The organism is Clostridium sp. AT4, from assembly GCF_001517625.2.
Lineage (GTDB): Bacteria > Bacillota > Clostridia > Lachnospirales > Lachnospiraceae > Enterocloster.
Genome location: NZ_LN999824.1, coordinates 57,150 through 114,820, shown reverse-complemented (window position 1 = coordinate 114,820; position 57,671 = coordinate 57,150). Strand labels below are relative to the sequence as shown.

The window sequence follows — 57,671 nt, the reverse complement described above, 5'->3', positions numbered from 1 at the left end:
CAGAGGCACAGGGATGAGGCAGCGATGGCTTTGTGTGTAAACCAATGCCAGACCTTATTAAATGATGTGAGGATGCTGGCGCACAGTATTGCAGGAAATGAGCTTGTTCAGCAGTTTTACAGCCATGATGCCCATGAATATTTTGAAATAATCGGAGTAATGCAGGAGATTAAGGAAACCATTCATCTGAGAGTGCATATCAAAAACGCGGTCCTGATCCAAAAGGACCAGGTTTACTGGTCCTACAGCCCCTTTGAACCGTATTTCAAAGAAAGGCTTTCGGAAGAATGGTATCAGGAGATAAAAGATAAAACAGAGGCATTCAGCCGGGTACATAGCTGCGGATATCCGGAAAATTCCCAGTATCTGACCTATCTTCTCAGTATTCCGGATGAAACGGATGCGGGAAAGGAGCTTGGGAAATTACTGTTAAATATAAATGTACAGTACTTTTCCGATATGATTGGAGAGACAGCAGGGCTGAGCAGCGGATATTTTTTATCGGATTTGAGAGAAGAAACCGTTATTTTGGGCCAGGGGGATGAAGAAACGAATCTCAGGCTGACGAAAGAAATGGCGTCATCCGTTCAGAATGAAACGAAGTATCAGGGAGATATGGAAATCGGTTCCGGTGACAAGGGGTACTGTCTGTGGAGCGCTTTTCCGGATGCTGGGATTGGTGTTGGTATGTATACTTCATCCAGACTGCTGTTTCAGTATTCTGAACAGATGCGGTACTTTTTTATCGTGTATTCAGCTGCCACTGCAGCTTCGATCCTCCTTTTGATCTTTCTGCTTATACGGCGGTTTTTGCAGCCCATTTCCCAGATCTCAGCGGCTATGCTGGATTATTCCGGCGGAAAACGAAATGTGCTGGATGTGAAAACAGGGGATGAGCTTGAGATGCTCAGCTGTCAGTTTAATGAGATGGCAGAGCGGATTGAGGAATTTATAAAACGCAGGATACAGGATGAACGGATTAATAAAAAGCTGAAGTTTGATATGCTGATGTCAAAGATACATCCTCATTTTCTCTATAATACCTTAAACTCGGTTATTTATCTTGCCAGAAGAGATCATAATCAGGATATTGAAAAAATGGTGCAGTCCCTGATCCTGATTCTCCAGGATGGAATGGCCGCTTATTCAGGGGAAATCTGCGCCATGCTGAAGGAAGAGCTGGAAGTGGTCTCTGCCTACTGTGTGATTCAAAATTATCGTTATAAGGATAAGGTTTCCGTAAATATAGAGGTTCCAGATTCGCTGAAGACCGCGTATGTACCGAAGAATATCCTTCAGCCTCTGGTAGAAAACGCGATTTACCACGGAATTGTTCCCATGGAGGAGAATGGTACGGTTGAGATCCTGGCGGAGCGAAGGGAAGAGATGCTGGATCTGTGGGTGATCGATACGGGAATCGGTATGGATGAAAATGAGCTTAAAGGGCTGGAACAGAATGGAACGGGACATCCGGGCGTACATTCCATTGGAATTAAGAGCATCAGGGAACGTCTGGAATATCTGTATCAGGAACATTACAGCTTTGAAATTTACAGTGAAAAGGGAAAGGGAACAACGGTTTTGATATCGATTCCCTATCAGGAGGAGCTGGCGCTGCTGAGAGAAGCAGAGGAGAGTGAAGGGGAAAATCATGAAAAATGATAAGACAGGCGTAAAAAGGCGGGCGGCAGCGGTATTTATCATAACAGTACTGTGCTATGCGGGAATTTTACTGTATATGATCCAGGCTCAGAAATCCCGGTTTGAGCCGAAGGGGCAGGATGTGATCACAATCTGGTATTGGGATGATTCGATCAAGGAGCTGTTTGAACAGTATAAAAAAGATACAGGAAGCACATATCGGCTTAATTACGTAAATGTTTCTATTTCGGATTATGCCAGACAGATTGAAAGCGCCATTGATCTGTCCGGGGAATTGCCGGATATCTGCTTTCTTCAGGATTATTATGCCGGAAATTTCCTTTCCCGTCCAATCTGGGAAAATCTGGAACAGGAACCGTATGGTGTAGAGGCTGAGGAGTATCCGCAAGGGTGTAAAAATTATATGACTTCTTCGGATGGGACGATCGTAGCCCTTCCCTACAATCTGGATGCCGCAGGACTGGCCTACCGTGCAGAGATGGCTAATCGTGTTTTTGGTATTCAGTCAGCAGAAGAAGCCATGAACCTTTTTACAGACTGGGAGATGCTTCTTAAAAAAAGTGTGGAGCAGAAAGAAAAAGGACACAGCTTTATGCTCTTTAACTGTCTGGGAGATGTGGGTTCTATGCTGTTTAACCAGACAAATGAGCCTTATGTAAAGGAAAATCAGCTGGTAAAGCCGGAGCGTTTTCTGGAATATTTCCGCTATCTGGACCGGCTCTATGAAACCGGACTGGTAGGGGATACAGCCCAGGTATCCATGGAATGGTCGGAGGATTACTGGGAAGAGACGTATATGATGACTCCCTGGACCTTCTGGGTTTCCCAGTATGATACATTTTCGGTAAATGAAAAGGAGGATTGGACCCTGATCTGCCCTCCGGACGGCAGTTTCAAATGGGGAGGGATCGTACTTTCAATTCCTTCTTCCAGTACAGAAAAGGAGGCTGCATGGGATTTCATCCGATATCTGGCTAAGAGTATGGAGGGAGCAGAAGCCAATAAAAAGGTAAAATGCCGTCAGCTAACGTATTTTGGCTGCCAACACGGATCAAAGGAGTACAGCACATTAGAGATTGAAGGCTTTGGAAATCAGGATATTGGAAACTATGTCCGCAGCGGGCTGATGGAGCAGAGAAAGGAGCGTCCTCTTTCGCCCTATGATCTGGAGCTGGACGAGGTATTTCACCTGACGATCGATGCTATTATTTATGAACCGGAATTGACGCCGGAAGAATTGTATGCATATTTTCTCCGTATGCTGAAAAAGGCCGCTCCGGAATTAAAGGTGCCGCCGATATAGAAATATCCTGTTTTTGAACAAAAAATCCACTTTTTCCTGTATGAGGATGAGTGGATTTTTTTTATAATTATTATATAAAAATAAAAACAATAAAGAACAAATAAAAACATATTGCATAAACCTGGTATGGAAATCAGATAGGAGGGAATGTAAAATCATGTTTCAAAAGACAGTAGTAGTAGACAATACGGGAATGAATGAGTGGGCAAAAAATCGTCTCAGAGAGCTGTCTGGGGAAGCGGTTTTTTATGATGATTTTCCTGTCGATACAGATGAGATCACGGAGAGAGTAAAGGATGCGGACTGTCTGATGGTATCATACTGTACGCTGATTACAAAGGAAATCATGGAAAAATGCCCGAAGCTCAAATACATCGGAATGTGCTGTACTCTGTATAATGAAAAAAGTGCCAATGTAGATGTGGCATATGCCAGAGAACGGGGCATTGTTGTACGCGGGATCACAGATTACGGCGATGGAGGAGTCATTGAGTTTGCGGTAAGCGCTCTGGCAGATCTGCTTCATGGTTTTAACGGACATCAGTGGAGAGAACGTCCTAATGAGTTTTACAATCAGAAGATTGGAATTGTAGGAATGGGAAATACCGGCTTTAAGCTGGCAAAAATTTTAAAGCTTATGGATGCAGACGTGTCCTATTCGGATTTAAGATGCTGCGAAGAGGCGGAAAAACTGGGGATCTGCCGCCGTCCATTAGAAGAACTGTTAAAGGAAAATGATATAATCTGTACGCTTCTTCCGAAAAACACCTGTCTGTTAAAGGAAAAAGAGTTTAAGCTGTTTGGAAATGGAAAAATCATTGTTAATACGTCCATAGGTCCTACATTTGATGTGGAAGCGATGAAACAGTGGCTGTCCTGCAAAGACAATTATTATCTCTGTGATGGGGTTGGAATCGGGGATACATGGGAACAGCTGCATGAATGTCCAAATATGATCTATACAGAGCGGTGTGCAGGAAGTTCGGAGCAGTGTACCCTGCGTCTGTCTCAGAAAAGCATTGAAAATGTGGAACATTTTTTGGCAGAAATGTAAATAAAGGAGGAAGAGCAAAAACAATGATGGAGTTAGTAGAACGGTTTCTCAGGTATGTAAGCATTGACACGCAGTCACAGCATGGAAGCCAGACCATTCCCAGTACGGAGAAGCAGAAGGATCTGGGAAGGCTGCTGGTAAAAGAGCTTTTGGAAATGGGCGTAGATAATGCGGAGATGGATGAATACGGGGCAGTATATGCGTCTATTCCTTCTAACAGCGGGGATGGGATTCCGGCGATCGGTTTTACCGCCCATATGGATACGGCGCCAGATCTTCCGGGCTGCAACATACATCCAAGGATCATAGAAAACTATGATGGGGAAGATATTGTATTGAATGAGGAGAAACATATTATCTTCTCAACCGAAAAGTTCCCAAGACTGAAGGTCTATAAGGGAAAAGATCTGATCGTTGGCGATGGAACCACTCTTTTAGGTGCGGATGACAAAAGCGGCGTAGCTGTGATCATGCAGATGGCAAAGACGCTGATGACTCATCCTGAAATCGGCCATGGCCAGGTAAATATCTGCTTTACCTGTGATGAAGAGATCGGGAAGAGCACTCTGAATTTCAATCTGGAAAAATTTAACTGCGATTTTGCCTATTCTATGGATGGCGGAGAACTGGGTGAATTCTATTATGACAATTTCAACTGCGGAATTGCATATGTGGAGGTAAAAGGAGAGGTAGCCCATACCGGATATGCGAAAAACAGAATGGTCAATTCCATGCACATTGCGATGGAACTCCACAGCCTTTTAAATCCCCTGGAGATACCGGCAAATACGGAAGGAAGAGAAGGTTTTACCCATCTGGCAGAGATTCACGGAGATGTGGGAAACACTTCCATGCGTTATCTGGTCCGGGATCATGAGATGAGTAAATTCACGGAAAAGAAGAATGCCCTTCTGGCAATCGGAGAGTTTCTCAATAAGAAATACGGGGAAGATACGGTCAGCATTCATTTTGAAGATGTGATGCACAATATGAGGGATAAGATCCTGAATTTCCCGTTTATCATTGATAATGCAGTAAAAGCAATGGAGGAACTGGGGATTGAGCCGGTGATCATTCCTGTACGCGGGGGTGTAGACGGAGCGGAAATAACATTTAAAGGACTTCCCTGTCCCAATCTGTTTACCGGAGGCGATAACTGTCACACCATTTATGAATATACTTGTATTCAGTCCATGGAGAAATCCTATGAGCTGCTGGTGAAATTGTGTGAGAGCTGTCTGGATGTAAGAAAAGACGCAGATCGTTCATAAAGAGGAGGATGCAGAATGAGTGAAGATGTAGGATATAAGCAGGTCTTAAGCCGAAAGGATCTATTTGGAATTGCAGTAGGCATGATCATCGGAGCCGGTGTTATGACATTAACCGGTATCGGAATTGATCGGACAGGACGTTCCGTCTTTATTTCCTATCTGATAGCAACCTTTTTTGCCCTGTTCTTTGCAGTTCCCAGTATTTTAAGTTCCAGTATCGCCCGTTTTAAAGGCGGAAACTATACCGTATGGTCCATGTTTGTAGGAGAGAAATGGGCAGGAGCATGGATCATCATCTATTTCCTGGGAGAGATGGGAATCTGTATGTATGCTCTGTCCTTTGCAGAGTATTTCCAGGCATTGTTCCCAACATCCAATCCAAAGATTGTTGCTATGGCGATTGCAACCTTATTCTTTGTTGTAAACTTCTTTGGAATCAATATCATGGCAAAGGTAGAAAACTTCCTGACAGTAGCTCTGGTGGGAGCGATCCTTTTATTCATTGTCTGTGGTATGCCCCATGTAGACTTTGCAAATTACTTTAAAAATCCGGGATTTACAACTCATGGCGTAGTAGGTATCTTCGCAGGCGGAGCATTTTTAAACTATGCAGTCTTGGGAGCATCTGAGCTGATCTCATTCTCAGGTGAATGTAAGAATCCAAAGAAGGATATTCCGACTACCATTATTATTTCCACTGCGTTTGTAGCAATTATGTTCTCTCTGCTTTCTATCGTGGCATCTGGCGTGCTTCCGGTGGAGCAGGTGGCAGGACAGCCTCTTACTCTGGTAGCTGAGGTGATCTTTAACAAGCCTCTGTTCCTGTTCTTCATCGTAGCAGGTGCTCTGGGAGCGACAGCTACTACCTTAAATGTTACAGTTGCGTATATCACAAAGCCTCTGGTACAGGCATCCAGAGACGGCTGGTTCCCCAAGTCCATGGGCGAGCTTCATCCCAAATACCGCACCCCTCATAAATGGCTGTTTGTATGGTATCTGCTGACAATCGTGCCGCTGGCACTGGATCTGAGTGTAAACCAGATTGCAGACCTTGTAATGTTTATTACATATCTCCGTTCCATCGTATATGCAATTGGCTACCTGAAGATGCCGAAAATGCTTCCGGACCTGTGGGCAAAGTCCATGTTCCATATGCCTGACTGGGCGTACAGACTGTTAATGTACTCCTGTGCAGGCGTGGCAGCTTTCCAGCTAATCTCTAATGCAATGGCAGCCGATATTAAGATGATCATCATCAATATTGTTGTGCTGGCAGGTGCGATCATCTTCTCACTGGTACGTTATCACAGCGGAAAGGTAAAGATGGAAATCTCTTATGAAGAGGCGTAAGTAAAAGATAGTTGTTTACGTAAATACAGAAAGGGAAGGCCGGATGATCCTGGCCTTCCCTTTTTGATAGTTTCTGAAAGAGGTTAATTGTAAAGATATTTACCGCAGGCGAATATAATAAGTTGCCTTTCCGGAACCTTCTCGCTTCAAATCCCCCTCTTTCACTAATTTTCTCAGAGAACCTTCGATAGAACTAATGCTCAGGGATGGGCATAATTCTCGAATGTCCTGCTTTGTGAATTTCCCAATCTTATTTTGTGTTGCCTTTCTTACCATCTCCACTGCCGGCAGCTTTGTTTCTACGATGGAGAACCGATCTTCAAAATCTTTATAGGCGGCAAGAAAGGTGCTCAGCAGATATTTGATAAACGGTACAGCATTTTCACAGCCTTCATGCCACCTGTCTTGGGATCTGGCAAGTGCATCATAGTAGAGATCTTTAGCATTTGCGATCTTGGCTTCCAGGGAAATGTATTTTCCTACATAGAAGCCGTTACGGTATAACAGCAAGGTTGTGAGCAGGCGGCTCATTCTTCCGTTGCCATCGTTGAACGGATGAATACATAGAAAGTCATGGATAAAGATTGGAATTGCAATCAGCGGCTCTACTTCAAAGTTACCGATTACACGGTTATATTCTTCGCAAATTTTATCCAGTGCCTCCGGTGTCTCAAAGGGAGAAAGCGGAGTGAATAATATTTCCGTATGTCCTTCAGGATAAGTCGCACTGATATAGTTCTGTAGGTTTTTAGTCTGTCCCGCCAGAGGGTTATTCATGTGACTGTACATGATTTTGTGTAATTGCAAAATGTAGTTTTTGGAGATTGGAATTACATCAAAGTTATCATGGATCACATTCAGTACGTCACGATATCCGGCAATTTCCTGTTCATCACGATTTTTCGGGGTGTTTTTTTCTTTCACCAACTGCTTGATACGAGTATTGGTAGTGACAATTCCCTCGATGGCATTGGATGCTTCGGTACTTTGTATTTTTGCAATCTCAACAAGCTTTTCCAGTTCTTCCGGACGCTGCTTTAGATATTGCTCTTGCTTTCCGACTTCTCTGTAAATTGCTGCAATATATCCAAGAATCTCAGAATCCCACGTTTGCTCTTTGATTTTTGAATAGTTGAATATTCTCATTCCCTTAGCCTCCTCTCGTTTCCCTTAAAATATATCGAAAAATAAGGGAAAAGTCAAATGTAAGGAGAAGGATCCCTTAAATATACTGATGAAATGAGGGATATATTCAAACACTTAGTATACCCGAAATGTGGCATGTTATTCAAAAAGCGCCAGGAATTCTTTTGGATTTTTTGTATGTATAGGGAGGATACGGCTCAATAAATCAATATCCAAATGCCAGTGCTCCGCCATCTACAGCAAAGTCCTGACCGGTAATGTATCCGGCTCCGGGTCCGCAGAGGAAGCGTGCCATGGCGCCCAGATCGCGGGTATCTCCGTAAGCGTGTAAAGGCATACGGCTGAGGATTTTCTGTTCTCTGACCGGGTCGGCTACCTGTGTGAGCATCTTGCTCTTAAACCAGCCGGGAGCAATGCTATTTACGCAGATATTATCTCCGGCCCATTCTACCGCCAGACCGCGTGTCATGGCAAGGACTGCTCCCTTGCTGGTACAGTAGGGAACAACCTCGGAAAAGCCCAGATGGGCACTCATGCTGGTGATGTTGATGATCCGGCCTTTTTCCTGGGATTTTTTGAGGAATGGATAGCAGAGGCGGCTCATCTCGAACACGTATTTTACGTTTACATCCATGATATGGTCAAACTGATTTTCCGGAAATTCTTCGGCACGGCATTTAAAGGTAGCTCCGGCATTATTGACGAGAAAGTCAAGGACGCCGCCGGTAGAAGCTGTAATTTCATCCAGGAGCGTTTTCATGGCTGCCTGGTCTCCGATATCGCCTTTTACATGGATCACACCCGGAGAACTCTCGCCCACTCCTTCTTTTGGCGCTCCGGTGCGGCTGATCGCATAGACAGCTGCTCCGGCTTCTGCCAGGACATTAGCGATCTGAAAGCCAATACCGCTGCTGGCTCCGGTGACAATTCCTGTTTTTCCTTTTAATTCTAATTCAGACATTCTGTATATTCCTCCTGAAAATTCATTTTACAAAGTATTTAACTTTTGGCAAACTGTTGTATAATAGCAGTAATAATCGACAGTAACGGGAAGGGTGCATTTTTTGAAAGCAAAAGTAACGATCAGAGATGTAGCAGCAAAAGCAGGAGTATCGATCAGTTCCGTTCACTTTGCATTGAGCGGCAAATCTGGGGTCAGTGATGAAACCCGCGAAAAAATCAGAAGAACAGCCGAGGAGTTGGGGTATCAGCCGAATACGCTGGCTTCCAGTTTAAAACGGAGTACCCAGAGAATCGCGATTTTAGTGCCTTCTGAGGATGGAGACAATCAGTACTATTATCCGCCTATGTGGAGGGGGATCCATGATTATCTTTCTACCATCAACGTTAATATGGAATGTATTGAAATGCCCTATCATCATCACAGCAGGGATCGTATCTTGGCTCAGCTGAGGAAAATGGTACAGGAACACAAGCTTCATGGAATCCTGACGGTAGGTCATATTGATGAAATTACGTCAAAAGAGGACTGGAAACTGATACAGGACGAGGGAATATCCGTTGTATGTATTACTTCGGAGATAAAATTCTGTGATTACCTTTGCTGTATACAGCCCGAATATGAAGTAATCGGACGTACCATGGCGGAACTGATTCTGAGCCGTATTCCTGAATTTGGAAGTATTTTCCTCTGCGGAGGAAATCCCAAGTGGGAAGCCCACAGTGCGATTGCCAGAGGATTTAAGGCATATCTGAGTGAAAATAGCTGTCCAAACCTTTTGTATATTGACCATTCCTGGACAATGGATCATACAAATTATGTAAATATTTATAATCAGATCACCCGTCCGGATGTAGCTGCCTGCTGCAGTGTATATTCTCAGGGTACGGTTATGCTGGGAGAGGCCCTGGAAGAAAGCGGGCGGGCGGGAAGACTGTTTGCCGTAGGCTCTGACCTTTCTGATATGACCGCGGACCGGCTCCGGCGTTCCGTATTTAACAACGTGATCCAGAAAAATCCCTATGCTCAGGGGTATATTGGAATACGGACCCTGACAGAGTTTTTGATCAGCGGAAAGATGCCGGAGCAGAAACGGGTCTATGTAGGCAGTGATGTGGTTTTTAAAAGCAACCTTGTTATGTATGAACATGAAAACTATCACTGCCTGTTTCAGTAGAAGTTATGCCTGTTTCCATTCCTGACAGCAGTAATGGCGGCAGGCAGATTCGATCAGATCCCAATCAAGTTCAACTCCGATGCCGGGCTTATCAGGAACATGGATGAAACCGTTTTCATCAATTGGGAGATCTCCCTTCATGGGAAGACGGTAATTATCCTCCGGTACAAAGTATTCAAAGTATTCACAGTTTTTAATCGCACAGCTTAAATGGAGATTTGCCATATCCATGTAATTCATGGTGGTGGTATGAATCTCACAGTTCAGTCCGAAGGCCTCCGCTAAATGGGCGATCTTCAAAGCACCGGTGATGCCGTCTTTCCAGCTTACGTCTGCCCGGACGATATCAGCCGCTCTTTGGGCGATTACCTGAGCGACTCCCCAGTGGCAGCCTCTGGTGGTTTCTGTAGCAGCGATGGGGATATCCAGAGCACGGCACAGTTCAGAATACTTATAAAGCTCAAAATCACGGAAGGGCTCTTCAAACCATTTATAGTTCAGTTTTTCAAGCTGTCTGCCTACGCGGATTGCTTCGTCTAAGGTATAGTCTCCGACCGGATCGGTCATCAGGATAAAGTCATCTCCGACGGCTTCACGGACCGCCGCATGTACCTTCATGTCAAATTCTACAGGACCGGCCGGATGCGCTTTGTATCCCTTGATGCCTTTGCTCTTATAGTAAAGGGCTTCATCTACATAATCCTGTACGGTTGGAAGGAAGTTGCTGCTGGCATAGACGGGAAGCTTGTCTCTGTAGGCTCCGATATATTTATATAAGGGAAGGCCTGCTTCCTTTGCACACAGATCCCAGAGCGCTACGTCTACAGGGCCGGGAAGAAATACAGGGAAAAAGGCTTCATGCCGGTCGATGACCCACAGTTCCTGGAAGATCGCTTCTCTGTCGTGGGGATCACGCCCAAGAACAACCGGGGCAATGCTTTCCTGAAGATAGGATTCACTGACAGCTCCGCTTCTGGCAGCCATGCATACAGCGTGTCCTTCTAATCCTGTATCTGTTGTAAGACGGATTACGATTACGTCCCATCCCATTTTAGCGCCTCCCTGGCGCCGTTCATCAAACAGACATTTCCCTCTTTCTACCCACCAGCTTTCGAATTTGGTAATAATCATATAAATAATCCTCCATTTCGTTATAATACTATAAAAAATGACAATTAAATTTAAAGTAACGCCGAATAAAACGTTTTTGTAAAGTATAGCAATATCATTAAAAAAAGTAAAGGTACTGTCAATAGTTTAGTTTTAAACTGTGTTTATGTAAAAATCACAGAAATAGAAATTGTGCATATTATACTAAAATATCTACTAAACAAACTAAAAAACACAGAATATATTGACAAAAGAGGGTGGTAAGTATATTCTTAATATATCTTTAAGGCGCTCGTGATTATTTTTATGCGGCATTTATATGCCACAAAACAAAAACGTTTTTGTGCCAAAATTATAATGTATTCAGGAGGATTTGTAACATGAGAAAACAGATAGCAGCAGTAGCATTAGCAGTTTGTACCGCCTTTTCACTGGCAGCCTGCGGTTCGGGTTCAGAGAGTGCTCCCGCGTCTGCAGATGGCGGAAATGCACCTGCATCCAAGGAAGCAGAGGCAGCACCGGAAAAAGGAAACGGAGAAGCGATCACTCTCCGTTGGAGTGAGGTAAATGGTGAGGATTACGGTGCAACCGTAGGAGCAAAGGAGTTTGCAAGCAAGATTGAGGAGCTGTCCGGAGGCCAGATCAAAGTAGAGCTGTATCTGAACGGAACACTTGGAAATGAAAAAGAGTGTATGCAGGGCATCCAGATGGGAACCCTTGATATCTTCCGCGGCAACGCCTCTTCCCTTTCCAACTACGGAGCAGAGAAAATCGGTTTAACAGGTCTTCCGTTCCTGTTTAAGGATATGGAACAGTTTGAAGCAATGGCAAAGAGCAGCACGGGACAGAAGCTTCTTGACTCTGTAGATGAGGCTGACTGCGGATATGTGGCTTTAGGATGGCTGACAGAGGGTCCCCGTCATATGTTTATCACAGAGAATACATATAAGAAGCTGGGAAACCCTGAAACCTTCTCTTTAGACATGATGAAGGGATTAAAGATGCGTGTTCCGGAGACGGATCTGATGGTAAATACCATGAAGGCTCTGAATGCATCTGCAACACCGATTGCGTATTCTGAATTATATACATCCCTTCAGTCCGGCGTTGTAGACGGAGCAGAAAACGATGTGATCAACTATATGGCCAACTCTTACAATGAAGTTGCTCCTTACTTTATTCCGGACGCTCACACCTTTGGCTGCGGCGTTATCCTGATGAATAAGGATAAGTGGAATTCTCTGACAGAGGAGCAGCAGGGCTGGATGAAGGAAGCTTCTGAGGCAGCAGGCAAGGTTTGCTACGAGTATAATCAGAAGAAGATCCAGGAGACCTTTGACAGCTTTGAGGAAAAGGGTGTAACCAGACTTGAGGTAAGTGATCTGGATAAGTGGTCTGAGGCCTGCCAGAGTATTTATGAAGGATACTCAGAGGAAAATCAGGCTCTGATCGAGGAAATGAGAAGCGGCGAGTATAAATAAGACAAGAACATCAGGAAGGGAAAGGCTATGGAAAATTTTAAAAAGCTGTGGGAGCCGATAGACCGGGTGATATTTGGTATTGTAAAGCATCTGTGTGTGCTGATGCTGGCAGCGCTGGTAGCCGTTGTATTTTATATCTTTGTGGGAAGATATTTTCTTCATCAGTCTCCCATGTGGGGCGAGCCCCTGTCTCTGTTTTTGCTGACATGGATGAGTATGCTGGGATCTTCCTTAGTGCTTCGGACGGATGAACATCTGAAGGTGACGATGTTTGATGAGAAGATGAAAAAGGGACAGATTTTTGCAACGGATGTTCTTGCTACCCTGTGTATTGTGGTTTTTGCAGCATTTATGATCGTTTACGGTGTACTTCTGATGAAACAGTCCAGAAGCAATACAATGGCAGGACTTAATATTCCCTATGCGTGGATGTATCTGGCTCTGCCTGTAACAGGAGTTTCTTATATCTTTGCATTAATTTCTCAGTGGACAAGGAGGAAGGAAGCATGAGTACAACCGTAATTGCTACATTGATATTATTAGGCCTGTTTCTGGCTCTGGTGTTTTTAAGGGTTCCGATCGTATATGCAATCGGTATTGCGTCACTGGCTGATTTTATTTATCTGGGAATCAATCCCATGCAGATGGCGCTGAAATTTATAAGCAACCTGAATTCCTATACACTTTTGGCAGTACCATTCTTTATCCTGATGGGCGAGCTGATGAGCGCGGGAGGGATTACGGCTACGCTGATCGATTTTTCAAAAGAGCTGGTTGGCTGGTTCAGAGGCGGAGCCGCTATGGTAAACGTAGTGTCATCCTTCTTCTTTGGAGGAATTTCCGGTTCCTCTTCCGCAGACTGCGCATCCTTAGGCCCCATTGAGATTCAGATGATGGAAGAGCAGGGCTATGACCGTGATTTTTCTACCTGTCTGACCATGGCAAGCTCTGTAGAAGGTATCCTGGTTCCGCCGAGCCAGAACATGGTTATCTATACGCTGGCTGCAGCCGGTGTAACCAGCGTATCCATCGGACAGCTGTTTTTAGCAGGCTATGTTCCGGGTGTGATTCTTTCCGTTGTACTGATGATCTACTCCTACTATGTTTCTGTTAAGAAAAATTATCCGGTAACAGGCCGTTTTAACCCAAGGGCCTGTGTGAGAACCTTCTTTAAGGCCATCTGGGGTATGCTTTCCGTCCTGTTTGTTGTAGTCGGCGTAATTACCGGTGTATTTACAACCACGGAGTCTGCAGCCTGTGCAGTTGTGTGGTCTCTGGTAGTAGGTCTGTTTATTTACAAGGGCTTTACTGTAAAAGATCTTCCTGAGATTTTCCACAATGTGACCATGACTCTTGGAAAGGTTTTAATCCTGTTAGGCGTATCTGGTGCATTTACCTACCTGCTTACTTATTTAAAGGTACCGTCAATGGTATCAGAAGCTCTGTTCTCTATTACAGATAATAAGATTCTGATTCTTATCATGCTGAACCTGCTGATGCTGTTCTTAGGCTGCCTGATCGAGATGGCCTGCCTGATTCTGATGCTGACACCGGTGATCCTGCCCATCTGGATGTCCCTGGGACTTTCTCCAATTCATCTGGGTGTGGTAATGGTTCTGAATCTGGGAATCGGACTTTTAACACCTCCGGTTGGATCTACCCTGTTTATCGGAAGTGCGATTTCAGGAATTAAGATTGAAAAGCTGGCAAAGACCATGATTCCATTTTATGCAGTAATGGGTATTGCCCTGTTAATTTTAACCTACTTCCCTCAGACCTTCATGTGGCTGCCCAATATGGCGATCTGATGATGTACCGGGTGTCCGGCTGTCTGATAAATGAAATATGATGAATTGCAAGGAGACTGGAATAGAAATGAAACAGTGGAACAGTGATGAAGAATTATTTGCCTTAATGAAAGAAAAGCTTTATACGCCTGTAGTAGGGGATATTCTGGATCAGATGGGATATAAGCATCAGTTTCTGCCTGCCAATATCCGCCCTCTGGAGGCGCTGGTTCCGGCAGACGCTTATGTGGACCGCAGCCAGCCGGATAACCGGTTAAAGGTAGCAGGGTATGCCTGCACAGTGCTGGAAAATGATGTATTTGAAAATCCGAAAAAGCCCTTTGGCTATCTGACAGAGGCGCTTGACCAGTTAAAGCCCGGCGAGGTATACATTGCCACAGGAGCCCATCATTCTGCCCTGTGGGGAGAGCTTTTGACTGCTACGGCAAAAGCGAGAGGAGCAGCAGGCGCGGTATTGGACGGCTACAGCCGTGATACGCCTCAGGTTATGGGACAGAATTTCCCTGTATTCTGTACACAGTGCTGGGCTCAGGATTCTTCCGTGCGTACCTATGTATGCGATTACCGCTGCACCATTGAGATCGGGCAGGTAACGATTCATGACGGCGATCTGGTGTTTGGCGATATAGACGGCGTCCTGATTATTCCAAAGGAAATCAAGGATGAGGTAATTGAGAAAGCTCTGATTAAGGCCTCCGGTGAAAAAACAGTGAGAAAGGCCATTGAGGGCGGAATGACAGCAACACAGGCATTTGCGGAGTTTGGGATATTATAAGGAAAGGCTGGAGCTTTTATGGACAGCAAAAAGAGGGTATTTCAGGTTGCATATGAAGACAATGTGGCTACGGCCCTGTCGGAGCTTCTTACAGGAGAGAGGGCAGCGCTGATTGGAGACCATCAGGAAGAAGACATAGAAGCTGTTACGGATATTCCGGCAGGGCATAAGATTGCCCTGTCAGATATCCCCTCCGGAACGCGGATTATAAAATATGGTGTTCCTATCGGGGCGGCAACGGAAGATATTTCCAAAGGAAGCTGGGTTCATCTTCATGTGATGAAAAGTCTTTATGATGAACGGTCCAGTCATCTGGATGTAAAAACAGGAGCGCCCATGGATACCAGATATGAGTGAGGAAGCAGATATGAACCTGAAGGAATTATCCTGGAAGGGATATAAGAGAAAGAATGGAGCGCCCGGCATCAGAAACCGGGTGCTGGTAATTTATACGGTAAAATGCTCTGAATTTGCAGCACGCCAGATCGTAGAGCGGTCTGCTCATCCGGATGTGGAGCTGGTGGGATTTGACGGCTGTACGGATAATCAGTATGCCGTAGATTTATTAATCAGCCTGATCCGGCATCCGAACGTGGGAGCTGTGCTGGCGGTGGGACTGGGCTGCGAGTATGTTCAGCCGCAGTGGCTGGCAGATCTGGCTGAGAAGGAAGGAAAGCCGGCTTCCTGGATGTTTATTCAGCAGGAGGGCGGAACCCGCAAATCCGTGGAAAAAGGAATTGCATGGGTAAGGATGGCCTTGAAGCAGCTGGAGGATACGCCCAGAGTAGAGATGGGCATGAAGGATCTGGTGATCGGAGCAGAATGCGGAGGAAGCGATTATACCAGCGGATTGGCCGGAAATGCTGTGGTGGGCCGTTTTTATGATAAGCTGGTGGATCTGGGCGGAACAGCCATTTTTGAAGAAATCGTAGAGGCAATCGGTCTGGGAGATCTTTTGGAGAGCAGGGGAGTAGATGAAAATGCCAAAAGAGAGATTCGTTCTACCTATGATAAGGCGTTGGAATATTGCCGCTCTGTGCGTCAGTATTCGGTCAGCCCGGGGAATTTTGCCGGAGGCCTGTCCACTATTGAAGAAAAAAGCATGGGGGCTGTGATAAAAAGCGGCTCAAAGCCCATCGAGGGGGTGCTGAAGGTAGCCAGCCATCCGGGAAGACATGGCCTGTGGCTCCTGGATTCTACACCGGACCCCTACTGGATGCAGTTTGGGATTACCAACCCAAATGACAATGAGGGGCTGATGGATCTGACCAGCTGCGGAGCCCATCTGGTAATTCTGATTACCGGACGGGGAAATGTGGTTGGAAATGCAGTGGCGCCCTGCATTAAGCTGACAGGAAACAGTGAAACGTATAAACGGATGGAAGAGGATATGGATTTTGACGCAGGCCCTGTTCTGGAAGGAAACATAAGCCTGAATGAGATGGCAGACGTTCTTGCAGAGTACATAGCGGAAACCGCGGGAGGAAGACCTACCAAAAGTGAAGCATTGGGACACAGAGAATTTTATATTCCCTATAAATATCAGGATACCCAGGAGGTATTTGAAAAGAAATGCCGGTTATAGAAGGAGGACTTAAAGGTGGCTGCATTTACAGAAAAAGAAATGAATGAGTTTAAAATGGCAAACTGGTATGACCTGTCCGGTCAGGTAGCAATCGTAACGGGCGGTTCTACCGGACTTGGATTGGCGGTAACACGGTGTCTGGTAAGCGCCGGGGCAAAGGTATGCGTAGTAAGCTTTGAAGCGCCGGAGCAGGCGGCAGAGGCGCTGGAGGAATTTGGCTCTCAGGCAGCCTTTTACCAGTTTGATATTACAGATACGGATCATGCAGGCGAACTGTTAGACCGTATTGTAAAGGAACATGGAAGAGTGGATATTCTGGTAAATAATGCCGGAAACCACTGCAAGAAGTTTATCTGGGATATGACAGTAGAGGATTATAAGCGTGTGCTGGATGTACATCTGGTAGGTTCTTTTGCTATGACAAAGGCGGTTGTTCCATATATGAAGGAGCAGAAGCGCGGCAGAATCATTTTCCAGGCAAGCATGACCAGCTATATCGGACAGCCGCAGGTTGCCGGATATTCTACTGCAAAGGCAGGTTTTCTGGGCATGATCCATACTCTGACTGCAGAGCTGGCAGAATACGGAGTTACAGTAAATGCAATTGCTCCCGGATGGATTGATACGCCCATGTTCCACAAGGCTGTAGACAATGATCCGCCCCGTCTGGCAAAAATCATGGGAAGAATCCCTGCAAAAACCGTGGGTGATCCTATGGATGTAGGTATGTGCGCAGCCTTTTTATCCAGTGATGCAGCCAGATATATCAGCGGAAGCTGTATTCCGGTAGACGGCGGAGCATTGATCGGATTCTAAGGGGGCAGGAAAATGAACACAAGGTTTGATGAGGAATTATTTCTGACAACAGAAACAGGGCGGCACCTTTATCATAAGTATGCGGAGCATATGCCTATCATTGATTATCACTGCCATCTGCAGCCCTCAGAGATTCTGGAAGATAAGGAATTTGAGGATCTGGGAGAAATGTGGCTCAGGGGCGATCATTATAAATGGAGAGCCATGCGTACCTTCGGCATTGATGAAAGGTATATTACCGGAGATGCAGATTTTCACGAAAAATATCTGGCTTTTGCTTCGATTCTTCCGGCATTAGCCGGAAATCCCATCTATATCTGGTGCGCCATGGAATTAAAGCGATATTTTGATATTGATGAGCCGGTGACAGAGGAAAATGCGGAGGAAATTTATCAGAAGACAAAGGAAATGATCCATAAAGAGCATATGACAAGACGCTGGTGCATGGAGCATTCCAATGTAAGGCTGGTAAGCACCACAGAGGACCCGATAGATGATCTTCACTGCCATATTGCTTTGAATAAGGAAAAGATGTTTACACGGGTAATTACTGCATTCCGCCCGGATCAGGCCATGTTTTTAGAAAAAGATGGATTTTCATCATATCTGGATCAGTTAGAGGCGGTTTCAGGAATTAAGATTGATTCCTTTGAGCATATGCTGGATGCTCTGGAGGCAAGACTGAAATATTTTCAGGAGATTACAGGCACAACGGTAAGCGATGACGGAATTCCTCACTTTACATGGGAGAATTATACCTCCGGGGAAATTGACCGGATTTTTGATAAGGCAAGAAAAAATGAGCCTCTGACAGCAAAGGAAGAGGATCAGTACCGCAGCGCATTTCTCTTTGAGATGGGACGCCGGTATAACCGGAATGGTTATGTGATGCAGCTTCATATCGGTACCTATCTGGACGCCAATACAAGGGGCGTAGCGGAAACGGGCCATTCTACGGGCTTTGACTGTGCAGATGATCAGTGCTCCGTAACCAGTGTGGGAGAGCTTTTAAACCGCCTGACCCTGATTGATGAGCTTCCAAAGACTATTATCTATCCGTTGGACGGAACAAAGATTGAAACATGGGCTATTCTGGCAGCAGGCTTTTGTGGAGGCGGAGTGAAAGGAAAGGTTCAGCTGGGAGCACCCTGGTGGTTTAACGATCAGGCATTTGGAATCAGCCGTCAGTTTGAGGCCTGTGCAAACCTCTATCCGGTCAGCCTGTCTGTAGGAATGCTGACAGACAGCCGAAGCTTTATTTCCTATCCGCGCCATGAGCTGTACAGGAGAGTATTCTGCGATTATCTCGGAAAGCTGGCAGAGCGGGGAGAGTATTTTGCCGGAGAGAAAGCTTTGCAGAAAATCATAGAGGATGTCTGCTTTAATAATGTGAATGAATATTTTGGTTTTGATGTAAAATACGAAGGCTGACGGAGCGGGACTATATGAGATATGGGGTTACGGGAAATGGAATACTGGAAGAAGCAGAAGGAATGGAAGCTTTCCGGAATCAGGACTGGAAGGGGAGTGTGATTATCTGCCCCGGAGGCGGGTATCAGTGGCTTTCGCCCAGAGAGGGGGAGCCGGTGGCAAAAGCTTTTGCAGCCCTTGGATGGAAGCCGTGGATTCTGTATTACAGTGTGGCAGGTCCGGGAGAGGTTCTTGGAACAGAACCGGTGAAGCAGGCGGCAGAGGCTGTGAAAATGGTCCGGATGTGGGAACCGGAAAAATCTGTATTTCTGTGCGGTTTTTCAGCAGGGGGCCATGTGGCTGCCAGTTTGGGAGTGCTGTGGAATGAACCGGAGATATTTTCAAAGGATCAGGCTGAGAGCATAAGACCGGATGGCCTGATTCTGGGATACCCGGTGATTTCTGCCGGGGAATGGGCCCACAGAGGAAGCTTTGAGATGCTGGCAGGAGATGATTTGGAAAAACAACAGTTTTTCAGTCTGGAAAATCATGTGGATCAGGAGACTCCGCCTGTATTTCTGTGGCATACGGCAGAAGATCCAACGGTTCCGGTAGAAAATTCCCTGCTTTTTGTAAAGCAGCTGTCAAAATATAAAATTCCCTTTGAGTATCATGTGTATCCCTTTGGGGAGCATGGATTATCGCTGGCTACGGATGAGGTGGCAGAGCCGGATAAGGAAAGGTTTGCAGATCCTCATGTAGCAGGCTGGATAAATCTTTGCGGGGAGTGGATGGATGAGATGACAGCAGGAAGAAAAAAATAAGCATTTATATAAAAATGTAATATTTTGTTCGTTGACTAAAAAACAGAAATTGCATATAATAGAGATAGGAAAGCGGACGTCATTCTGCTTGTGTGGCTGACACATAAAATCCGAAAGACGGTGCCGGACATAGGGCCGGATGGTTGGCGGGCAACGGAAAAACCCGAAAGAGATGCACGACTTTGGGCGTGACGGTTGGCGGACAACGGAAAAATCAGTCATTAAGGGAGGCGGTTCGGCACTACGGTGTCGGCGAGCCTCCCTTTAAAATACCTTGAGATGGGAACGGAAAGGGATTTGCATGGCAAAGCTTTCAAAGGAATATGTGATCAAAATAGTAATAGAATGCGCGAGAATGTACGAAAAGAATCTGATGGACAGAACGCTGCTCCATCATGAACATAGATGATGAGGCAGCGCTCTGTTTTAGCCAATATTATTTTTTTCTGCAGAGATTATAAATATCAATAATTTCAGTCTTTCCAAGCTTAACGAAATTTCCTACAGGAATAGTATCTCCATAAGTAGCTTTTTCAGCCATCTCTTCAAATGCGGTTGTAGGCAGCCCTGCGTCTTCAAACGTGAGAGGCATATTTAACTTTTTGAAGAACTCCCTCATTCTGCGAATACCCTCCAGACATATTTCATCTTCTTCCCCATAGGCCAGATCCACATCCCATACCCGAACGGCAAACTGTACAAAGCGTTTTTTGTCATGGTGATATACGTACTCCATCCAGGCAGGGTATACGATAGAGAGGCTGGCTCCATGTGCAATATCATATAAACCGCTCATTTCAAGGGCGATTCTGTGAGATGCCCAGTCTTGAACGCGTCCTGTATTCAGGAGACCATTGTGAGCCAGTGTTCCAGCCCATACGATTTCTGCCCTTACATCATAATTTTCAGGTTCTTTTAATGTTTTAACACCATTGACAATAATACTTCTTAATGCGGCCTCACAAAGCCGGTCTGTTAGATCTACATGGGTCGTATTAGTAAAATAACGTTCCATAATGTGGGTCATCATGTCGACAACTCCGCAGCCAATTTGATAAGGAGGGATAGTAAAGGTAAGCTCGGGATTGATAATAGAAAAAACCGGGCGAATTAAATCAAGATTGATACTTTTTTTGTACCATCCATCTTCGTTTGTAATAACTGAACTCAAACTGGATTCGCTGCCAGCAGCGGGTATTGTACATATAGCGGCTGTTTTAAGGGTTGTTTTAGGGATTGCTTTTCCAAGGTAGAAATCCCACACATTTCCGTCATAAGGAACTCCGACACCAATAGCCTTGGCTGTGTCGATGGCGCTTCCTCCCCCTACAGCTAAAACGAAATCAATATTTTCTTGGCGGCATATTTCTATTCCCTTTTGAACCAGACTTAATCTGGGATTTGGTTTTACCCCACCAAGTTCACGGGTCTCAATTCCGTATTCTTTTATGGAACTGCTGATAGTATCAAAAAGACCATTTTTTTTGATTCGCTCAGAGCCGTATACCAGAAGGATCTTATCGCAGTTACTGTAGTTTCGGATGGCGCTTCCTACCTGAGATTCAGTACCTTTTCCGAATATGATTTGAGTTGTATTGGAAAATTCAAAATTTATCATAACTTCCTCCTGATATTATCTATATAAATGAGCTTTTCCTAAAGAGCCAAACAACTCCATTTTTTCGCGGATTACATTCTTTGCATCTTCAATTCCGGGAGTTAATACTTTAGCAGGAATGAATCCGCCTGTTTCCTCAATGACCTGATTTACTTTTTTGAAAAATGCATACTTAAAATCACTGGAAATATTTACTTTACGGATGCCGATTTCACAGGCTTTTTTAATCTCACCATCTGGGTTATTGCTTCCGCCATGGAGAACAAGGGGAACAGGAGAAACAGCACTGATTTTTTCAAGAAGCTCCAGCTGGAGTTTGGGGATAAAGCCCTTTGGATAGATTCCGTGGGCAGTTCCTATAGCTACAGCCAGACAGTCAACTCCTGTTTTTGTAACGAAATCAACGACGTCGTCAGGATTTGTGTATGTAATGTGCTCAACACCACCTTCATCAGAATGATTCATAATTCCAATGGTTCCAAGTTCCCCTTCTACAGATACGCCAACCATATGTGCTATGGAGGTGATTTCCTTTGTAAGCCGGACGTTTTCGTCATAGGTGAATTCTGAACCATCCAGCATAACAGAAGTAAAACCAGCTTGAATTGCTTTGAGGCATTGCTGGAGATTTTTTCCGTGATCCAGATGAAGGACAAAGGGAACAGGGCTGTTGGCTAAACGTTCCCGTACATAGGAATAGAATTCTCTTGTAGCAAAGTCAAATTCGCCGGGAGCTACCTGTACAATTGCTGGTGCATTTTGGGCTTCTGCTTCTTCTACAACTGCACGGAACAGGGAGCTTTCGGTTGCATTAAAGGCTCCTACCGCAAAATGATACTGATCTGCAATTTCTAACATTTCTTTCATATTTATAAGCATAATATATCCCCTTTTTTAAAATGTTTCTATTTTAATATCTCCATCATCGGAAGAATCATCAGCAGTATTTCCAAGATCTTCAAAGTTTTCATCAGCTTCTGTTACCGGTTTTTTGATAAGAGACAAAATTACAGCTGTAATCATACTTCCAATAGCCAGAGCAATACAGAATTTTACAGGATTAGTAAATAGTGGAACAGATAACATTCCGCCATGAGGAACGGGAGAACCGCATCCCCAGATCATGGACAGACCGCCTGCTACAGCGGAACCACATACACAGGAGAATACAACACGGATAAGATCTCTTGCCGCAATGGGAATTACACCTTCTGTAATCATGCAGAATCCCATGGGAACAGCAGCCTTCAATGCTTCTTTTTCTGCCTTGGTATATTTGTTTTTAGTGAGCAGGCAGGAGATTGCAATACCAAAGGGTGGAATCATAGATCCGATAAACTTTACAGCTTCTGGCTCAAAAACGCCGTCAACCATTAGACCATTTACAAAGGTAGACATGGTTTTGTTTACAGGGCCGCCGAAGTCAAAGCAGGCCATTCCGCCAAGCACAGCACCAAAGACAAATTTAGAACCGCTTTGAAGACCGGTAATTGCTTCTGTAAGAGTAACCTGAAGCCATGCGAAGGGCTGGCCTACTATTGTAAACATAAGAACGGAAGATATGGCTGTTACAAGTACTGGAATCACCATTACAGGCATCAGGCCCTGCATGGCAGCGGGAAGTTTTACATATTTTTTAACTGCAAGTACAAGATATCCAACTAAGAAGCCAGCTACAATACCACCTATGAATCCGGCTTTAATTTCTGTACAGATGAATCCTAAAATTAATCCTGGCGCAATTCCGGGACGGTCGGAAATGGAATAAGCAACGCCTGCAGTGATAACAGGTACAACAGCAGACATGCCAAAATTACCGGCTTTGTAAAGATAGTAGCCAATACCCGAAGTAGAGTTTCTGACATCACCGTCAATAAATTGTCCAAAAGCCATGGATAAACCGGCAGCTACAACCAGTGGAATCATATAGCCGATAGCCGTCAAGATATGTTTTTTGATGATTGAAATAACTCCATGCTCTTTCATGTTCCCTCTCCTTTAAATTTATTTTTTTCCTTCAAGTGCTTTTTCTACTTTTTCAATGAAACCAATGGCATTTTTGATGACAGCGGCTGTTCCAATCCGTATAACCGGTTTTCCTTTAAAACGTTCTTCTCCGGAGATTTTTACATCTACTGCCAGAATTACCACATCTGCCTCAGAAATCTGCTGTGAGGTCAGTTTATGTTCTGTTCCTATGGTTCCCTGAGTTTCAACAGCACAATCATGTCCTCTGGCTTTTGCACCTTTTATCAATTTTTCTCTGGCCATATAAGTATGGGCCACTCCTGCGGTACATGCTGCTACACCTACAATTTTCATATTTTAAAGTTCCTCCTTTCTGTTAAATAAAGAATAGATTTCAGCAGTGTTTTCTGTTGTCAGCAGTGTTTCTATTACTGATTTATCACAGAGAGCTACAGCAACCTGCGACAAAAGAGAAACCAATTCAGATGTATCATTGTCATTTACTGCGAACATCACGAATGCCCTTGTATCGCCATCCCCAAGAGATTCCCAGGGGACTCCATGATCTACACGCCCTACAGCCATGGATGTTTTACGAACGGCAGATGTTTTGCCATGTGGAATTGCGACCTGATCCCCAATTCCGGTAGGGCCTTCTTTTTCACGCTCATAGACAGCGTTGATAAAGCCATTTCGGTCATTTAATACACCGGCTTTATGGAACATATCGGCCATTTCTTCAATGATGGACTTTTTATCTTTTCCCTTCATATGAAGATTGATACAGGATGGGTTAATTACATCCTTAATTGTCATTGATGATACCATTCTTTATATCCTCCTTTAGTCGTCATTGATATTTACAGCATTTTGGATTAGTCCATTCATGTGCTCTGCCAGATATTGCGGATTGGTTGCATGACGAAGTGCATTTACATTCTCATCTTCATCTAATAGGTCTAAAAATACACTGTAAAATTTAATGGTTTCTTCTTTCATGCCAACTACATCGTCCAGATTAAAAGCCAGAAGAAAAATTATATCGGCCTCTTCTGTATCCTGCCATTGGATGGGATGCTGCAGAGTCGCAACCATTACTACAGGACGAATTACAAATTTTGCATATCCGTGTGGAATAGCAACGCCTTTACATAGAGCGGTGGGAGCAGTTATTTCATGATCTAAAACAGATGTTTCAAATTCTTCTGTTACATATCCGCCATCTATGAGCTGCTTACACAAAAGATGAATCAGTTCATTCTTATCAGAAGCAGTAATCTGCAGATGAATCAGTTCTTCAAAGAACAGTTTTTTTTGAATAGAAAGCTGATTACACGGTTTTTTTGTTTTTAACTTTTTTCGCCGCAGCTGTTTCATTTTATTTTCAATATTTTTAATATCGAATTGTGTCATTAGACAGTCTACGGTAACAATATCTTTGCCGAGATACTGGTTGTTGAGATGCATGTTTGTAATAATAAGATCACAGTGAGAGGCTTTTGCCTTGCTAATTTCCCTTAGTGAAAAAACATTTTCAATATGAAGGTCATTGATGTGACGTTCCAACTGCTCCTTTAAAAGCTGTGACAGTCCTATTCCATAATCGCATATCACACAGGCAGATACTACGGAAAGACTACGTTCAATAGCACCACCTAAGAGCAATGCCAGACTGCACATTTCATGCTCATTAAGCTCCAGATTTAATTCTTTTTCAAAATAGACACCAGCGCCATAAACCGCCGCAAATATATTAGGATATGTTTGTTTTACCTGTTTTAAAAGTGGATTTGTTATTTTTATGCCATATTTTAATCGGCTAATCATGGAACGAAGCTGTAAAAATAAATTTTTTGAAAAAAATAAATCGGTTTTCAGGTTTACGTTGACAATGCTGCTGAGTAAGGAGATAAGCCGTATACTAAAAAAACAAAGTTCTATATTACGGGTTTCGCATTCTAACATCTGTTTTTCACTGTGGAAGGTTTGTATGTCAGAAATATCAATGGCAAATTCTATAAAATCCTGTTCCTGCTGCGGAAGATGAATATGATATCCTCGTTCAAGTTCTTCTATGAGATGTTTCATAATCTGTTTGGTATAAGTACCATCTGTTTTTAGAGGATTTGGATGAGGCATGGAAACAATTTTATTTTTTCTTGTTCTCACGATACATAAAGAAAGCATAAAAAACAATTGTATATGAGCTTCATATCCGAAGGAAAAAGCGTAGCAGGATTCCAGAGAACAAATGGCTTTATTAATTCCTGTTGTATCAAAACCTTTAAGAAAGAGTTCAAGCTCGTTCATATCTCTCGCAATATAGGGGTGTTTCTTCTGGTGTTTTATCATGAGAAAAAGATCCCACATTGCAATTCGCCATAAAAATTCATTACAATGGATTAAAAACCCGATTCCCCGCCGTTTCTCCAAAATGATTCCATGATTACTGAACCACTCATTTAATTCCGGAATCATTCGATCTGCTGCAGAGCGGCCTATATATAGCTCATTGCGTATTTGAGTATAATTTATTTGATGTTGAATAAGCAGGCTGTAAATAAAATGGTTTTTTAAATCTGTTTCATTACCAGAGAAGGAAGAAGATCCTAACAGCCGTTCTAATTTCGCCCAGTTTTCATTTTGGATTTCAAGCAGTATTCCTTTTCGGGGGACTTTTTTTAATTCGCCCAGTTTTTCTTTTTCAAGCAGCTGTTGTATGATAATTAGTTCGTTTCTTACCGTTTTCACAGATACCTGAATTGCTTCTGAGATATCTGATACAGGAACAAAATGATCTTGTCCATGAAGGTAGTACAGAATATCTACTTGCCGTTCTGTCATTTTCTTCAAGCCCCTTTCTTTTCGGATGTCTGTGAATTTCAGGTTTATGGCCTTATTATAACAGACAAAAATGCGGTGGTTTTATTTATTTTTGACACATTTGAGTTGATAAATGCAATTTTTTTGACACATTTAATAATTTGGGTAAATGAAAGGAGTTGTGTGTGGTGAATGGATACGTTCAAAAACATTATAAAATTTGTATGTATACAGTAAAAAACAATATATGTATACATACAAAATATACAATGATATATTGACATTACACTAGGCTTATACTATTATAAGAGTACAAGGTAATTGGAATTAGGATGTTTTGTGGCAAAAACAGTTAAATTCCAGAATTATTTATGAAACAGGAGGAAGAAAATGAAAAAGGAATTGATGAAGCGTGTGGCAGCAGCAGGTCTGGCAGTATCTATGGTTGCAGGGCTTACAGCCTGCGGACCTACAGGAAAGCCTGAAGAGACCAAGAAGGAAGAGACAAAGGCTGAGGGCGGAGAGACTTCCGCAGCTGCAGATAAGGAAGAGGCTGCAGCTGCGGACGGAGAAGTTACTCTGCGTTTCAGTTGGTGGGGAGGTGATGCCAGACATAAGGCAACAGAGGCAGCATGTCAGGCATTTATGGAAAAATATCCTAATATCAAGGTAGAGTGCGAGTACGGAGCCTGGGACGGATGGGCTGAGAAGGTAGCTACCCAGCTCAGCGGCGGTACAGCACCTGATCTGATGCAGGTTAACTGGAACTGGCTGTATCAGTTCTCCAGCGACGGTTCTAAATTCGTAGATCTGACCCAGTTCGCAGATGTAATCAATATGGAAAACTATCCGGCAAATCTTCTGGAGCAGTGTGTAGTAGGCGACAAGCAGCAGGCGATTCCGATCGGTACTACAGGAAAGTGCTTCTACTGGAATAAAACCACCTTTGACAAAGCCGGTATTGCCCTTCCTACAAGCTGGGATGAGCTGATTGCAGCAGGAACCACATTTAAGGAGAAATTAGGCGACGAGTACTATCCTCTGGCTATGTACGAATATGAGAGAATGCTTCTGATGATGTATTATCTGGAAGGAAAATACGGAAAAGAATGGGCAGAGAACAATACCTTAAATTATTCTCTTGAGGAAGTAAAGGAAGGTCTTGAATTTATTAATTCCTTAGAGGATGCACATGTTCTTCCAAGCATTGCTCAGTTAAAGGGCGACGGCGCTACAGTTCTGGAGAAGAATCCGGGCTGGATCAACGGACAGTATGCCGGCTTCTATGAGTGGGATTCTGCTCAGGAGAAATTTGCTAACTCCCTGGAAGGCGATCAGGAGTTTGTGCTTGGTGAGTTCCTGAAGGGCGGAGAGTATGAGGCAGGACTTACAAAGATTTCTTCCTGCTTTGCAATTACAGAAACCTCTGAGCACAAAAAAGAGGCTGCTATGCTGTTAGACTTCCTTATCAATGATCCAAAGGGTATTGAGCTTATGGGCACAGAGCGCGGTATGCTGGCTAATACTTATGCAAATGAAGTTCTGTTAGGTCTTGGCAAGCTGGAAGGTCTTACCTATGAGGGCAATCAGGCAGTTATGAAGGTTGCAAACTTTGCACTTGATCCAAACTTTGAGAATTCCGCATTAAAGGATTCTACAGGTATCTACTATGAGGTATTTGAGGGACTCAGCAGCGGACAGGATGTAGAGATGCTGGCACAGTATCTGATTGACAGTATCAATGAGGTTTATGCAAGCAATCCATATTAAGCTTGGAAAGGCAGTAATCATGGAAAACAGAGAAATAATAAATGCTTATATAGATAAGTGGATTGAAGATTATAATTCCAGACAGCGTGCTGTCTGGAATTATGAAGATGGCTGTGTTATGTTAGGAGCCCAGTATCTGTATGAAGCCACCGGAGATGAAAAGTACATCAACTGCATCCGGACATTTATGGACCGGTATATACAGGAGGATGGAACCATCCGCTACTATGTCCCTGAGGATTACAATCTGGACAAGGTAAACAACGGGCGGGTGCTGTATTTCCTTTATGACAAAACAGGGGAAGAAAAGTATAAAACTGCGCTGGACCATATCAGAGGACAGCTGGAAACACATCCCCGTACAGACTGCGGAAGCTTCTGGCATAAGCAGATATATCCGTATCAGATCTGGCTGGACGGATTATATATGGGGCAGCCTCTTTATCTGGAATACGAAAAGAGATTTAACGGCGGAGAGCGCTACAATGATATTACAGGCCAGTTTTTAAACGCCAGAAAATATCTGTTTGATGAAGAGAAAAAACTGTATTACCACGCATATGACGAGAAGCGCCAGATGATCTGGGCAGACAAAACAACAGGCTGCTCCCACAATTTCTGGCTGCGCTCCATTGGATGGTATCTGATGGCGCTGATTGACTGCTGCGGCCTGATTCCCGAGGAGAGCTTTGAACATCTGAGTACATATAAGCGGCTATTTAAAGAAGCTCTGGCAGGAATTATGCAGTATCAGGATGAAAAAACAAAGCTGTTTTATCAGCTGGTAGATATGCCTGAGCTGGAAGGCAATTATCTGGAAACGTCTGGATCCGCTATGATTGCATATGCGATTTTAAAGGGCTGCCGTCTGGGCATCTTACAGGAAGAAAAATGGCGCAGGAGAGGCGAAGAGATCTTTGACGGCCTGGAAAGAGAAAAGTTACAGCAGGATGAAGATGGCTGGCATCTGACGGGCATCTGTCTGGTGGCCGGATTAGGCCCCAAGGATGAGCGGGATGGAAGCGTAGAATACTATCTTTCCGAACCGGTGGTTTCAGATGAAGAGAAGGGCGTAGGAGTTTTCATGATGGCCTACGGCGAATATCTGAAGCTGGAAAAACAGGATGAAGCATAGAATGGAGAATGCCTTATGCAGAAAAAGACAAAAAAAATGACCCGTGCATCCAGACAGAACATAGGATATGCATATATTGCTATCTGGATCATTGGTTTTCTCGTTTTTAAATTTTATCCGTTTATGTCCTCTCTTTTCTATAGCTTTACGAACTATAATCTGTTCAAGGAATCTGTAGAAAATATAGGATTTGCAAATTATGAGAAGATTGTCGATACGGCAAAATACTTAAAGTCCTATATTGTAACCTTTAAGTATGCCTTTATGACAGTACCCTTAAAACTGCTGTTTGCGCTGTTTATCGCATATCTTCTTAACTTTAAGATCAAGGGAATTAACCTTTTCCGTACAGCGTATTATATCCCGTCTATTCTGGGAGGTTCAGTTGCGATTGCTGTTTTATGGCAGTTCCTTTTCCAGAATGAAGGTCTGGTTAACACCATTATCGGATTATTTGGAGTAAAGCCGATTAACTGGCTTGGAAGCCCGGATTATGCTCTGTTTGTAATCTGTCTCCTTCGCGTATGGCAGTTTGGATCAGCTATGGTTATTTTCCTGGCTGCATTAAAGGGCGTTCCGCAGGATCTGTATGAAGCGGCATCCATTGACGGAGCAGGAAAATTTACACAGTTTTTAAAGATTACCATTCCGCTGATTACACCGGTTATTTTCTACAATCTGGTTACTCAGCTGTGTCAGGCATTCCAGGAGTTTAATGGACCGTTTATGATTACCAAGGGCGGCCCCTTAGGTTCTACAACCCTGATTTCCATCCTGATCTATCAGAATGCATTTAAGACATATGATATGGGACTTGCCAGTGCTATGGCATGGCTGCTGTTCTTTATTGTTGCAGTGCTGACGGCAGTTTCGTTTATCAGTCAGAAGCATTGGGTGTATTATGGTGATGAAGAAAGGTAGGAATTAAAATGACCAGACAACAAAAATACAAAATTCAGACCATAGCACGCTACATAATTCTGATTGCAGTGGGGCTTGTAATGATCTACCCCATGATATGGATGGTAGGAGCTTCCTTTAAAGCAACCAATGCGGAGATCTTTGGCTCCATCGGTTTTATTCCGAAGGAGTTTACGCTGGACGGCTATAAAAACGGCTGGTTCGCCAGTACCTATCAGTTTGGCAGATATATGGTCAATACCTATAAATTTGTTATACCAAAGGTAGTAGGAACCGTTGTTTCCTCAGCCATTGCAGCATATGGTTTTTCACGGTTTCAGTTTAAGGCCCGGGGCTTTTGGTTTGCACTGATGCTTTCCACGCTGTTTCTGCCTCAGGTAGTGTTAAATGTGCCTCAGTTCTTATTGTTTACAAAATGGGGCTGGGTGGATTCCTACCTGCCTTTAGTTGTGCCGAGCTTTTTTGCCTGTGATACCTACTTTGTATTTATGCTGGTTCAGTTCATGAGAGGAATTTCAAGAGAGCTGGAGGAGGCTGCGGAGATTGACGGCTGCAATTCCTTTAAGCGTTTAATCTACGTAGTGCTTCCCATGGTTCAGCCTTCACTGGTATCCTGCGCGCTGTTCCAGTTTATGTGGTCCTCCAATGACTTCATGGGTCCGTTAATTTACTTAAATTCTACAAAGAAATTTACAGCTTCTCTGGGCCTGCGTATGATCATGGATACGGAAAGCGGATTTGACTGGAATAAGACGCTGGCATTATCTGTTATTACACTGATTCCATCCCTGGTTATATTCTTCCTGGCACAGGATCAGTTTGTGGAAGGTATTGCAGCCGGAGGAGTAAAGGGTTAAAGACGTGAATTGTAAGAAAGGACGCAACATGAAATTTCAGATTATATTTCAGACATCCAGAAAGGTCACGATTGAATTTTTGGATTTTGGAATTTATTTTACAGAAAAGAAGTATCGTCTGTTGTTAAATGGAAAAGAAATTCTTACTTCTGATCGGGTAGTTCAGACCATTTCCGGTCTGACGCCTGATACGGAATATGAGCTTACTGCTGTGGCAGATGGGGAAGCAGAAGAGACGGTTCGTTTTAAGACAGATTATGAATTTGTAACCCTGAATGTACGCCGTTTCGGAGCGAGAGGCGATGGAAAGCATGATGATACAGTTGCTATTCAGGCGGCGGTGTCATCCTGTCCGGAGCACGGAAGAGTGTATATTCCCAAAGGAGTTTATAAAGTATCCAGTATCTTTTTGAAGAGCCATATGACACTGGATATTGGGGAAGGAGCAGTGATTTCTGCTTATACGGAACGGGAGAAATTTCCCATTTTACCGGGACTGATTGAGAGCTATGATGAGACGGATGAATATAATCTGGGAACATGGGAGGGAAATCCTCTGGATATGTTCGGATCTATTCTTACGGGTATTCATGTTTCAGATGTGGTAATTACCGGTGAAGGAACTCTGGATGGAAATGCCAGCTATGAAAACTGGTGGAAGGGGGAAGGCCGTGAGAAAATCGGAGGAGCCTTCCGCCCAAGAATGATCTTTTTGAATCATTGTGAAAATGTTACTGTTCAGGGGCTGACTGTTCAGAACAGTCCGGCCTGGAACCTTCACCCATATTTTTCCAATCACACGCGGTGGATTGATTTGAAGGTACTCAATCCCAAGCAGTCCCCGAATACGGATGGAATGGACCCTGAATCAGTAGACGGTCTGGAAGTAGTAGGCGTATATTTCTCCTTAGGTGACGACTGTATTGCCATGAAGTCCGGTAAGTTCTATATGGGACATAAATATAAGGTTTCATCAAGAAATGTTGATATTCGACAGTGCTATATGAGACATGGACACGGAGCGGTAACTCTGGGCAGCGAAATTGCTGCCGGGGTGAGACATTTGTCCTGTAAGAAGTGTATTTTCGAAGATACGGACCGCGGACTGCGCGTAAAGACCAGAAGAGGCCGTGGAGAAGATTCTGTAGTTGAGGATATTCTGTTTGAAGATATTAAGATGGATGGAGTTTTAACACCCTTTGTAGTAAATTCCTACTACTGGTGCTGTGATCCTGACGGACATTCTACCTATGTAAGCACAAAGGAACCGCTTCCGGTTGATGAACGGACGCCCAGAATAAAAGAACTGGCCTTCCGCAACATTGAAGCTCATAATTGTCATGTGGCAGGAACCTTTATATATGGACTTCCGGAAGCCAAAATAGAAAAAGTGACAATGGAAAACATAGAGATTGATTTTGCGGAAAATCCAACGCCGGAGTATCCCGCAATGATGGCTGAGGTTGAACCCTGTACAAACCGAGGCGTGTTTATCAATAATGTAAAGGAACTCACCTTAAAGAATGTAAAGGTTCACGGCACAGCAGGAGAACCCTTTGAAATTGAAAATGTAGATTGTGTGGAAAAGGAGTAAACGATGGAGTTAGCGATAACAAGTACCAGCATGAAGCTGAGAGATCAGGCCCCGGTGGTTTTTCGGGGTGAAGATAACTGGTGCTTTGAACAGATCCGTAAAATAGGGTATGATGGCGTAGAGCTTCATATCCATGATTCCTCTCAGCTTGACAGGAAGCAGTTAAAGGAGGAATTGGATCAGTTTGGCCTGAGTTTGACTTCGATTGGAACAGGATCTGCCTATGGAAAAGACAGGGTGTTTTTATCCAGCGACGATGCGGCTGTAAGACAGGCTGCAATTGAACGTATTAAGGGACATATCCTTACGGCATCTGATTATCCTCATGCTGTGGTGATTATCGGGCTGATTAAGGGAAAGGTATCAGACTGCGAAAGCAGAGAAAGCTATTTTTCCAATTTAATTTCAGCCTTGCAGGAATGTGCAGAAGAAGCGGGAAAATATCAGGTATACCTTGGGCTTGAGGTTATCAACAGGTATGAAAGCGATGTGATTAATACCGTAGAGGAAGGGCTTGAGCTTCTGGAACTGGTTGGGTCTCCATGGCTGCAGCTGCATCTGGATACGTATCATATGAATATCGAAGAAAGAGATATTGCAAATTCAATTCGGTTAGCTCAGGGAAAAATCTGCCATGTGCATGTCGCAGACAGTGACCGCTGGTATGTAGGGCATGGGCATTATGATTTTGAAGAAACCTTAAGAGCACTGAAAGAAACGGGATATACAGGAGCTGTCAGTGTAGAATCCTTCTATTTTCCGGATATGGTCAGTTCAGCGAAAGCATCCTATGAGAATATGAGATGTATTATGGATCGGATATAAAGAAAAGGCTGCAGGGAAAACAATTAAAAAAGAGCTCTGCAGCCTTTTTCCTATCCGATTCGCAAATTCTGTGATATAATATCCAAATATGTACAAAAAACGCAGGATGTAAAAGGGGGTGCTGATAATTATGGAAAAAACAATATCGTTAGTGGATCAGGCATATGAGGATATTAAAAATATGATCTGTAATTTTGAGCTGATACCGGGGCAGATTGTATCAGATTTTACTTTAAGTAAAAAACTGGGAATGAGCAGGACGCCGATCCGTCAGGCATTGCAGCGGCTTGAAGGCGATAATCTGATTGTGGATGCAGGAGCAGGGAAGAGTTATCAGGTCAGTCCGATTACGGAAGAAGAAATCATAGATCTTTTTGACGCCAGAGAGGGAATTGAGGTTACGGCTATACGCATTGCTGCTGAAAAAGGGATCAGTGAAACAAGGCTGATAGAGCTGGAGCGGATTAACCGGAATATGGAGGATGCCAATATTGCCGGAAGGATTAAAGAAAATTTTGAAGCAGACCAGCAATTCCATGATTATCTTGTAAATCTTTCGCGGAATAAAAAGCTGATACGTTTTCATGAAAGCCTGCTCCTTCAGTGCCGTCGGGTAAGGATGATTTCATATCTGGAGCGTAAATATCAGGATAAAGCATACAGGGATCATCAAATGATTTTAGAGGGTCTTAAGTCAGGAGACAGCAGACTGGCGCAGCAGGCGCTGGCTGAACATATTGAAACAGCAAGGCTGGATTATCTGAGAGTTATGAAGGAGAAGAATATAACAGAGGATTTTGGGATGCTTCGCTTTTTCCGTTGAAAAATACCTCAAGCAGCAGATGCTTGGGGTATTTTTAATTTCCACAAGACAAACCCCCCGTAAAAGTGGTATGATAATACCAAAAGAACTAATCAGAAGAAAGCAGGTGAAAGGTGTGAAGATTGCGGTAATCGGCTATAGCGGCGCGGGAAAATCCACATTAGCTAAAAAGCTGGGAAAATTATTCCGGTGTCCGGTTCTGCATCTGGACCGGATTCAGTTTGAACCGGGATGGAAGGAACGGGACCGGGAGACAGCCAGGAGGATGGCAGAAGATTTTCTGGATAAAAACGAAAATAGAGGCTGGATCATTGACGGAAATTATACGGGGTTCAGTCAGGAGCGCCGGTTAAGGGAAGCGGATCTGATTATTTTTATGAATTATCCCAGATGGATCTGTCTGTGGCAGGCGCTGATACGCTCCCATGTTTATAAAGGAAAAACCAGAGAAGATATGGGAGACGGCTGCGTTGAAAAAATGGACTGGGAATTCGTATGGTGGATTCTTCACAAGGGGCGCAGCAGAAAGAAGAAGCGCCAGTACCGCAGTATCGCGGAACGCTATCAGGAAAAGACTCTGGTGGTAAAAAACCGGCGTCAGCTCCGCAGTGTGATGATTCAGGTGGTGGAACGGAGAAAGGATCGGCTCAGTACGGGAGGAAGGACTATATGAGAGAAGAAGACCTTCTGATTAACCGTTTAAAGCACTATGGAAAAATAGGGATATATCCCTTTCACATGCCGGGCCATAAGAGACTGAAATGGGGAGAGGAAGCGGATGGAAGGGCCTTTTATCAGGGAATGGAATTTCCAAACCCCTTTGAGGTAGATATTACAGAAATTGACGGCTTTGACAATCTTCACCATCCGGAGGGAATTTTAAAGGAATCTATGGAGTGGGCTGCCGGGCTGTATGGAGCAGACCGTACCCGGTATCTGGTAAATGGAAGTACATCGGGGCTTTTGGCGGCTGTATGCGGCTGTGTGCATTGGGGAGAACGGATTCTGATCGGGCGTAATTGCCATAAGGCAGTATATAATGGGATTTACCTTCACCATTTACAGGTTTCATACGTTTATCCACAGTCCACAAAGGAATGGGGGATACAGGGAGGAATTTTGCCGGAGGATGTGGAAAAGTCCCTGAAGGAGCAGCCTGATATACGGGCGGTTCTCATCGTGTCGCCTACTTATGATGGAATTGTGTCAGATGTGGGTGAAATTGCAAAAATAGTCCATCGGGCCGGACTTCCTCTGATTGTGGATGAAGCTCACGGGGCTCATTTCAGATACAGTGAAATATTTCCGCAGTCTGCTCTGGAGCTTGGGGCAGATGTAGTGATACAGAGCGTACATAAGACCCTTCCCAGCCTGACCCAGACGGCTGTGCTTCATATGAAATGCAATGGACCGGACGGAAGCGCCTATATGGATATGGAAGCTGTGGAACGGTACCTGCATATAGTTCAGAGCAGCAGTCCGTCTTATGTGTTAATGGCATCGATTGAAAATGGTATATTTCAGATGGAGCAGCTGCGCAGGAAGGATGGTATGAGGAAGTTTGCAGACAGCCTTTTGGAGATGAGAGAAAGCCTGTCTGCTATGAAGAACCTGCGTCTGGTGGGAAGGGAATTAAAAGGCCGGTATGGAATTTTTGATCTGGACCCTTCTAAAGTTGTGATATCTACCCGGTATGCGTCCTTTGACGGGGAGGGGCTGTCGGAGCTTCTGCGGAAACAGTACCATCTGGAAATGGAAATGTGTGGGGCAGATTATGTGACAGCTATAACGGCTGTTGGAGACAGTAAAGCAGGACTTGAACGGCTGAGAGCTGCCCTTCTTGCTATTGATAAGGAAGGCTTCCCTTCCGGGAAAATGGAATTACAGGGCCGGGAAGGGGCCGGCTCTGACTGCGTCTATGCCATAGAGGCAAAGACCCGGTGCTCCATCCGGGAGGCCATTGATGGAAAAACTGCGAGAATACCTCTCAGGGAAAGCGCAGGGAAAATATCCGGGGAATTTGTCTATATCTATCCGCCGGGTATCCCTCTGATTGCTCCGGGGGAATGTATAACGGAGCAGCTTCTGGAGGTGATTCTGGATTATATCAGGAAGGGGCTTCCGGTACAGGGGCTGTCGGATCAGACGCTGGAGACAATACTTGTATCAGAACAGGCCATTTAGACAGAATATTTAACAGGAAGAACAGAAAAATGGGATATATTTTTTATGTCATGGGAAAAAGTGCTGCCGGTAAAGACACGATTTACAAGGAGCTGGTGCGCCGGTTTCCTGAATACGGCACAGTGCGTATGTACACCACCCGGCCCATCAGGGACGGGGAACAGGAGGGTGTGGAGTATTATTTTACAGATGAAGCACGTTTAAAGAAGCTGGAGAGTCAGGGCAAGGTGATTGAGTGCAGAACCTATGATACAGTGTTTGGACCATGGAGTTACTTTACCGCTGACGATGGCCAGATCGATCTGAAACAGGGAAATTATCTTATGATAGGAACACTGGATTCTTATGAAAAGATGGTAAATTATTACGGAAATGAAGTTATGATTCCTCTTTATATCTATGTGGATGATGGGACGCGCCTTCAGAGGGCACTGGATCGGGAAAAAACGCAGAATACGCCTAAATATGCGGAGATGTGCCGGAGATTTCTGGCAGATGAGAAGGACTTTTCAAAAGAACGCCTGGCAGCGTGCGGGATTGACAGAGGGTATGAAAACAATGATTTCAATACCTGTATTCAGCTTATTTTAAAAGATATAGAAGCGAAAGGAGATAAATAAAAATGAAAAAAATTGGTTTTATCGGTGTGGGAATTATGGGAAAATCCATGGTGCGGAATCTGAGAAAGGCAGGATATGAGGTTGCCATTTATACCCGTACAAAGGCTAAGGCTCAGGATGTGATTGCAGAGGGTGCAGTATGGTGTGATACAGCAGCTGAGTGTGCAAAGGGACGTGACGTAGTGATCACCATTGTGGGCTATCCAAAGGATGTGGAAGAGGTTTATTTTGGTGACAATGGAATCATTGCAAATGCTGATCCGGGAACCTATGTGATTGATATGACAACCACGAGCCCCAGACTGGCTGTGCGTATCTGGGAAGAGGCAGAAAAAGCAGGGCTTCATGCAGTAGATGCCCCTGTAACAGGAGGAGATACCGGTGCCAAAGCAGGTACATTGACGATCCTGGCTGGTGGTAAGAAAGAGGATTTTGACGCCTGTGTGCCTGTTTTTGAGGCTATGGGAAAGAATATTAATTATGAGGGAAAGGCAGGAAACGGACAGCATACGAAGATGTGCAATCAGATTGCAATTGCAGGTGCTCTGGCAGGAGCCTGTGAGGCAATGGTTTATGCAAAGAATACGGGGCTGGATGTAGATACCATGCTGAAATCTATTTCTACCGGTGCAGCAGGCAGTGCCCAGATGAATAATGTGGCTTCTAAGGCAGCAAAAGATGACTATGCCCCCGGCTTTTTCCTGAAACATTTTATCAAAGATATGGGAATTGCAGATGAAGAGGCATTAGCTGCAGATACCCGTCTGGGAGTTTTGGAGGATGTGCTGGGAATGGCGAAAAAGCTGGAATCAGAGGGTATGGGAGATCTTGGAACTCAGGCGTTGATTAAGTATTATAAGTGGTGAGTTATGAGATTAGATGAAACTGTTATTGTTTTAAATCGCCTGTTGCCAAGTAGGCGGATAAAAAGTAAAATTTTGTTCATCTCCAGTCGTAGTTATGCGGCTGGAGATATTTTTGTGTTTTAAGAGAATTATTGATGTTATGTTCTTCGTATTTTATCGTCGAATTAATCCTGCGTATTGTTCTCTCAAATTCTGAAGTTTCTTCGCTTTTTCCAATCCGCCCCCAAGGGATTGGCTGGCTTTCATAATCAACAAATCGATCAATAGTAAGGGGGTTGCTACTGAGTGATAGTCATTTGGTTCCCCACGGAAGCTGTACAATGTTAAATTGGCGTTAGATAAATGTTCTTCGGCCAGTAAATCTGTAAACAGAATGGTTTGGTATCCGGCTTTTTCGCTATAGGATAAAAGAATCTGTACTTCTGTCAGAAGGCGTGAGTATCCAAACAGTAAAACCAGATCGCCCTGTTTCAAATTTACCATAGCATCATAAAGCTGAGAGCCTCCTGGAAGAGGAATCAAGAGAATACCCAGACGCAGCAGACGGTACTGTAGAATGTTTCCTAAACCTTTTGATACATCGGGTGCAAAAATATAGACCTGCCGTGATGAGATTAAAAGCTTTACAGCTTCATCCACCTGTTCCGGTTTCACTACTTGAAATGTCTTTTCAAGCTGAAAGGACAAACGCTCCAGAAGTAAATCAGGTGAAATTCCACATTCTTTCCACTGGCTTAGAGCTGCATTCATCCGGCTGTAAGGGGTAGACTCCTGTTTTTCATATAAATTGTGCTTTAAGTCTTTTAGATTTTGAAATCCAATTTTAGACCAGAATCTGGAAATAGTAGCTGTACTGATGTTCAGCCTTCGTGAGAGGTCTTCTGCAGTAATAGCCGGAAGTTCTTGCTCATGCTCCAGCAGATATCCAAAAATCTTATGATCCGATTTGGACAATCTTTCTTTATATTCTTCATAAATCTTTTCCAACATAGTCGATGAACCTCCTTTTTGTTTAATATATTAGAGTTTTGTCAAAAATGCAATATAAATTTCAATAAAATAAAAACGAAATTTATTTACTCAATTTTTACCTTTTCATGGTAGGAGTCTTTACATTTTACCTGTTATAATAGCCTCATCAAATGACAGGAAGTAATCGGAATGGCTAATATTTATCTTAGTTCCACTCTCCTGTGGAACGGCTCTATGGAAGAAATTTTTGATATGGTTTTTCAATCTGGTTTAGATGGGATTGAATTGTGGAGTCAACAATTTTTCTATCGGAAGTTTGACATCGATGAATTTGAAAGGCTGGCTGCTCTGTATCCTTTAAAGAACTGCATTCACAGCCAGAGCTGGGATTTAAATATTTCATCTGTGAATGATGGCATCAGGAAACAGTCCGTTACTGAGGTGAAAAAATCGGTTGAACTTGCTTATCAGCTGGGACTGGATGAAGTCACAGTTCATCCAGGACATTGTACTATTTCAGGAATAGGGGTATCTTACGGAGCTTATCTTAAGGAATCATTGAGGGAAATTCTGGAATATGCGCAGAAATGGAAGATAGACGTGTCGTTGGAGATTATGGAGAAAATACCCAGAGAATTTGTTACCACTATGGATGCAATGAAGGAGGTATGCGGCGATATGTTTGACCAGTTTGTTTATACCCTGGATGTAGCTCACTGTGACAGTGAAGAAGAGATTTTAAGTATTCTTCAGAATTATCGTCCTCAGATTTCCAAAATTCATATCAGTAATCGCAAAGGTTCCAGATTTCATACACCTCTTAATGAGGGGGATTATGATATGAAAAAGCTTCTTCCTAAGCTGGCGCATTATAACCTTCCTATGGTTATAGAAGGTTTGGACAGCAGTGGGGACTTTTCTATAGCAAAACAGAATATTCAGTTTATACAACACATCTTTAATGGAGGTAAGTTAGAATGAAAAAGAGATTTGCAGCAGTATTAACAGCAGGACTGGCAGTATCTTCACTGGTGGGATGCCAGAATAATTATTCGGAAACTACCGCGTCAGCTTCGGAGCAGATTGCGGATAACTCATCGGAAGCTGTTTTAGAAGAAACTTCAAAAAAAGTATCAGAAGACTTATCTGGTTCTATTACTCTTTATACTTCACAGCCGGAGGAAGACATTCAGGTCATGATTGACGGATTCAATAAAAAATGGCCTGATATTCAGGTGGATGTGTTCCGTTCTGGTACTGAGGAAGTAGTCAGCAAGGTGTTGGCGGAGAAGGAGGCAGGGGATGTTTTGGCAGATGTTCTTTTGGTGGCGGACAATGTTACTTTTGAGACACTAAAGGAGCAGGATCTTCTGAGCGCTTACGAGTCTCCTGAACTGGAGGGTATTCCGGAAATTTATATTGACAAGGATCACATGTATGTGGGAACAAAGGTAATTACTACTGGAATTGTCTACAATACTGAGTTAACCGAAAATATTCCTGCAGGCTTTAAAGATCTGACAAATGAGGCTTACAAGGATGACCTGATCATGCCAAGCCCCCTCTATTCCGGAGCTGCTGCCTACAACCTGGGGGTTCTTACCAGAACCGAAGGACTGGGATGGGATTATTATCAGACATTAAAGGATAATGGAGTCGTTGTGGGAAAAGGAAATGGATCCGTTCAGAACGCAGTGGTTGCAGGAGAACAGGCCTGTGGACTTTTAGCAGACTATATGGCCATCCGTTCAAAGAATGACGGGGCTCCCGTAGAATTCGTATACCCGGCTGAAGGCTCTCCTGCCGTTACCGAACCGATTGGAATTGTAAAGGGAACGGATAGTGAGGATCTGGCCAAAGCATTTGTGGATTTTGTACTCTCCGAGGAGGGTCAGGCTCTGACCGCTGAGATTGGCTATACTCCCATAAAGAGCGGAGTTGAAGTTCCTGAAGGATTTAAGCGTATCGATGAGATCACACCTCTTACCTGGGATACGAAGGAACTGTATCAGAACCGTGAAGCAGATAAAGAACAGTTCAGCCAGATGTTTCAGTAAATAACAGGAGATCTATATGGAAACGATACGTAAAACAGGGGCGTCCATTGCCAGGATAGCCGTCTATCTGCTGGCAGCCCTGGTGTTTCTTCTTCCTTTGATCCGTCTCCTGCTCATGGGAGTTACCGTGGAGAATGGATATGGACTGGATAATTTTGCCGGACTTTTATCTCAGGAGCGTACCAGAAAAGCTATTGTTAATACAATTATTATTGCTGTGAGTTCCACCGCTCTGGCCGCTGGCTGTGGCAGCGGACTGGCATTTCTCACCGCCTATTGTAATATAAAACGTAAGGGCGTTATTGAATTCCTGGTTTTGCTTCCTTTTATTATTCCATCGTACATCATTACCCTTTCCTGGAGCAGCTTTTTCAGCTCCAGAGGGGCGTTCAATGGATTTTTGACTTCTATCGGACTTCCGGGTGTGGATATTTACACCATGGGAGGAATCATTCTGGTACTGGGATTCTGTAATATTCCTATTGTGTATGTTAATGTTGTTCATATGCTGAGAAAAATTCCCAGAGATATGGAATGGGCAGCCAGAGCCTGCGGTTATTCCCAGAGACAGGCTATACTGAAAATTAATCTGGTATCCGCTGCTCCGGCAATTGCGGCAGGAAGCGTACTGGCTTTTTTATCTGCCATTGATAATTTTTCTGTACCTGCTTTTCTGGGAATTTCTTCTGGAATTCCGGTTTTAAGTACCTATATTTACGAGAATGCCATTGGATTTGGTCCAAATGCGTTTCCGCTGGCAGCGGCTCTGTCCATGATCCTGTCGGTTATCGCCGCAGCAGGTACTATGCTGGAGGGATTTTTTGTAAAACGCGGTGCATCCATGGACAGCATTAAAGAAGACTATTCGGTGCGGATACATTTAAAAAATCCACTGCGTTTATGTTTAGAATGGGGAACGCTGGTGCTTCTTTTGATTTTGAACATTATTCCCATGGCTGCCATGACAGCATCTTCTTTTTTGAAAGCTTATGGACTGGATTTTGTTCCTGAAAATCTGACTTTAAAAAATTTTGCCTTTGTGTTTCATAACAGAGGAGTGATCTCCGCGATTCATACCAGTCTGACTTTGGCAGTGGTAACTACGCTTGTATGTATTGTGGCAGGTACGGCTATCGCTTATGGGAAACTCAGAAAAAAAAGCCGGGCGGCAGCTTTACTGGAAAAATGTGCTTCTCTGACGTATGCTATTCCCGGCATTGTTCTTGCTTTGTCTATGATTTTTCACTGGGTTGAACCTATTCCGGGGGTATATCCTGGAATTTATGGCACCATTAATATTCTGGTGGTTGCTTATATTACCCGCTATCTGGTTCTGCAGATCAAGGGAAGTACCATCGCCCTTCTTTCTGTAGAACCTGCCATAGAGGAGGCCTGCGCTGCTTCAGGAAGAGGATTTTGGATCAAATGGATAAAGATTCTTATTCCGCTTGTTGCCGGTCCGATCCTGTCCGGTGCGTTTATGATTTTTGTTCCGGCTTTCACAGAGCTGACTTTGTCATCCATGCTGGCTTCTGCAGGAACTAAAACGATCGGTCTGACTATTTTTAACTATCAGCAGGGCGGCGACTATAATCTTGCGGCAGCTATGTCCGTTCTGATTACAATTTTGGTGGTAGCAGGATACTGTCTGCTTAACCGCGATCATTTAACATCTGTTAAACAGGAGGAAAACGGTTATGAGCCTACATATACAGCAGGTTACAAAAACATTCAGCAAAACCCAGGCCCTCAAGGAAATTAATCTGGATATCAGAGATTCGGAATTTGTTGCTATTTTGGGTCCATCTGGATGTGGAAAAACTACCCTTCTTCGTATTGTTGGAGGCTTTATAGAGCCTACAAGCGGTATTGTACGCCTTAACGATCAAATCTATTCTGGACAGGGACACATGGTTCCTGTAGAAAAAAGGGATTTGGGAATGGTATTTCAATCGTTTGCTCTGTGGCCGCATATGACGGTACGTCAGCATATAGAATTTCCATTAAAAAGCCCGCGTCATTCAGGCATGAGTTCAGAGGAAAAGAAAGCCGCAATAGAACAGGCTGTCAGCTGTACTGGACTGAAACCCTACGAAAACCGTCTCCCTGGGGAACTTTCCGGAGGTCAGCGTCAAAGGGTTGCCCTGGCACGGGCCATTGTGGGGAAACCTTCAATCCTTCTGATGGATGAACCACTGAGCGCCTTAGATGCAGAACTTAAAATTGATATGCGTCGGGAAATTCAGAATATCCATAAGCTTACGGGAGCTACAATTCTGTATGTGACCCATGACCAGAGCGAGGCGTTGGCTATGGCAGACAGGATCATTATCATGAAGGATGGAGCGGTGGAGCAAATCGGCACGCCAAGGGAGATTTACAGGGATCCGCAAACAGTTTTTGCCGCTACTTTTGTCAGTCGCTGTAATCTGTTAAAAGGTTCATGGTGTGGAGATTCCTTCCATGTTAAGGATGAAAATATTTTGCTGCGAAATCCTATGATTCCGATGGAATTTCGTAATAAGGGACTTTATCCCATTCGACCGGAACAGCTGACTATTCAGCCGGAAGGAAATGGAATTCAGGGAATCATTGTCAATAAGCAGTATAACGGAAGAGAAATTCATTATTCTGTTCAGCATCGGGATGAAGTCCTCACCATATATGCAGGCTGTCAGGCGGAATATAATCCCGGAGATCACATATCATTCACATTAAGCGCATAGACGAGGAACTTGAAATGAATATTTATTTTGATATGCACACGCATACTGTGGCCAGCGGGCACGCCTTCAGCACCTTTAAGGAAAATGTAGAGGAGGCGGCAGGTAAAGGGCTTTTCGCTCTTGGAATGTCCGATCATGCGCCCGCCATGCCTGGCTCGGCTCCTTCTATTTATTTTAGCAATTTTAAATGCTTTCGTCAGGAAGTAATGGGAGTACGGATTTTTACCGGTGTAGAAGCTAATATTATGGATTTTAATGGAAATCTGGATCTGGACGAGACGGTTCTCAGGAAGATGGACTATGTAATTGCCAGTCTCCACATACCCTGTATCAAGCCTGGAACTCCAAAAGAGAACACGGACGCTTTAATTGGAGCAATGAAGAATCCGTATGTTAAAATAATCGGTCATCCTGATGACGACAGATATCCACTGGAATATGACCGTCTGATTCCGGCAGCATTGGAACATAAGGTAGCTTTGGAAGTCAATAATTCCTCTTTCAATCCGCGGTCTGGACGGCAAAATGCGTATAAAAACGTAATGAAATGGCTTTCTATTGCCAAAGAATACCGTCTTCCTGTTATATTGGGAAGTGATGCCCACATTTACTATGATGTAGGGGATTTGACAGAAGCGGTTAAAATGCTGGAAGCGGCAGGATATCCTCAGGAACTGGTGTTGAATTCCAGTAAAGACGGGATTTACTATATATTAAATGAAGGGCGGTAGAGCCCTTCATTTTTCATGCATCTTAAGCGGCATCAGCAGATGCTCCATCATAAGCTGGTATGCTCTGGGACCGTCTCCGTTCCGAAGAGCGTGCAGATAATTTCGGTGTTCTTCCATCGTTCCCTGAATACGGCCTTCCACAGCCAGGGCATCCTGAGACGTGAGCCGGATCAGATAGAGAAGGCGCTGGAAAATCTGATTGAACTCATCGTTTTCCATATATCCCACCAGCAGAAGATGAAACTGGTGATCAGAATCAATAAAGTGTTCCAGCTGAACTCCGTTTTCCAGGGACTCTTCCATATCAGAAAGAGTCTGTTCCAGACTGTGAAGCAGCTGTCGTCCCTTTTCTGTATCAATTTGTGAAGCGACCATATTGGTGCAGAAGCCTTCAATGGCACAGCGAATCTCAATACTGTCCTTCATGTCCTTATCGTTGAGCTGTCGGATCATAAAACCTTTGCTGGGAATAACTGTAATATATCCATCCTGGCTCAGGCACTGGAGCGCTTCTCTGACAGGCGTACGGGATATGCCGATCTGTGCAGAGAGCTTGGTTTCGGAGTAAAGGCGGTTTGGTTCCATTTCGCCTGATAAAATGCTGCTTTTTATAGTATCATATGCCTGCTGCTGCAGGAAGCTTTTCTCTTTCATAATAAAAATTCACCTGACTCAAAATCATTTTATAGGCTAATCTTAAGTCAAAGACAGATTGATGTCAAGGAGATCCCATGTTACCGCAGGAGCAGGAAGATGAATAAGAAAATATGCATAAAACATCTGTATAAATGTTGTATATTTTGACATAATATCTAATCTTGACATCCTATTTATTTACCGGTATACTGGTATACAGAAGGGTGGAAGGGCGGAAATGCCAGTCTGCCTGTAGAAACAGAGGTACTGTTTAACAGTGATCTAAATTAAAGGAGGAAAATAAAATGTGTGTTTATGAAATGGGAAATTTAAGAGTGATTGATCTGTCCAAGATTCTGGACCCGGCTACTGAGACAAGAAGATGCCATCTTTTCCGTTTTAATACAGGAGGCCCGATTCCGGATTTCCATACCCATATGGACCTGATGAGCCATCTGGGAACGCACTGCGAGTGTCCTTATCATCATGATGATAACTGGCCGTCTGCTGCTGATCTGCCGTTGACTACATTCCTGGGCAGAGCAGTATATGTTGATTTTAAGGATACTGTGGCAAAGAGAGGCCATATTACAGCAGCTGATTTAGATCGTGAAGCAGGTAAGGTAAAAGAAGGAGATATCGTGATCATCGATTCTTCTTATAAGCTGGCTCCATTTACTCCGGATACCAATACTGACAAGGATGAGCGTCTCTTAGTGGGTGCAGAAAGTGCACAGTGGTTTAAGGATCATAAGGTAAAGGCTGTAGGCTTCGGTGACGGCGTTTCTATTGAAAACTGTAACGAGGATGTAAAGCCGTTCCACGATATCCTTATGGCTGAGAATATCGTATTTTTGGAAGTATTAAAGAATCTGGAGCAGTTAAAGAAGGATGTATTCTTCATGAGCTATTCTCCACTTCCGATCAAGGGACTGGATTCCAGCCCTGTACGTGCATATGCAATTGAGGGACTGGCTGAGTTTTCATAAGTAAAGGAAGAAATACAGTGCTGTCTGTGAAAACAGACATAAGAATGGAGATATTATGAGAATTGCCGTAATTGGTGCGGGAGCTATGGGATCTATTTATGGAGGCCATCTTTCGCAGCATAATGAAGTTATTTTGGTAGATACCAATCAGCAGGTAGTAGAGCAGATTAATAAAAATGGTCTTCTGGTTGATGAAAACGGAACTTCTGTCTCCTATCAGCCCAAGGCTCTTTGTGATACATCAGAAGAAAAGCCTGTTGATCTGGTGATCCTCTTTGTAAAGGCATTATTTTCCAGAGCAGCTCTGGAAAACAATTCGGCTCTTATCGGTCCGGATACCCGCCTGATGACCCTTCAGAATGGAGCTGGTCACGAGGATCTGCTGAAAGAGTTTGTAAGTGAAGACCGGGTGATTATTGGAACGACAGAGGATAACGGTGCTGTTTTAGGTCTGGGTCATGTGCGCAGAGGCGGAACAGGTGTTACCAATGTGGGAATGCTGACAGAGGATCGGGATGGATTTTTGACCCGTCTGAAAGAAAATTTTGACAGCTGCGGCTTTGAGGTTCGGATTCATGAAAATATTCAGTATCTGATCTGGGATAAGCTGTTTACCAATGTGTCTTTGAGTGCTCTGACAGGTGTTCTTCAGGTAGATATGGGGTATATTGCGGCAGATGAATTTGCATGGAAGCTCTGCTGCCAGCTGATTCATGAAACAATTCTTACGGCTGCGGCAGCAGGTCTTGAATTTGATGAAGAAGCTGTAAGGGAAAAGGTAAGAAAAACTTCATTAAATAATCCCCAGGGATGTACGTCTATCCGGGCAGATTTAAGAGATGGAAGACGAACTGAGGTAGATACCATCAGTGGTTCTGTTGTACGGGCTGCTGCTAAATATGGAGTGGATGTGCCGGGACATACCTTTGTAGTAAATCTGGTTCATGCAATGGAAGGCAGAAAGTAATTTGGGGCTGTGTATACAGTCAGGGGGCAGGCAGCTGCATTTGCAGTTGCCTGCCCCTTGGATTCTGAATTAAAAGAAGATGAATCTTTTAGATGAAACAGGAGGGCTGTGCATGCCATCAAGAAGATAGTGGTATATCTGATTCATGGTATCAGAGCTTATCCATTCCGGTGTATCCCGATATCCGCCATGCATGGTAGAGATTACCTCCATTTGTCCGAGGATCATCTCAAATTCCGGAGGACGACCTAAAAGGCCCTCTCCATAAGAGGCCAGAGCTTTTAAATACTGTATATCCCACAGGGGAACAGCGGCCAGGCTCAATACGGGAAGATGAAGTCCTCTGAAAGAGCTGTCATCGCTTTTGGGGAGGTATTTTAAAAGCTGTCCTCTGTAGGATTCAAGAAGCTTTTTCTGACAGAAGGGGCGCATAACCGGCTTTTTTTCATGTCCCTTTCCACAGATGGCAATGGTATCTCCATAGCCGCATACATCCAGATTGATGACACCTGTCAGGGAAGTACGGTCCAGGGAAGAAACGTAAAATTTGCTGCCCATATTACCTGCTTCTTCGCCATCAAAAAAGGCAAAACGGGCCGGAATATGCTCTTTTTTCAGAGTCTGTGCCAGCTGGATCAGGATACAGACTGCTGCAGCATTGTCATTAGCTCCAAATGTTCCGGGTACAGCATCGTAGTGAGCACAGAAGAGGAGAGAGGGCTCAGGACGCCAGGGAGTTAAAAGGTAGTTACGTATTCCGCGAGGGTTCTGAATGGACGGTTCCTGTTCCTGAAGGCTAAACTCCAGTCCCTCCTGGATGAGAACATCAAGAAGGGCTTTTTGCCGGTTTTCAGGATCTTTCTGTGCCAGGTGTTTTAAGTGTCGGTCGATGGTCATGAAATAGTCTCCTTGCTGTTATACGCAGGCTTCCACAGGAACCTTTATAACGATTTTACGGATAGGAGCGCTGGCTGTTCCGGTCTGGATTGCAGGAATGTGTACATCCCATGGGAAGTATACAGCGTAGGTACCTATATCTAAAGAGATACGGCCTTCCGGTACAGCAGGGTTATTGTGATAGAAGAGGATATCACGAGGGGTATCCAGCAAATCTTCATCTATCTGGCTTGTACCGTTATCCCAGTAAAATCCGGCTTCTTCCGGTCCGCCGGAGGCAAGGAACTGTACGTCTATATTTTTGCGGTGAATTTCCGGACGAAGTGTTTCTCTTGGAGCGGTAGTCAGATCCAGAACCTGTAAAATAACAGGGACACCTTCAAAATCCAGATCAAATCTTCCTGGTTCGTGATTGGCCAGGTCGTTATCCTTTAAAAAGCGGATTGCGTTCTGCAGTGGTCTGGGAAGGATTGCCAGTTCCTGTTCAAAGTGTTTGCTGTTGATGTTTCCGTAGATCATAATGATACCTCCTAATGGTAAATGTTTTTGATGGATATTGAAAGGCAGTAAGTCGTGTGCAGAATTACTGCATAGCAGTCAGACCTCCGTCTACGCAGAGAATCTGTCCGGTTACAAAAGAGGCGGCGTCGCTGCACAGATAAAGGGCAGCAGAAGCAATATCCTGCTCTTTGCCGATTCTTCCAAGGGGAATACGTTCGGTTAATGTTTTGTAAAATACCGGATCATCCAGCTGGAATGCATTAATGGGAGTGTATACAAAAGTGGGAGCAATGGCGTTGCAGGTGATGCCGTATTTTCCCCATTCACAGGCCAGCTGGCGGGTATACATATTGACAGCGCCTTTACTTGTACAGTAGGCAATGTAGTCCTGCTTTGTTCCGATCAGGCTTTTTACAGAGGAAAGATTCAGAATCCGTCCCTGTTTTTGAGGGATCATAAACCGTTTTCCTACTTCACGGGTAATCCGGTGGAGAGAGGCGATGTTTATATCCATAACCGTCTGGAAGGTCTGGTCGTCATATTCCTCAGCAGGGATCAGACGGTTGATTCCGGCACTGTTTACAAGGATATCTACAGTGCCGAAGGTGTGTTCTATGGAGTTGAGCATCTGGTTTGTGCTTTCTGTATCAGTCAGATCGCAGGAGAGGGATAAAAATGGACGATCCAGGCTTTTAGCCAGTTCTTCTATGGGAGCTGCTTTTTCCGGACGGGTACCGCAGACAGCGACCTGAGCGCCCTGCTGAAGAAATGCTCTGGCAATCGCACTTCCCAAACCGCCGGTTCCTCCGGTGATCAGTGCTGTTTTTCCTTTGAGAGAAAATAATGCATGATAGTCAGTCATAATGTGATACCGCCTTTCTTTAAGAGGATAAATCAGAACTCTGTGGAGAAGCGCTGGCAGCACAGGGCAGCACAGGTTCTGTAAAGTACTGGGGGGTATGGGTTCTGAGAGGGGCTGTAAGCATCCGGATTCTGGAGAAATGGTGGTCATAGATCAGCCCCGCATTGTCATAATCACGGTTTATAAGGGCGTCTGTCAGATTCGTCAGCTCCTGCATCAAGCCTTCCAGTACATTGGGTCTGCTTACAGCCAGAGACAGCAGGCGTCTCAAATCCGTATCGGTTTTCTGAAGAGAAGACCATACCAGATCCAGATTTCCAGCCAGCATATAAAGCTGATGGTAGTATTCCGACAGAAGCTGAACGGTCTGAGCTGAATTTCCGTTAAGCATATAGCTGTTCATCTGCTGGATGGGACAGTACAGAAGCTCCAGCTCGGATTTGGGAACCTTTCTTATATAAATGGAATGGATCATGGCGCTTCCCAGCTTTTGATGAATCCATACAGAGTCATCAATGCGTTTCTGGTCGATTTTGGAGACAAATGCGCCCCGCTTTGGTATGACGTCTACCAGATTTTCTCTGGATAATTTGAAAAACGAATCGTGGATTGGAGTCCGGCTCATATTCAGAGATGAGGCAAGATCCGCTTCATTCATCTTCTGGCCGGGAAGAAGATGAAGCTCAAGGATGAATTTTCGTATAATACGGTAGGCATACTGCCGCGCATCCTCGGAAGGCCTGCGGGCAGGAAGCGTCTGGTTTTGAAATAAGGCCAGTGTCATGTGTGTCACCGTTCTTTCTTAAAAATATAGTTAACTGCAAACTTGTATGCAATTTCAAATCGAATAAAGCTCTAATCTTATTTTATCATTACTTGTGGAAAAAGCAATACGGATAACAAACAAAAACAAAATTTATTAACAAAAAATAAAAAAAGATATTGTATTTGTTAAAAAAATATGATATTTTATACATAGCGACAAACACACGCCTGATTTGATAGGCTGTTTTTTTTGAAACTGATATGCAATCAGGAGTAAAACTTGTATGCAATTTAAAGCTTGTATGCAAAATGATTAAACAGGACAAAGGAGGACGGGGTCGGATGATTAAGGCAGAAGAGCTTCTGGATAAGATCAGATCTCAGAACGAGGTTTACAATGCTCTGAAATATCAGATCCTTACCTTAAAGGCAGAGCCGGGAGAGATGCTCAGTGAGAACATCATATCTGCTCAGATGAATGCCGGGAGGTCGGCAGTGAGGGATGCTCTTGCCCAGTTGACAGAGGAAGGCTATGTTGTTGTTTATCCCCAGAAGGGAACGGCTGTTTCTATGATTGATCCGGAACGGATCAAACAGTCTGTGTATACTCACAGAGTACTCGAACAGTCCATGATTGAGGAGATATGCAGAAGCGATATCTCAGAAGAACAGCTGAAGCTTCTTGAGGATGTACTGGATGAACAAAGTATAAAAAAGGAAGAGATCGCTGATCTTTTGATTCTGGAACAGCAGTTAAGCTATGCGCTTTCGGTTCTCTGCGATAAGAAGCACATTTGGGAAATGTTCCGGATTATGGATTGTGACATGCTGAGAGCGAATTATCTGTATTACAGTACATATGGTTTTCAGGCGGAGCGGTATTATGGTCCCTCTGGCTGGGAGCATATGCAGATAGAAGGAAGGATGCTTCTGGACCATCTGAAAAGGAAGGATACGGAAGCGGCAGCTTTGATCTGTTCCAGCCATTTTGACAGAATTCTTCTTAATACGAATTCCATTCAGGGATTTTATCCACAGTTCTTTTCCGGCTGACAAAAATGGCTGACAGCAAAAAACTGTCAGGACGTTTTGACGCCGGTTAGAAAATATACTAATTTATCATGAAGGGAGATGAAATGGGGATATCATTGTTGAGAGAGATGCAATGTGTATGACGTAGGGAAAAAAGAAATGGAGGAAATACCATGGAATATATCATCGGTATAATTTTATTGTTTACGTTTTTTGGCCTGGCATATTACTGTATTAAAGGCCACAACCTGATGATCGGATTCTTGATCATCACACTTATCTGGACAATCCTTCCTCTGGGAGGCACATTATTTGCAAGCCAGGCATTCCTGGAGTCCAATCCGGTTCTTCAGTTTGAAGGTGCAAAGGGACTGGTTGGTATCCTGAACAAGATTTACCAGAGCGCTCCGGAAGGCTGGGGAACTACACTGGTAAACGTATGCTGGGGTGCATGGTTTGGTCGTGTTCTGATGGAGACCGGAATTGCGTCTACCCTGATTCGTAAGACTGTTGAATTAGGCGGAGACAAGCCTCTGGTTACTATCACTCTGCTGAATATTGTTACAGCTGTTATCTTTACGGCTATGACAGGAGCTGGCCCTGTTATCGCAATCGGCGTTATCGTTCTTCCTATTCTTATGTCTTTAGGAGTTCCGAAAGCAATTGCCATGTTCAGCTTTATGGGTTCTGTTGCAGCAGGTATTTACTTGAACCCTGTTAACTTTGCACAGTACCGCGCTTTTTTTATCCAGCCGGATCAGATGCCTGACTTTACTCTGGGATGGTATGTAAGCCACTGGGGTCTTGCAGCTCTGCTGATCATGCTTGTTGCTACAACTGTTCTTTCCGCAGTTTACCTTAAATCCTCAAAGACCAGCCACGCATGGGCTGCCCAGACAAGAGGCACTGCAGATCAGAAGAACGCTCCGTTCTATACTCTGATCCTTCCGATTGTTCCTGTTATCTTAAAGATCTGGCTTGATTTTTCCGTTATCGGCGGCTTCGTAATTGCCGGTTTTGCAGCTCTGTTCCTGTGCGGAAAGATGAAGGGTACATTTAAGGAGAATTGCCAGCTGGTAAATAAGCTGTATTATGACGGCGTTGTAGACACCGCTCCATTGGTAGGCTTCCTTCTTACACTGCCGATGTTCAACACAGTAGCATCCTATGCATCTCCTTATTTTAAGGTCGTTCTTGGCGGAATCATGCCCAGAAGCGAGCTTGTTGTATGTATTGCATTTGCAGCCCTGCTGTTTATGGGACTGTTCCGTGGCCCTATGACTCTGGTAGGCTGCGGCGCCGCTACATTAGGCGTTCTTTCCAATGTGGCTTCCTTCTCAGTTCCATTCTTATATGCAGTATTTGCAATTCCTACAATCACGGTTAACATCGGATGCTGTATTACACAGTCCTGGGTTGCATGGGGATTGGCTTACACCAAGGTTGATTCTAAGGACTTCTTGAAATTATCAATTCCAAATGCATATTTGACAGGTGTCCTTCAGTATGCGGCAGCATTTATCATGCTTGCCGGACTTGGCGCTGAATGGTTCATCTAATCTTGCAATAAAATCTCTCAAACAATGTATATCTTTATTCTGCGGGCGCTCTGGATGCGCCCGCAGCCCCTTTAGTATGTTTCTGAAAATTTAATGGAATAATCAAATTGAAAGGATATGGGAAGTATGGCAGAACGTAAGCACAGAGCTGTCCGCATGGGTATTGACGTAGGTGGAACCTACACAAAATGCGTAGCAATGGACAATGAAACCCACGAAATTATTGGAAAAAATGAAGTAAAGACAACCCACGATGACAAGAACGGCGTTGCTGCCGGTGTTGTTCAGAGTTTTCAGAATTGTATGCGGGAAAATGACATTGCACCGGAAGATGTAGTGTTCGTAGCCCATTCTACTACTCAGGCTACCAATGCTTTTATTGAGGGCGACGTGGCAAATGTAGGTGTAGTTGGCGTAGCGGGAGGCGGTCTGGAAGGATTTCTTGCAAAGCGCCAGCTGGCTTTGAAGGATATTGTATTGGATGAAAAAGTTGGCAGAATGATCAAGGTATTTAATACCTTCATTAAGAAAAAGATGCTGACGGAGGAAGTGATCAATAAAAATATTGATGACTTGATCAGCCAGGGCGCACAGGTAATTGTTGCTTCTATGGCCTTTGGCGTAGACAGCATGGATGAGGAAATGATGATCCATGACTGTGCAGAAAAGAAAAATGTGCCGGTTAGTATGGCTTCTGATATTACAAAACTGTATGGACTTACAAGACGTACCCGTACAGCTGCAATTAACGCGTCCATCCTTCCTAAGATGATGGCAACTGCAAACGCAACAGAGTCTTCTGTAAGAGAAGCAGGCGTTCAGGTTCCACTGATGATCATGAGAGGCGACGGCGGTGTTATGGAGATTAACGAGATGCGTAAGCGACCGATTTTAACTGCATTATCCGGCCCCGCCGCATCTGTTATGGGATCGCTGATGTACTTAAGAGCATCCAATGCCATTTACTTTGAGGTAGGTGGAACAACAACCAATATCGGTGTAATCAAGAATGGCCGTCCCGGTGTAGACTATGCCCAGATCGGAGGCCATGATACATATATCAGTTCTTTGGATGTCCGCATTCTTGGATGTGCCGGCGGTTCTATGGTTCGTATCAATGACAAGGAAGTAGTAGACGTAGGTCCTCGTTCTGCTCATATCGCAGGCTGTGAATACGCATGTTTTACTCCTGAAGAGGAGATTGTTGATCCGCAGATCGAGATGGTAAGACCGAAACCAAGCGATCCTGCTGATTACGTTACAATCCGTTTAAAGAACGGAAAGCGTATCTGCTTTACCAATACCTGTGCAGCCAATGTTCTGGGATTGATCGATAAGAAGTATTTTGCTTATGGAAATGCCAATGCAGCCCGCAAGGCAATGCAGCCTGTAGCAGATAAGCTTGGAATCACTGTAGAGCAGCTTGCAACACAGATTCTGGATAAGGATTATGAGAAGGTAAATGCCTGCATCAACGCTCTGGCTGAGAAGTATCAGCTGGATCATGACAGCATGAAGCTGGTAGGCTGCGGAGGCGGAGCAGCGTCTCTTGTACCTTACTGTGCAGGAAAGATGGGACTGCAGTACAGCATTCCGGAGAATGCTGAGGTTATTTCCTCTATCGGCGTTGCGCTTTCCATGGTCCGTGACGTAGTAGAGCGAGTGATCCCCAATCCGACTCAGGATGATATCCGCGAGATTAAGAAAGAGGCGGCTGACGCGGCGGTAAGCTCCGGCGCATCACCTGATACGGTAGAGGTGCATATTGAAATCGACAGTCAGACCGGTAAGGTAACAGCAATCGCAACAGGATCTACAGAAGTAAAGACAACGGATCTTCTGAAAGAGTGTGATGAGGCAGAGGCTCTGGAACTGGCTACACAGGATTTTGGATCAAAGGTAAGCCAGATTCACTTGGCAGAGAAGACGGACAAGTTCTATGTATACCAGGGAGAGAGAGAGGGAAAGAATCCTCTGCGTATTGTTGATAAGAAGGGCTTTATCAAGGTTCAGTGCTCCAACGGTATGGTTGTAAAATGTCCGGTTCGCGATTACAAAGAAGTAGTGGAAACAATCTGGAAAGAGGCTGCCGTATTTAAGACAGACTCCATTCTTCGTCCTGATTTCTTTGTATGCGTAGGTCCAAGAGTAGGCGATTACAGCGCAATTGATCTGGAGCAGATCTTCCTGCTGATGGATCTGGATCTGGGAGACAGAGAGCCTGATGAGGAGATTATTATCGTAGGTTCAGTTACGGAGATATAAGCAGTTATGGACAGAAATAAGGTTCAGGAAGCTTTAAAGCCCATTACAGACGGACTTTTTGGAAAGCAGAGACCGGTAAGATACGAACGTCCTCATTTTAAGGTACGTCCTCTGGTCCGTATGCTTCAGGATCTGACATCCATTCCGATAGAGGATATGTATGCATATGCTTTTTCCAGAGAGCCGCTGAATGGAAAGTTTGATGACGGGCAGCGAAAAAGCTGGATGAAGCAGGCTGTTTGCTGCGGCAGAGAGTATGCTGAGAAGATTTGCTGCCTTTACGGTGTCCGAAGTCCTGAGGAATTATCGGCAGCTATGGGGCTGAAGGTAGAGTATCCTACGTTTCCGGAAAATGCAGACAGGGTTCTGTTTGCAGAATTCCGGGAACCGGGCAATATAAAGATTTACATGGATGCTGTGAAGAAGGCGCACAAATTTACAGAGCGTCCTGAAGTGAAAGAGGTTTTAACTGAACAGCTGGATATCAAAGGCCTTTTGCTGGCTCATGAGCTGTTTCATTTTGTAGAAGAAAAATATAAGGATGAGATTTTTACAAAACAGGAAAAGATCCGGCTCTGGTCATTGGGACCTCTGCATAATGACTCCACGGTGATTGCCTTAAGTGAAATTGCCGCAATGGCCTTTGCCCAGGCTATCACGGGAATTCCATACTCCCCTTATGTGATGGATGTGTTTCTGGTATATGGCTATTCGCCGGAGGAAGCCAGCGGTTTATATGAAGAGATAATGGAATACGCAGGCAAAATTCCCTGCTGTGAAGAAGGGGAGCCTGTATAAAAAATAAAGGAGAAACGATATGAGTATTCGCGTTGCTTATGAGGAAGTAAAGAAAAACGTAAAACAGGCATTCTTAAATCTGGGCCTTACAGAAGAGCAGGCCGAGACCTGTGCTACAATTCATACCCAGTCCAGTGCAGACGGCGTTGAGAGCCATGGACTGAACCGTATTCCCAGATTTGTGGAATATGTTCAGAAGGGATGGATCAATCTGGAAGGAAAGCCTCAGCTTGTAGGAGCCAAAGGCGCTGTGGAGAATTATGACGGTCAGCTGGGCATCGGTATTACAAATGCTCTTTTCTGTGCAGAGCGGGCTGCAGAGTTGGCGAAAGAGCATGGAATTGGCTGTGTTGCTTTAAAAAATACGACTCACTGGATGAGAGGCGGCACCTATGCATGGAAGATGGCTGAGGCAGGCTTTATGGGTATGAGCTGGATCAACACAGAAAGCTGTATGCCTCTGTGGGGAAGCGACGAGCCAAGCGTTGGAAACAATCCATTCTGTATGGCAATTCCAAGAGAGGATGGCCCTATTGTGCTCGATATGGCGATGAGCCAGTATGCTTATGGAAAGCTGGGTGTATACCGTCTGGCAGGAAAGCAGCTTCCTTATCCGGGCGGCTTTGATAAGGACGGAAATCTGACCAGCGATCCGGGAGCAATTGAGGACAGTAAGAGAATTCTTCCTACCGGATACTGGAAGGGAAGCGGCATGGCTCTTGCATTGGATATGGCTGCTGCTCTTATGGCAAACGGCAAATGCGGAACAGATATGGACAATGAGAATCGTGGAAGCTGCACGGGCTGCTGCCAGATCTTTATTGCATATGATCCTTATCTGTTTGGTTCCAAAGAAGAAATTCAGGCTATGCTGAACAAGCGTGTTGATGCTGCAAACGCAGCTCATCCGGAGCATGAAGGCGGACATGTAAGCTGTCCTGGACAGAGAACGATTTCCACTCGCGAAAAGAGCATGAAGGACGGAGTTTCTGTGGACGAGGCAATCTGGGAGCAGATCTGTGCTCTGGCTGCAGGCAATATGGAAACAAAGGACATTGCAAGTAAGTAAATCCGGGAGGAAATATGGGGGTTCGTGTTCCTTATGACAAATTAAAGCAGGATGTAAAGCAGATTTTCCTGAATCTGGGACTTACAGAAGAAAAGGCTGAGATATGTACAGCTGTTCATATTCAGTCCAGTGCTGATGGGGTAGAAAGCCATGGACTGAATCGAATTCCCAGATTTGTGGAATATGTTCAAAAGGGATGGGTTAACATTAAAGGCGAGCCTCAGCTTGCAGGTGCAAAGGGCGCAGTGGAAAATTATGACGGACAACTGGGGATTGGCATTACCAATGCGCTCTTTTGTGCTGACAGAGCTGTAGAGCTGGCGAAAAAACATGGGATTGGCTGTGTTGCCCTGAAAAACACTACTCATTGGATGAGAGGCGCAACCTATGTATGGAAAATGGCTGAAGCAGGCTTTATGGGTATGAGCTGGATTAATGCGGAAAGCTGTATGCCATTGTGGGGAAGCGATAAGCGCAGTGTGGGAAACAACCCGTTCTGTATGGCGATTCCAAGGGAGGATGGCCCGCTTATCCTTGATATGGCTATGAGTCTGTACGCTTATGGAAAGTTGGGAGTTTATCGTCTGGCGGGAAAGCAGCTTCCCTATCCGGGAGGATTTGATAAGGATGGAAATCTGACCTGCGATCCGGGCGCCATAGAGGAAACCATGCGGGGGCTTCCTATGGGATACTGGAAAGGAAGCGGTATGGCTCTTGCTTTGGATATGGCTGCAGCGCTTATGGCCAATGGAATGAGCGGAACGGATATGGATATACAGGCAAAAGGCAGCTGTACGAACTGCTGCCAGATCTTTATTGCATATGATCCCTATCTGTTTGGCTCCAAAGATGAAATCCAGGATATGCTGAACCGGAGGATTGATGCGGTTAAAAAAGCTCATCCTGAGCGCGAAGGCGGAAGCGTAAGCTATCCGGGAGAGAGGACTTTGGCGGTACGGGAAGAAAGCATGAAGAAGGGGATTCATGTAGACGAGGCAATCTGGAAGCAGCTTTGTTCCCTGGCGTCAGGAGATATGTCTACGACTGATATAGCAAGCAAATAAAAACAGGAGGAAGCACTATGTTTTTTTCAAATATAAGTATTGCA

At 44.3% G+C, this 57,671-nt stretch carries 55 protein-coding genes (2 of these 55 cut by a window edge); 40 read left to right on the top strand and 15 right to left on the bottom strand.

From position 1 onward, the window contains the following. The 5 genes from BN3656_RS00935 to BN3656_RS00915 form a co-directional block, all read left to right on the top strand. Positions 1 to 1,662, top strand: partial view of a histidine kinase gene (locus BN3656_RS00935; protein WP_066543155.1) — the 3' portion only. It extends 117 nt beyond the left edge of the window; 1,662 of the gene's 1,779 nt are visible here — the last part of the coding sequence; the start codon falls outside the window, past its left edge; the stop codon is at positions 1,660 to 1,662. Beyond that, a complete protein-coding gene (locus tag BN3656_RS00930; RefSeq protein ID WP_066543154.1) occupies positions 1,652 to 2,965 on the top strand; it encodes an ABC transporter substrate-binding protein in 1,314 nt (437 codons plus the stop codon). The genes BN3656_RS00935 and BN3656_RS00930 overlap by 11 nt, the downstream gene beginning before the upstream one ends. A gap of 157 nt (positions 2,966 to 3,122) precedes the next feature. Continuing rightward, positions 3,123 to 4,019 carry an NAD(P)-dependent oxidoreductase gene (locus BN3656_RS00925; protein ID WP_066543152.1) on the top strand — a complete coding sequence of 299 codons (897 nt, stop codon included), beginning with the start codon at positions 3,123 to 3,125 and terminating at the stop codon, positions 4,017 to 4,019. 23 nt (positions 4,020 to 4,042) lie between these two features. Continuing rightward, complete coding sequence (gene pepT / locus BN3656_RS00920) at positions 4,043 to 5,290, top strand: peptidase T (RefSeq protein WP_066543150.1); 1,248 nt, start codon at positions 4,043 to 4,045, stop codon at positions 5,288 to 5,290. A 15-nt stretch (positions 5,291 to 5,305) separates the two neighbouring features. Continuing rightward, positions 5,306 to 6,640 (top strand): amino acid permease, encoded by a 1,335-nt coding sequence (locus BN3656_RS00915; protein ID WP_066543149.1) that lies wholly within the window; start codon positions 5,306 to 5,308, stop codon positions 6,638 to 6,640. A 99-nt stretch (positions 6,641 to 6,739) separates the two neighbouring features. On the opposite strand, the gene BN3656_RS00910 is transcribed toward BN3656_RS00915, so the two are convergent. Together BN3656_RS00910 and BN3656_RS00905 are read right to left on the bottom strand one after the other, a co-directional pair. After that, positions 6,740 to 7,786, bottom strand: coding sequence for a Fic family protein (locus BN3656_RS00910; protein WP_066543148.1), 1,047 nt, complete (start codon positions 7,784 to 7,786; stop codon positions 6,740 to 6,742). Between the two features lie 205 nt (positions 7,787 to 7,991). Then, positions 7,992 to 8,747 carry an SDR family oxidoreductase gene (locus BN3656_RS00905; protein WP_066543142.1) on the bottom strand — a complete coding sequence of 252 codons (756 nt, stop codon included), beginning with the start codon at positions 8,745 to 8,747 and terminating at the stop codon, positions 7,992 to 7,994. A 103-nt stretch (positions 8,748 to 8,850) separates the two neighbouring features. On the opposite strand from BN3656_RS00905, the gene BN3656_RS00900 reads away from it, so the two are divergent. Next, a complete protein-coding gene (locus tag BN3656_RS00900; RefSeq protein WP_066543140.1) occupies positions 8,851 to 9,924 on the top strand; it encodes a substrate-binding domain-containing protein in 1,074 nt (357 codons plus the stop codon). A 3-nt stretch (positions 9,925 to 9,927) separates the two neighbouring features. On the opposite strand, the gene BN3656_RS00895 is transcribed toward BN3656_RS00900, so the two are convergent. Further along, positions 9,928 to 11,055, bottom strand: coding sequence for an enolase C-terminal domain-like protein (locus BN3656_RS00895; protein WP_066543138.1), 1,128 nt, complete (start codon positions 11,053 to 11,055; stop codon positions 9,928 to 9,930). 359 nt (positions 11,056 to 11,414) lie between these two features. Here BN3656_RS00895 and BN3656_RS00890 point away from each other — a divergent pair, with 359 nt between their 5' ends. The 9 genes from BN3656_RS00890 to BN3656_RS00850 all read left to right on the top strand — a co-directional run bounded on the left by BN3656_RS00890 (position 11,415) and on the right by BN3656_RS00850 (position 19,733). Further along, positions 11,415 to 12,515 carry a TRAP transporter substrate-binding protein gene (locus tag BN3656_RS00890; RefSeq protein WP_096807376.1) on the top strand — a complete coding sequence of 367 codons (1,101 nt, stop codon included), beginning with the start codon at positions 11,415 to 11,417 and terminating at the stop codon, positions 12,513 to 12,515. A gap of 27 nt (positions 12,516 to 12,542) precedes the next feature. Continuing rightward, a complete protein-coding gene (locus BN3656_RS00885) occupies positions 12,543 to 13,025 on the top strand; it encodes a TRAP transporter small permease (RefSeq protein WP_066543137.1) in 483 nt (160 codons plus the stop codon). Next, on the top strand, positions 13,022 to 14,323 hold the full coding sequence (locus tag BN3656_RS00880; RefSeq protein ID WP_066543135.1) for a TRAP transporter large permease: 1,302 nt from the start codon (positions 13,022 to 13,024) through the stop codon (positions 14,321 to 14,323). Before BN3656_RS00885 ends, BN3656_RS00880 begins: the two co-directional genes overlap by 4 nt. A 67-nt stretch (positions 14,324 to 14,390) precedes the next feature. Further along, positions 14,391 to 15,098, top strand: coding sequence for an RraA family protein (locus BN3656_RS00875; protein ID WP_066543134.1), 708 nt, complete (start codon positions 14,391 to 14,393; stop codon positions 15,096 to 15,098). An 18-nt stretch (positions 15,099 to 15,116) separates the two neighbouring features. Beyond that, entirely contained in the window at positions 15,117 to 15,455 is a 339-nt protein-coding gene (locus BN3656_RS00870) for a UxaA family hydrolase (protein ID WP_066543133.1), read from the top strand. Next, positions 15,448 to 16,683, top strand: coding sequence for a UxaA family hydrolase (locus tag BN3656_RS00865; protein WP_066543132.1), 1,236 nt, complete (start codon positions 15,448 to 15,450; stop codon positions 16,681 to 16,683). The genes BN3656_RS00870 and BN3656_RS00865 overlap by 8 nt, the downstream gene beginning before the upstream one ends. Before the next feature lie 15 nt (positions 16,684 to 16,698). After that, positions 16,699 to 17,499, top strand: coding sequence for an SDR family NAD(P)-dependent oxidoreductase (locus BN3656_RS00860; RefSeq protein WP_347460574.1), 801 nt, complete (start codon positions 16,699 to 16,701; stop codon positions 17,497 to 17,499). 12 nt (positions 17,500 to 17,511) lie between these two features. Continuing rightward, positions 17,512 to 18,930 (top strand): glucuronate isomerase, encoded by a 1,419-nt coding sequence (uxaC, locus tag BN3656_RS00855; protein WP_066543131.1) that lies wholly within the window; start codon positions 17,512 to 17,514, stop codon positions 18,928 to 18,930. Between the two features lie 14 nt (positions 18,931 to 18,944). Further along, positions 18,945 to 19,733, top strand: a complete 789-nt coding sequence (locus tag BN3656_RS00850; RefSeq protein WP_242962913.1) for an alpha/beta hydrolase — start codon at positions 18,945 to 18,947, stop codon at positions 19,731 to 19,733. Positions 19,734 to 20,169: 436 nt separating this feature from the next. Here the strand turns inward: BN3656_RS00850 and BN3656_RS00845 are convergent, their stop codons facing one another. Genes BN3656_RS00845 through BN3656_RS00820 form a run of 6 tightly spaced genes read right to left on the bottom strand, consistent with a single transcriptional unit; the run spans position 20,170 to position 26,163 of the window. Continuing rightward, complete coding sequence (locus BN3656_RS00845) at positions 20,170 to 21,351, bottom strand: iron-containing alcohol dehydrogenase (RefSeq protein WP_066543130.1); 1,182 nt, start codon at positions 21,349 to 21,351, stop codon at positions 20,170 to 20,172. 15 nt (positions 21,352 to 21,366) lie between these two features. Beyond that, complete coding sequence (locus BN3656_RS00840; RefSeq protein WP_066543128.1) at positions 21,367 to 22,230, bottom strand: ketose-bisphosphate aldolase; 864 nt, start codon at positions 22,228 to 22,230, stop codon at positions 21,367 to 21,369. Between the two features lie 15 nt (positions 22,231 to 22,245). Then, the gene (locus BN3656_RS00835) at positions 22,246 to 23,337 is read right to left on the bottom strand and encodes a PTS fructose transporter subunit IIC (protein WP_066543126.1); all 1,092 of its coding nucleotides are present in this window, start codon (positions 23,335 to 23,337) and stop codon (positions 22,246 to 22,248) included. 18 nt (positions 23,338 to 23,355) lie between these two features. After that, positions 23,356 to 23,673: a fructose PTS transporter subunit IIB gene (locus tag BN3656_RS00830; protein ID WP_066543124.1), complete on the bottom strand. Its 318-nt coding sequence runs from the start codon at positions 23,671 to 23,673 to the stop codon at positions 23,356 to 23,358. 3 nt (positions 23,674 to 23,676) lie between these two features. Beyond that, positions 23,677 to 24,147, bottom strand: a complete 471-nt coding sequence (locus BN3656_RS00825) for a PTS sugar transporter subunit IIA (RefSeq protein ID WP_066543122.1) — start codon at positions 24,145 to 24,147, stop codon at positions 23,677 to 23,679. Between the two features lie 15 nt (positions 24,148 to 24,162). Further along, complete coding sequence (locus BN3656_RS00820; protein WP_066543120.1) at positions 24,163 to 26,163, bottom strand: PTS sugar transporter subunit IIA; 2,001 nt, start codon at positions 26,161 to 26,163, stop codon at positions 24,163 to 24,165. 369 nt (positions 26,164 to 26,532) lie between these two features. Between BN3656_RS00820 and BN3656_RS00815 the strand changes: the two genes are divergently transcribed. The 11 genes from BN3656_RS00815 (at position 26,533) to BN3656_RS00765 (ending at position 37,737) form a co-directional block, all read left to right on the top strand. Beyond that, positions 26,533 to 27,912, top strand: a complete 1,380-nt coding sequence (locus tag BN3656_RS00815; RefSeq protein WP_242962912.1) for an extracellular solute-binding protein — start codon at positions 26,533 to 26,535, stop codon at positions 27,910 to 27,912. Then, positions 27,893 to 29,047, top strand: a complete 1,155-nt coding sequence (locus BN3656_RS00810) for a glycoside hydrolase family 88 protein (RefSeq protein ID WP_242962911.1) — start codon at positions 27,893 to 27,895, stop codon at positions 29,045 to 29,047. The genes BN3656_RS00815 and BN3656_RS00810 overlap by 20 nt, the downstream gene beginning before the upstream one ends. A 15-nt stretch (positions 29,048 to 29,062) precedes the next feature. Beyond that, a complete protein-coding gene (locus BN3656_RS00805) occupies positions 29,063 to 29,968 on the top strand; it encodes a sugar ABC transporter permease (protein WP_066543118.1) in 906 nt (301 codons plus the stop codon). Positions 29,969 to 29,976: 8 nt separating this feature from the next. Next, the gene (locus BN3656_RS00800; protein WP_066543116.1) at positions 29,977 to 30,825 is read left to right on the top strand and encodes a carbohydrate ABC transporter permease; all 849 of its coding nucleotides are present in this window, start codon (positions 29,977 to 29,979) and stop codon (positions 30,823 to 30,825) included. Positions 30,826 to 30,853: 28 nt separating this feature from the next. Then, positions 30,854 to 32,419 (top strand): glycoside hydrolase family 28 protein, encoded by a 1,566-nt coding sequence (locus tag BN3656_RS00795; RefSeq protein ID WP_021870778.1) that lies wholly within the window; start codon positions 30,854 to 30,856, stop codon positions 32,417 to 32,419. A 3-nt stretch (positions 32,420 to 32,422) separates the two neighbouring features. Then, a complete protein-coding gene (locus tag BN3656_RS00790; protein ID WP_066543114.1) occupies positions 32,423 to 33,244 on the top strand; it encodes a sugar phosphate isomerase/epimerase family protein in 822 nt (273 codons plus the stop codon). Positions 33,245 to 33,374: 130 nt separating this feature from the next. Continuing rightward, complete coding sequence (locus tag BN3656_RS00785) at positions 33,375 to 34,067, top strand: GntR family transcriptional regulator (protein ID WP_066543113.1); 693 nt, start codon at positions 33,375 to 33,377, stop codon at positions 34,065 to 34,067. Positions 34,068 to 34,182: 115 nt separating this feature from the next. After that, a complete protein-coding gene (locus BN3656_RS00780) occupies positions 34,183 to 34,740 on the top strand; it encodes a DNA topology modulation protein FlaR (protein ID WP_066543111.1) in 558 nt (185 codons plus the stop codon). Continuing rightward, positions 34,737 to 36,251 (top strand): aminotransferase class I/II-fold pyridoxal phosphate-dependent enzyme, encoded by a 1,515-nt coding sequence (locus tag BN3656_RS00775; protein WP_066543110.1) that lies wholly within the window; start codon positions 34,737 to 34,739, stop codon positions 36,249 to 36,251. The genes BN3656_RS00780 and BN3656_RS00775 overlap by 4 nt, the downstream gene beginning before the upstream one ends. A 29-nt stretch (positions 36,252 to 36,280) precedes the next feature. Beyond that, complete coding sequence (locus BN3656_RS00770; protein WP_066543108.1) at positions 36,281 to 36,871, top strand: guanylate kinase; 591 nt, start codon at positions 36,281 to 36,283, stop codon at positions 36,869 to 36,871. A gap of 2 nt (positions 36,872 to 36,873) precedes the next feature. Then, the gene (locus BN3656_RS00765) at positions 36,874 to 37,737 is read left to right on the top strand and encodes an NAD(P)-dependent oxidoreductase (RefSeq protein ID WP_066543106.1); all 864 of its coding nucleotides are present in this window, start codon (positions 36,874 to 36,876) and stop codon (positions 37,735 to 37,737) included. Between the two features lie 153 nt (positions 37,738 to 37,890). Here BN3656_RS00765 and BN3656_RS00760 read toward each other — a convergent pair whose 3' ends face one another. Next, positions 37,891 to 38,727: a MurR/RpiR family transcriptional regulator gene (locus BN3656_RS00760; RefSeq protein WP_066543104.1), complete on the bottom strand. Its 837-nt coding sequence runs from the start codon at positions 38,725 to 38,727 to the stop codon at positions 37,891 to 37,893. A 216-nt stretch (positions 38,728 to 38,943) separates the two neighbouring features. Between BN3656_RS00760 and BN3656_RS00755 the strand changes: the two genes are divergently transcribed. From BN3656_RS00755 to BN3656_RS00735, 5 genes are read left to right on the top strand one after another with little or no spacing between them, the layout of a single operon-like run. After that, entirely contained in the window at positions 38,944 to 39,690 is a 747-nt protein-coding gene (locus BN3656_RS00755; protein WP_167544844.1) for a sugar phosphate isomerase/epimerase family protein, read from the top strand. Next, entirely contained in the window at positions 39,687 to 40,766 is a 1,080-nt protein-coding gene (locus BN3656_RS00750; RefSeq protein WP_066543100.1) for an ABC transporter substrate-binding protein, read from the top strand. Before BN3656_RS00755 ends, BN3656_RS00750 begins: the two co-directional genes overlap by 4 nt. Before the next feature lie 16 nt (positions 40,767 to 40,782). Further along, positions 40,783 to 42,528 carry an iron ABC transporter permease gene (locus tag BN3656_RS00745; protein WP_207653707.1) on the top strand — a complete coding sequence of 582 codons (1,746 nt, stop codon included), beginning with the start codon at positions 40,783 to 40,785 and terminating at the stop codon, positions 42,526 to 42,528. Then, entirely contained in the window at positions 42,464 to 43,492 is a 1,029-nt protein-coding gene (locus tag BN3656_RS00740; protein ID WP_066543098.1) for an ABC transporter ATP-binding protein, read from the top strand. The genes BN3656_RS00745 and BN3656_RS00740 overlap by 65 nt, the downstream gene beginning before the upstream one ends. Positions 43,493 to 43,506: 14 nt before the next feature. Next, positions 43,507 to 44,223, top strand: coding sequence for a phosphatase (locus BN3656_RS00735; protein ID WP_066543096.1), 717 nt, complete (start codon positions 43,507 to 43,509; stop codon positions 44,221 to 44,223). 6 nt (positions 44,224 to 44,229) lie between these two features. Here BN3656_RS00735 and BN3656_RS00730 read toward each other — a convergent pair whose 3' ends face one another. Beyond that, the gene (locus BN3656_RS00730; protein WP_066543094.1) at positions 44,230 to 44,877 is read right to left on the bottom strand and encodes a GntR family transcriptional regulator; all 648 of its coding nucleotides are present in this window, start codon (positions 44,875 to 44,877) and stop codon (positions 44,230 to 44,232) included. A 287-nt stretch (positions 44,878 to 45,164) separates the two neighbouring features. Here BN3656_RS00730 and BN3656_RS00725 point away from each other — a divergent pair, with 287 nt between their 5' ends. Together BN3656_RS00725 and BN3656_RS00720 are read left to right on the top strand one after the other, a co-directional pair. After that, positions 45,165 to 45,848 (top strand): cyclase family protein, encoded by a 684-nt coding sequence (locus BN3656_RS00725; protein WP_066543092.1) that lies wholly within the window; start codon positions 45,165 to 45,167, stop codon positions 45,846 to 45,848. A gap of 55 nt (positions 45,849 to 45,903) precedes the next feature. After that, positions 45,904 to 46,815 carry a ketopantoate reductase family protein gene (locus tag BN3656_RS00720; protein WP_066543090.1) on the top strand — a complete coding sequence of 304 codons (912 nt, stop codon included), beginning with the start codon at positions 45,904 to 45,906 and terminating at the stop codon, positions 46,813 to 46,815. Positions 46,816 to 46,884: 69 nt separating this feature from the next. Here the strand turns inward: BN3656_RS00720 and BN3656_RS00715 are convergent, their stop codons facing one another. From BN3656_RS00715 to BN3656_RS00700, 4 genes are all read right to left on the bottom strand, one after another. Then, the gene (locus BN3656_RS00715) at positions 46,885 to 47,712 is read right to left on the bottom strand and encodes a M28 family peptidase (protein WP_066543088.1); all 828 of its coding nucleotides are present in this window, start codon (positions 47,710 to 47,712) and stop codon (positions 46,885 to 46,887) included. Positions 47,713 to 47,730: 18 nt separating this feature from the next. Beyond that, the gene (locus BN3656_RS00710) at positions 47,731 to 48,231 is read right to left on the bottom strand and encodes a YhcH/YjgK/YiaL family protein (RefSeq protein ID WP_066543086.1); all 501 of its coding nucleotides are present in this window, start codon (positions 48,229 to 48,231) and stop codon (positions 47,731 to 47,733) included. 64 nt (positions 48,232 to 48,295) lie between these two features. Beyond that, complete coding sequence (locus tag BN3656_RS00705; RefSeq protein ID WP_066543084.1) at positions 48,296 to 49,075, bottom strand: SDR family oxidoreductase; 780 nt, start codon at positions 49,073 to 49,075, stop codon at positions 48,296 to 48,298. Positions 49,076 to 49,094: 19 nt separating this feature from the next. Next, a complete protein-coding gene (locus BN3656_RS00700) occupies positions 49,095 to 49,859 on the bottom strand; it encodes a GntR family transcriptional regulator (RefSeq protein ID WP_081422790.1) in 765 nt (254 codons plus the stop codon). A gap of 323 nt (positions 49,860 to 50,182) precedes the next feature. Between BN3656_RS00700 and BN3656_RS00695 the strand changes: the two genes are divergently transcribed. The 7 genes from BN3656_RS00695 to BN3656_RS00665 all read left to right on the top strand — a co-directional run. Then, positions 50,183 to 50,893, top strand: coding sequence for a GntR family transcriptional regulator (locus BN3656_RS00695; RefSeq protein WP_066543082.1), 711 nt, complete (start codon positions 50,183 to 50,185; stop codon positions 50,891 to 50,893). Positions 50,894 to 51,045: 152 nt separating this feature from the next. Beyond that, on the top strand, positions 51,046 to 52,431 hold the full coding sequence (locus tag BN3656_RS00690; RefSeq protein ID WP_066543080.1) for a citrate transporter: 1,386 nt from the start codon (positions 51,046 to 51,048) through the stop codon (positions 52,429 to 52,431). A 126-nt stretch (positions 52,432 to 52,557) separates the two neighbouring features. Then, positions 52,558 to 54,696 carry a hydantoinase/oxoprolinase family protein gene (locus tag BN3656_RS00685; protein WP_066543078.1) on the top strand — a complete coding sequence of 713 codons (2,139 nt, stop codon included), beginning with the start codon at positions 52,558 to 52,560 and terminating at the stop codon, positions 54,694 to 54,696. 6 nt (positions 54,697 to 54,702) lie between these two features. Continuing rightward, the gene (locus BN3656_RS00680) at positions 54,703 to 55,494 is read left to right on the top strand and encodes a hypothetical protein (RefSeq protein ID WP_066543076.1); all 792 of its coding nucleotides are present in this window, start codon (positions 54,703 to 54,705) and stop codon (positions 55,492 to 55,494) included. A gap of 19 nt (positions 55,495 to 55,513) precedes the next feature. Continuing rightward, on the top strand, positions 55,514 to 56,563 hold the full coding sequence (gene yiaK, locus BN3656_RS00675) for a 3-dehydro-L-gulonate 2-dehydrogenase (protein ID WP_066543074.1): 1,050 nt from the start codon (positions 55,514 to 55,516) through the stop codon (positions 56,561 to 56,563). Positions 56,564 to 56,577: 14 nt separating this feature from the next. Beyond that, the gene (gene yiaK, locus BN3656_RS00670) at positions 56,578 to 57,627 is read left to right on the top strand and encodes a 3-dehydro-L-gulonate 2-dehydrogenase (protein ID WP_066543072.1); all 1,050 of its coding nucleotides are present in this window, start codon (positions 56,578 to 56,580) and stop codon (positions 57,625 to 57,627) included. Between the two features lie 17 nt (positions 57,628 to 57,644). Further along, positions 57,645 to 57,671: the start of a YhcH/YjgK/YiaL family protein gene (locus BN3656_RS00665; RefSeq protein ID WP_066543071.1), read on the top strand. It continues 426 nt past the right edge of the window; only the first 27 of its 453 coding nucleotides appear in the window; the start codon lies at positions 57,645 to 57,647; its stop codon lies off the right edge, out of view.

Bases quoted from the DNA above. Each gene is read 5' to 3' on its own strand.
- BN3656_RS00930 (WP_066543154.1), top strand. From the start codon at position 1,652: ATGAAAAATGATAAGACAGGCGTAAAAAGGCGGGCGGCAGCGGTATTT.
- BN3656_RS00925 (WP_066543152.1), top strand. From the start codon at position 3,123: ATGTTTCAAAAGACAGTAGTAGTAGACAATACGGGAATGAATGAGTGG.
- pepT (WP_066543150.1), top strand. From the start codon at position 4,043: ATGATGGAGTTAGTAGAACGGTTTCTCAGGTATGTAAGCATTGACACG.
- BN3656_RS00915 (WP_066543149.1), top strand. From the start codon at position 5,306: ATGAGTGAAGATGTAGGATATAAGCAGGTCTTAAGCCGAAAGGATCTA.
- BN3656_RS00910 (WP_066543148.1), bottom strand. From the start codon at position 7,786: ATGAGAATATTCAACTATTCAAAAATCAAAGAGCAAACGTGGGATTCT.
- BN3656_RS00905 (WP_066543142.1), bottom strand. From the start codon at position 8,747: ATGTCTGAATTAGAATTAAAAGGAAAAACAGGAATTGTCACCGGAGCC.
- BN3656_RS00895 (WP_066543138.1), bottom strand. From the start codon at position 11,055: ATGATTATTACCAAATTCGAAAGCTGGTGGGTAGAAAGAGGGAAATGT.
- BN3656_RS00890 (WP_096807376.1), top strand. From the start codon at position 11,415: ATGAGAAAACAGATAGCAGCAGTAGCATTAGCAGTTTGTACCGCCTTT.
- BN3656_RS00885 (WP_066543137.1), top strand. From the start codon at position 12,543: ATGGAAAATTTTAAAAAGCTGTGGGAGCCGATAGACCGGGTGATATTT.
- BN3656_RS00880 (WP_066543135.1), top strand. From the start codon at position 13,022: ATGAGTACAACCGTAATTGCTACATTGATATTATTAGGCCTGTTTCTG.
- BN3656_RS00875 (WP_066543134.1), top strand. From the start codon at position 14,391: ATGAAACAGTGGAACAGTGATGAAGAATTATTTGCCTTAATGAAAGAA.
- BN3656_RS00870 (WP_066543133.1), top strand. From the start codon at position 15,117: ATGGACAGCAAAAAGAGGGTATTTCAGGTTGCATATGAAGACAATGTG.
- BN3656_RS00865 (WP_066543132.1), top strand. From the start codon at position 15,448: ATGAGTGAGGAAGCAGATATGAACCTGAAGGAATTATCCTGGAAGGGA.
- uxaC (WP_066543131.1), top strand. From the start codon at position 17,512: ATGAACACAAGGTTTGATGAGGAATTATTTCTGACAACAGAAACAGGG.
- BN3656_RS00850 (WP_242962913.1), top strand. From the start codon at position 18,945: ATGAGATATGGGGTTACGGGAAATGGAATACTGGAAGAAGCAGAAGGA.
- BN3656_RS00845 (WP_066543130.1), bottom strand. From the start codon at position 21,351: ATGATAAATTTTGAATTTTCCAATACAACTCAAATCATATTCGGAAAA.
- BN3656_RS00840 (WP_066543128.1), bottom strand. From the start codon at position 22,230: ATGCTTATAAATATGAAAGAAATGTTAGAAATTGCAGATCAGTATCAT.
- BN3656_RS00835 (WP_066543126.1), bottom strand. From the start codon at position 23,337: ATGAAAGAGCATGGAGTTATTTCAATCATCAAAAAACATATCTTGACG.
- BN3656_RS00830 (WP_066543124.1), bottom strand. From the start codon at position 23,673: ATGAAAATTGTAGGTGTAGCAGCATGTACCGCAGGAGTGGCCCATACT.
- BN3656_RS00825 (WP_066543122.1), bottom strand. From the start codon at position 24,147: ATGGTATCATCAATGACAATTAAGGATGTAATTAACCCATCCTGTATC.
- BN3656_RS00820 (WP_066543120.1), bottom strand. From the start codon at position 26,163: ATGACAGAACGGCAAGTAGATATTCTGTACTACCTTCATGGACAAGAT.
- BN3656_RS00815 (WP_242962912.1), top strand. From the start codon at position 26,533: ATGAAAAAGGAATTGATGAAGCGTGTGGCAGCAGCAGGTCTGGCAGTA.
- BN3656_RS00810 (WP_242962911.1), top strand. From the start codon at position 27,893: ATGCAAGCAATCCATATTAAGCTTGGAAAGGCAGTAATCATGGAAAAC.
- BN3656_RS00805 (WP_066543118.1), top strand. From the start codon at position 29,063: ATGCAGAAAAAGACAAAAAAAATGACCCGTGCATCCAGACAGAACATA.
- BN3656_RS00800 (WP_066543116.1), top strand. From the start codon at position 29,977: ATGACCAGACAACAAAAATACAAAATTCAGACCATAGCACGCTACATA.
- BN3656_RS00795 (WP_021870778.1), top strand. From the start codon at position 30,854: ATGAAATTTCAGATTATATTTCAGACATCCAGAAAGGTCACGATTGAA.
- BN3656_RS00790 (WP_066543114.1), top strand. From the start codon at position 32,423: ATGGAGTTAGCGATAACAAGTACCAGCATGAAGCTGAGAGATCAGGCC.
- BN3656_RS00785 (WP_066543113.1), top strand. From the start codon at position 33,375: ATGGAAAAAACAATATCGTTAGTGGATCAGGCATATGAGGATATTAAA.
- BN3656_RS00775 (WP_066543110.1), top strand. From the start codon at position 34,737: ATGAGAGAAGAAGACCTTCTGATTAACCGTTTAAAGCACTATGGAAAA.
- BN3656_RS00770 (WP_066543108.1), top strand. From the start codon at position 36,281: ATGGGATATATTTTTTATGTCATGGGAAAAAGTGCTGCCGGTAAAGAC.
- BN3656_RS00765 (WP_066543106.1), top strand. From the start codon at position 36,874: ATGAAAAAAATTGGTTTTATCGGTGTGGGAATTATGGGAAAATCCATG.
- BN3656_RS00760 (WP_066543104.1), bottom strand. From the start codon at position 38,727: ATGTTGGAAAAGATTTATGAAGAATATAAAGAAAGATTGTCCAAATCG.
- BN3656_RS00755 (WP_167544844.1), top strand. From the start codon at position 38,944: ATGGAAGAAATTTTTGATATGGTTTTTCAATCTGGTTTAGATGGGATT.
- BN3656_RS00750 (WP_066543100.1), top strand. From the start codon at position 39,687: ATGAAAAAGAGATTTGCAGCAGTATTAACAGCAGGACTGGCAGTATCT.
- BN3656_RS00745 (WP_207653707.1), top strand. From the start codon at position 40,783: ATGGAAACGATACGTAAAACAGGGGCGTCCATTGCCAGGATAGCCGTC.
- BN3656_RS00740 (WP_066543098.1), top strand. From the start codon at position 42,464: ATGAGCCTACATATACAGCAGGTTACAAAAACATTCAGCAAAACCCAG.
- BN3656_RS00735 (WP_066543096.1), top strand. From the start codon at position 43,507: ATGAATATTTATTTTGATATGCACACGCATACTGTGGCCAGCGGGCAC.
- BN3656_RS00730 (WP_066543094.1), bottom strand. From the start codon at position 44,877: ATGAAAGAGAAAAGCTTCCTGCAGCAGCAGGCATATGATACTATAAAA.
- BN3656_RS00725 (WP_066543092.1), top strand. From the start codon at position 45,165: ATGTGTGTTTATGAAATGGGAAATTTAAGAGTGATTGATCTGTCCAAG.
- BN3656_RS00720 (WP_066543090.1), top strand. From the start codon at position 45,904: ATGAGAATTGCCGTAATTGGTGCGGGAGCTATGGGATCTATTTATGGA.
- BN3656_RS00715 (WP_066543088.1), bottom strand. From the start codon at position 47,712: ATGACCATCGACCGACACTTAAAACACCTGGCACAGAAAGATCCTGAA.
- BN3656_RS00710 (WP_066543086.1), bottom strand. From the start codon at position 48,231: ATGATCTACGGAAACATCAACAGCAAACACTTTGAACAGGAACTGGCA.
- BN3656_RS00705 (WP_066543084.1), bottom strand. From the start codon at position 49,075: ATGACTGACTATCATGCATTATTTTCTCTCAAAGGAAAAACAGCACTG.
- BN3656_RS00700 (WP_081422790.1), bottom strand. From the start codon at position 49,859: ATGACACTGGCCTTATTTCAAAACCAGACGCTTCCTGCCCGCAGGCCT.
- BN3656_RS00695 (WP_066543082.1), top strand. From the start codon at position 50,183: ATGATTAAGGCAGAAGAGCTTCTGGATAAGATCAGATCTCAGAACGAG.
- BN3656_RS00690 (WP_066543080.1), top strand. From the start codon at position 51,046: ATGGAATATATCATCGGTATAATTTTATTGTTTACGTTTTTTGGCCTG.
- BN3656_RS00685 (WP_066543078.1), top strand. From the start codon at position 52,558: ATGGCAGAACGTAAGCACAGAGCTGTCCGCATGGGTATTGACGTAGGT.
- BN3656_RS00680 (WP_066543076.1), top strand. From the start codon at position 54,703: ATGGACAGAAATAAGGTTCAGGAAGCTTTAAAGCCCATTACAGACGGA.
- yiaK (WP_066543074.1), top strand. From the start codon at position 55,514: ATGAGTATTCGCGTTGCTTATGAGGAAGTAAAGAAAAACGTAAAACAG.
- yiaK (WP_066543072.1), top strand. From the start codon at position 56,578: ATGGGGGTTCGTGTTCCTTATGACAAATTAAAGCAGGATGTAAAGCAG.